Origin of the sequence: Pseudoalteromonas sp. MIP2626, from assembly GCF_013414205.1 — a bacterium.
Lineage (GTDB): Bacteria > Pseudomonadota > Gammaproteobacteria > Enterobacterales > Alteromonadaceae > Pseudoalteromonas > Pseudoalteromonas nigrifaciens.
This window is the reverse complement of the sequence record NZ_JAATTW010000019.1, coordinates 1-57,671: the sequence shown is the minus strand read 5'-3', so window position 1 is coordinate 57,671 and position 57,671 is coordinate 1. Positions and strand designations below refer to the sequence as shown.

Sequence of the window (57,671 nt, the reverse complement as noted above, 5' to 3'; positions counted from 1 at the left end):
ACAGGTTGAATACACTCTACTCTTTGTTAATAAATTGATATATTGCCTGTAGAGGCAATATTATTTTCCTTTTTTGCCATAATAATAAGCATATTTAATCAATTGAGGAACAAGTATGACAAAAGCTGATGACATGGTTTTATTTGTCCAAGTTGTTGATGATGGGTCATTTTCTAAAGTAGCAGAAAAACTTTCATTAACTAATTCTGTAGTAAGTAAGCGTATTGCAAGGTTAGAAGAAAGCCTAAATGCCCAACTTCTTTATAGAACAACTAGAAAACTAAGCCTTACCGATGCAGGCCGAACGCTTTATAACAAAGCTAAAATTGTTAAATTTGCATTTCAAGAAGCTGAGAATGCCGTAACAGGTTATGGTGATGACATGAAAGGCACCATAAGAATAACGATGCCTGTCGTCTCTGCTAACTTAGCCTTAAGTGAATCCATTGCTGAGTTTTGTAAAAAGTATCCTGAAATATCAGTAGATTTACAAGTAACCAACAGATTGGTCGATTTAATTGAGGAAGGTTATGACCTTGCTATCAGAACAGCAGAACTTGAAGATTCATCGCTCATTGCAAGACGGTTAATAGATAGCCAGTGGGTAATATGCGCCACACCAAATTATTTGCAGCAATACGGTGTACCGCAAACGCCTGAACAACTGCAAAACCATGAATGCTTAGTCTATAAGTTCGATAATACCTGTAATGACATATGGCCACTGTATATTGATGAGGCTGAGCAACTACTTTCCATACATGGTCGCTTTCATAGTAATCACCTCAGTGCCATTAAACGAGCCGCACTCAGTGATTTAGGCATTGCTTTTTTACCCCAAGCTCTTGTTTATCAGGAGCTACAAAAAAACACCTTAACGCAGATTTTTCAAAGCTTTACACGAAAGAAAATGGGGATGTATGCCGTTTACCCTAAAGTAAGGCAACCTGATCAAAAATTAAAACTGCTTGTTGAGCATTTGCGAGAGTCGCTACATAGAAAACAGGCGTATTACTGTTAAATAATACGCCTGTTATTTATATTAAAAGCTATATTTAGCAGAAAGCTGAAAGTAATTTGAGCTGATGTTGTCACTATTTTTATCATTGATCTTATATTGCCCAAACTCAACCCCCGCATAAAGGTCCTCTGTTATATTGGTTATTAAGTTAACTCCCCAATGAGCACGATCTTTTTCAGTGGTATCTGTTTTAGCTGCACCATAAAAGGCTGTTGAACGCCAAGTACCAGTCCAAAAATGTTTATAGGCGACAGTAAATGCTGTCGTTTTTTCGACTTCGACTTCATCGCGCTCGTTAACTACAATATCGTTTGTTAATCCTGCCGCAGCATAACGGCCAGGCTCTCCTACACTAAGCTGAAAACGAAAATCATCTTTTCCAAAGGTTTTAATTTTGCCCGAGAAGTTACCCGCTAGAGCTGTTTCACCTATACCGCCTTGATCCACTTTTCTTAATAAGGCACCAATAGATAATTCACCCCATTCTTTTTTATAATTATAACGCGCAACAAGATCAGGAATTGACTCCTCCTTATCGGCTTGAGCGCCAGAAACACCCACAGCACTCGATGCACTACCAGTATCGCCGTCGCCATTTGTTTCTGGGTTTTCAATTGCAAACTGCCAACCCCCATGGCTATATCTTATTTGTGTTTGCCTAACAAACACTTCGCCAACATGCGGGCCACCAAAGTCTAGTGTTTCAGGTAATGCGGCTAATGGCATAAAGGTTGACCATGTTTGCCCTGCTAACCAATCTTTATATTGAATATAAAAATGACGCAAACGATCGTTTGACGAATTACTAACGACTTCGTTTCCGCCACCGCCGTAAAAATCCAGCTCTACAAATCCAATGACATCACCGCGTTGTATTTTTAAATTAAGCCTTGATTCTTTAACATTAAATCCTGTGTGTGAGGTATCAACTGCTTCACCCTCAGGAAAATTACCAATCCAATAATCCTGATAAGCAATCTCACCAGAGACATGACGAACATCTACTTTAGCGTAGCCACCAAGTTCTACTGTTGTTTTTTTAGAACCCGTGTCTATATTTGCTAATTCAATACTCGCTAAACTTAAGTTAGAGTGGCCTAAAGCTATAATTGAGAGAGCTGCTGTGATTAAGTGTGGTTTTGTGTATGTCATAGATAGCCTTTTGTGTGCTTTATTTTTAGAGCTATCAATTTAGAGAGTAAAAGGCTGTTTAAGAAGTATGGAAAAAGCGAATCACTTATTCCATAATTAACATAATAAACCCAAAAATTAACGTGATGCACACATAAATATAGGTTCAAAAAAATGATTGGATCAACTTTACCGTGTAAGTTGATCCAAATTCATTTTAGCTAAAATACACTTTTAATAAGCTGCAATTTGCCATACAGCAATAGAACCAGAGATCTCATTACCTATAATAAGTAATGGTTCGCCTGTGGCACTTTGCTCAGCCGGTACAAACACCATCCCTTCAGGTGCAAGGTCACCGGTTATATCGGCTCCCTCTATTACACCACGGTTATAAAAGTAATCTTCAAACTGAACATCGTAAGGGTTAGTTATATCGTAAACCATCACTCCCCCCATGCGCTCAAGACCTATAAAAGCAAAGGTACGCTCACCAATTGTCCCTATTGTCAGGGCCTCTGGCTCTGCTCCTTTGTCATCTGAACGGGTATCGCCTTCGTTTTCATCTTCATTATTATTAAAAGCTTCGCCGTGCACCGATGCGGTAATACGACCTATGTCATCGCCTGAGTCATATACCACCAGCCCATTATTGTCCCAAATAGTGAACGAGCGTGCACCGTAAGCATACAACGATTCGTATTGCCCATCGTCGTTAGTATCGCCTTTTACTGTCGTGACTTTTAAGCGGCCAATATCGTTATCGTCGTTATTTAAGTAATCAAAATTAGCGGCAAGGGCTAAATCCTCTACGCGGCTTTCATCAATATATGCAAGGCAGCCATCATCTTCATCGTAATCCAAGCCACCTTTTGCTAAGCAATCAGCTTCATCTGTTGTATCAAAAAAGTATTCACGTGCGTCGCCTTCATTAGCAGAAACAATAAAGTTTGCGCCGTTCCAGCTAAAACTTGCAATAGTATCTGGCTGATACATGCCATATAAACCAGGGTATGACTGAAAGTGTATGCCGCCATCTTTATCTGATGCATCTATGTGTAGGTTAGACCAGTCTTTAAACCCTAGTCCCTTTAACTCCACACTATTATCTTCTAGATTAACGATCGCGAGCGCGTTATTTTCTTGAATTGATACATAGGCGTATTTATTATCTTTAGAAATACTGACGTATTCAGGCTCTAAGTCCATCGCAACAGTGGTATTAATGAGCTTGCCATTAATAGTACGCCCAGTAGGGTTTGCAAATACAAGTCCAAGATCTTCTAGTTCTGTTTGTTTATCATTGTAAGCTGTAAAGTCAATATGAGTGGCGGTATCTGCCACGACCCCATTAACAATATTAATAATGCTAATGGATCCATCGGGGTCAATACTATAATCGCCGTTTGGCTCGCCTTCATTGGCCACGACCACTTTTGTGCCATCATGACTAAATGTCACCATGTCGGGTAAAAAGCCAGCGGTTACATTTTTAATAAATACCGGTGTATCACCGCTAATATCGTAAAACGCAATGTGACCTGCTGCACCGACTTCCTCTGCTGCCATTGCAACGGCTAGTAACTGGTTATTTTCATCGATTGCTAGGCTGTTTGCGTCACCAGGTGTCTCGTCATTTAAGGTAAGGGTAATAGCTGATGTTAAATTCGTCGCACTCACTATGCCTTCGTTATCCTGTACAAGGGCGGCGGTATCGAACATATTAGCGGGGATAATATTAACCACGGCCGATTCACCCGAGCTATTGATTGCATAAATCCATTGCTTAGAAGCTTGGTAAGCCACTATTTCAGCGGCCCCCTCAGGACTTTCTACATTAAGCACGGCTCTGCCAACTAAGCTAATATTTAAAGCCGTGTTGGCATTGGTACCGTTGATGCCATTGTCACCTGCCGCGCCTTGTTCGCCTTGAATGCCTTGTGCGCCATCTTGTCCGTCATCACCATCAAGTGAACAACCAGTGAGTATGGATAAAAGTGAAAGTGCTATGATTGATTTTTTGAACATTGTATTTTTCCTTAGTGATGTATAGGCTAAATAGCAACACACAGGCATGACAACAAAATGACAATTTATTGGCATTATCATTAGACAATAAAAAAGCGAGTATAAAACTCGCTTTTTTAGCTTAGGGGGAGTATTACTTTTTAACTGGGCGTTTCCAGCCATCTAAATTACGCTGTTTGCCTCGAGCAATAGCTAGTTGCTCATCTGCTACTGTATTCGTAATAACAGAGCCTGCACCAATTGTTGCCATTGCACCAATATTTACGGGTGCAACAAGCGATGAGTTAGAACCAATAAAGGCATTGTTGCCAATAATGGTTTTTGCTTTATTAACGCCGTCATAGTTACAGGTAATAGTACCCGCGCCAATATTAACCTTTTCGCCAATTTCAGCATCACCTAGGTAACTTAAGTGATTAGCTTTAGAGCCTTTACCTAAACGGGTTTTTTTCATTTCGACGAAGTTACCAACATGTGAGTCTTCTTCCATAATTGCACCTGGGCGAAGGCGGGCATAGGGACCAAGCGTACATTTAGCAGCAACTGTTGCATCTTCTATGAGTGTATTAGCTTTTATTATAACGTTATCGCCAATGCTGCAGTTTTTGAGCACACAGTTTGGTCCAATTTCAACGTTATGACCTATAGTCACTTTGCCTTCAAAAATCACGTTTATATCTATTAGTACATCTTCACCGGTGGTGACTGTTCCGCGAACATCTATACGGGCAGGATCGGCAAGTGTTGCCCCATTAAGCATTAATTCTTGTGCTTGCCATGCTTGGTACGCACGTTCAAGGCCAGCTAGTTGTATACGATTATTAGCGCCTTCTACTTCCATTGGGTGTTCTGGCTGAGCTGATGTAATTTCGACACCTTCTCTATGCGCCATTGCCACTATGTCGGTTAGGTAATATTCGCCTTGTGCATTATTGTTAGATAAGTTGCCTAACCAGCTTTTTAGCAATCGACCATTAACGGCCATAATACCGGTATTTACTTCGCTAATAAGTAATTGCTCTGGGCTGGCATCTTTTTGCTCAACAATACCCACTAACTTGCCATCAACACGTAGCATACGTCCGTAACCATTTGGATTGGCTAAATTTACGGTTAATACCGCTAAACCATGTTTAGGTGTCGCAGCTAATAAACGTTCAAGCGTTGATTGCTTAGTTAAAGGCACGTCACCGTATAAAATCAGCACTGTATCATCGTCATTAACATGAGAGTTGGCTTGCGCTACTGCATGACCCGTACCTAACTGCTCAGCTTGGAGTACCCAATTTACGTTGTTGTTGGCCAGTTGTTGTTGTAATAGTTCGCCACCATGACCGTAAACTAAGTTAGTAGTAGTTGCACCTAGTGCTTTTGCGTTATCAATAACGTGCTGCACCATAGGTTTGCCAGCCACTTTATGAAGAACTTTAGGTAGCGCTGAGCGCATGCGAGTACCTTTACCCGCTGCAAGAATAACCGTTGTTAGAGACATTAAAACAATTTCCTTTTTTCGTTGTTTTAGCTAAATAAGCGCGTACTGGTGCACAGTAGATTATGTAAATCACATCATGTGCAAATACTCAGTAGCTTAATTACTGACTACTGAATCTTGGCTGAAACACTCAGACACTTCAATGGCGTTATTGTAACGGGGATTAGTGATGGATATAAGTAACAAGGGATAAATAGTGAGCACAAAAAGTAAATTTATAATTTTTATAACATTGCTGATTTATATTACAGGCACAAAAAAGCCCACGTTATGTGGGCTTTTAAAAACCAGATAGGCTTACTTTTTACGTAATTGCTGAATAATGCGTAGCTGAGCAATTGCTTCAGCTAGTTGCACTGCGGCTTGATTATAATCAAGTTCAGCAGATGCACCTTTCGCCATTTGAGCTTCAGCGTCACGTTTAGCAGCTTCTGCAGCTTGCTCGTCAAGGTCTTCACCACGAACAGCTGTATCAGCAAGAACAGTCACTAGATTAGGTTGTACTTCTAATGTACCGCCAGCAATGTAGATGAACTCTTCTTCACCAAATTGCTTAACTAAACGTACCATACCAGGTTTAAGGGCAGTAAGTAGTGGAGCGTGACCAGCATTAACGCCTAACTCACCTTCACTACCAGTAACTTGAATCGATTCAACACGGCCAGAGAACAAACTCTGCTCTGCGCTTACTACATCAAGATGTACAGTCATAGCTGCCATACTCCCCTCCTAAGTTACATGCTTTTGGCTTTTTCTTGAGCTTCTTCGATAGAGCCAACCATGTAGAACGCTTGCTCTGGCATGTCATCAAATTCACCGTTTAAGATGCCTTTAAAGCCAGAAATTGTATCTTTTAGTGATACGTATTTACCAGACGCGCCTGTAAACACCTCTGCCACGAAGAATGGCTGAGATAGGAAACGTTGGATTTTACGTGCACGAGATACAAGTTGCTTATCTTCGTCAGAAAGCTCGTCCATACCTAGGATTGCAATGATGTCTTTAAGTTCTTTATAACGCTGAAGAACTGTTTGAACGCCACGTGCTGTATCGTAGTGCTCTTGACCAATTACTTGTGGGTCAAGTTGACGTGAAGATGAATCAAGTGGGTCTACCGCTGGGTAGATACCAAGTGACGCGATATCACGCGAAAGTACTACAGTTGCGTCTAAGTGAGCAAAGGTAGTTGCTGGAGATGGATCCGTTAAATCATCCGCAGGTACGTATACCGCTTGGATTGAAGTGATTGAACCCGTCTTAGTAGAAGCAATACGCTCTTGTAACACACCCATTTCTTCAGCAAGTGTAGGCTGGTAGCCTACCGCTGATGGCATACGACCAAGAAGAGCAGATACTTCTGTACCAGCAAGTGTGTAACGGTAGATGTTATCTACGAAGAAAAGTACATCGCGACCTTCGTCACGGAACTTTTCAGCCATAGTAAGACCTGTTAACGCTACGCGTAAACGGTTACCTGGAGGCTCGTTCATCTGACCGTATACAAGCGATACTTTATCAAGTACGTTTGAATCGTTCATCTCATGGTAGAAATCGTTACCTTCACGTGTACGCTCACCAACACCGGCGAATACTGAGTAGCCGCTGTGCTCGATTGCGATGTTACGGATAAGTTCCATCATGTTTACGGTTTTACCAACACCGGCACCACCGAATAAACCAACTTTACCACCTTTAGCGAATGGACATACAAGGTCGATAACCTTGATACCAGTTTCTAAAAGCTCAACTGAACTTGATTGCTCTTCGTAAGTAGGCGCTGCACGGTGAATAGACATACGGTCTTCTTCGCCGATTGGGCCAGCTTCATCGATTGGCTCACCAAGTACGTTCATGATACGACCAAGTGTTGCTTTACCAACTGGAACTTGAATCGACTCACCTGTATTCATTACCGAAGCACCACGACGCAAACCGTCTGTAGTACCCATAGCGATAGTACGTACCACACCGCCACCTAACTGTTGTTGAACTTCTAGAGTCAACCCAGTTAAATCGCCATCTGTTACTCTTAGCGCGTCATATACGGCTGGCACGTTGTTTTGTGGAAATTCAATATCCACAACGGCACCGATAATTTGGACGACCTTACCTAAACTCATGTCTATTCCTCTCGTTAATCTTTGCCTGAAGCATTAAACTGCTGCTGAACCAGAACAAATCTCACTAATTTCTTGTGTGATTGCTGCTTGGCGAGCTTTGTTATAAATAAGCTGTAACTCATCCATAAGGTCGCCGGCATTGTCTGTTGCAGCTTTCATTGCAACCATGCGGGCAGCCTGCTCAGATGCAGCATTTTCAACTACACCTTGGTATACTTGAGACTCAACAAACCGTACTAACAACGCTTCTAAAATAGCGTCTGGGTTTGGCTCATACAAGTAATCCCATGTGTGGGCAGATACTTCTTCTTCAGCTTTTGGCAAAGGGAGTAACTGATCTACTGTTGGCTCTTGCTTCATGGTATTTACAAACTTGTTGTATACCAAGAATAAACGGTCAATTTTACCTTCAGAGAATGCATCAAGCATTACTTTTACAGGACCAATTATATCCTGAATTGAAGGTTTATCTCCTAAGCCTGCTTTTTTAGCAAGGACTTGACCACCAAAGCGTTGGAAGAAACCAGCAGCTTTACTGCCTAAAGTTGCAAACTCTGCGCTTACACCTTTTTCTTTCCATGCTTTAATATCTAGTGCAACTTTTTTAAACTCATTTGAGTTTAAACCGCCACACAGACCACGGTCTGTAGAGATAACAATATAACCAACTCGTTTTACTTCACGCTCTTCTAAAAAAGGGTGGGTAAAATCAAGATTTGCCTGAGCAACACGACCAATCACTGTGCGTAATTTTGCAGCGTATGGACGGCTTGTAGCAACGCGTTCTTGCGCCCTTTTCATTTTAGACGCAGCAACCATTTCCATTGCGCTAGTGATCTTTTGAGTATTTTTAATACTACCGATCTTGCTTTTAATCTCTTTTCCGCTGGCCATGACTCTCTCTCCGAATCAAGGTGTGCTTTAGTTTCCTAAAGCGCACCATTAATAACTATATTACCAAGTTTGCGTAGACTTGAACTTCGTTAGAAGTTCTTTAAGTTGCGCTTCGATCTCGGCGTTGTAGTTACCAGTTTCATTGATTTGAGCCACAAGCTCTGCGTATGTGCTATTTGCATACGAAAGTAAAGCCGCTTCAAAATCCATGATCTTAGCGATCTCGATATCTTGAAGGAAACCTTTTTCAGCAGCAAATAACGACAAAGACATTTCAGCAACAGACATTGGCGCGTACTGTTTCTGCTTCATTAGCTCTGTTACACGCTCACCATGCTCAAGTTGAGCACGAGTTGCATCATCAAGGTCAGACGCGAACTGCGAGAACGCAGCTAATTCACGGTACTGAGCTAGGGCTAGACGAATACCGCCACCTAGTTTCTTAACGATTTTAGTTTGTGCAGCACCACCAACACGCGATACCGAAATACCAGCGTTTACTGCCGGACGGATACCTGAGTTGAATAGGTCAGTTTCTAAGAAAATTTGACCATCGGTGATAGAGATAACGTTAGTCGGTACGAACGCAGAAACGTCGCCGCCTTGAGTTTCAATGATTGGCAATGCCGTCAATGAACCAGTTGTACCTTTCACTTCACCATTAGTGAACTTTTCAACGTATTCAGCGTTTACACGCGAAGCACGTTCTAAAAGACGAGAGTGAAGATAGAATACGTCACCTGGGTATGCTTCACGACCTGGTGGGCGCTTAAGTAGTAATGAAATTTGACGATAAGCAACTGCTTGCTTAGACAAATCATCATATACGATTAAAGCGTTTTCACCGCGGTCACGGAAGTATTCACCCATAGTACAGCCCGCGAACGGTGCTAAGTACTGAAGTGCCGCTGATTCAGAAGCAGATGCAACAACTACGATAGTATTTGCTAATGCACCGTGCTCTTCTAATTTGCGAACTACGTTAGCAATAGTAGATGCTTTTTGACCAATCGCAACGTACACACACTTAACGCCTGTGCCTTTTTGATTGATGATTGCATCGATTGCTAGTGCAGTTTTACCTGTTTGGCGGTCACCAATGATAAGTTCACGTTGACCACGACCAACTGGAATCATCGCATCGATAGATTTATAACCAGTTTGTACTGGCTCATCTACAGATTTACGCTCGATTACACCTGGTGCAATTTTTTCTACAGGTTCAAACCCGTCATTATCTAGCGCGCCTTTACCATCGATCGGAGCACCTAGTGTGTTAACAACACGACCAAGTAGACCAGGACCAACAGGCACTTCTAAAATACGACCAGTTGTATATACTTTTACGCCTTCAGTAAGATCCGCGTACGGACCCATTACTACTGCACCAATTGAGTCGCGCTCAAGGTTTAGTGCGATAGCATAACGGTTGCCTGGAAGCTCAATCATCTCACCTTGCATACAGTCAGCTAGACCGTGGATGCGGATGATACCGTCTGTAACAGATACAATAGTACCTTCGTTACGAGCTTCACTTACAACTTCGAACTGCTCAATACGTTGTTTGATCAGATCTGAAATTTCAGTGGAATTAAGTTGCATGCTCTTTTTCCCAATTACGATTGTAGTGTTGTGGCTAAGCGGTTTAATTTACCGCGAATAGAGCCGTCGATTACAGTGTCACCCGCCTTAATAATAAGGCCTCCAACTACTGCTGCGTCTTCACTACAATTCAGCTTAACTTTGCGTGCGAAACGTTTTTCAAGTGCCGCTACCAATGACTCTTGTTGCGCTGCAACAAGAGGGGTTGCCGAAATCACATCAACGTCGATTTCTTTGTCGTATTCTGCTTTAAATTTAGCAAATAACTGTGCAACTGCTGGTAGTGCGATCAAACGTCCATTTTCAGCCATCACCTTAACTAGGTTCTGACCTTGTTCGTTGAGCTGCTCAGCACAAATTTGAATAAATAATTCAGCTTGTGTAGTAGCAGTAGGCATACCCGCTAGAAGCGCAGATGCTTTTTCATTGCTAGCAACGTGGCCAGCAAAAAATAACATCTCGTTCCAACTTTCAATAGTGCCTTTTTCAACGGCAAGTTCAAAAGCCGCTTTAGCGTATGGGCGAGCGATAGTAGTCAATTCAGACATGCTCATACCCTCCTAGTTACAGCTCAGCGACAAGTTTTTCAACGATGTCACTATGTGCAGCTTGATTAATTTCACGCTCTAAAATTCTCTGTGCGCCAACCACTGCCAGAGTTGCTACTTGCTTACGTAGCTCTTCTGTCACACGGTTACGCTCTGATTCAATTTCAGAGTGCCCTTGAGCAATGATTTTTTCACGCTCTTGTTGACCACGAACTGTCTCTTCGTCAACAATTAGCACAGCACGCTTTTTAGCTTGGTCTATGATATCAGCCGCTTGAACTTTGGCATCTTTAAGCTGTTCTGCAGCTTTCTTTTGCGCTAGTTCTAAGTCTTTTTCGGCTCTATCAGAGGCAGCTAAACCATCTTCGATTTTTTTCTGGCGAGCTTCAATTGCACCGTTTAGTGGTGGCCATACGAACTTCATACAAAAAAGTACGAACACCGTAAACGCAATCAATTCACCGATAAGAGTGGCGTTTAAATTCACAACCGCTCCTCCTTAAATAGTAAGCTGTTCAAAAAATAAAATTAAAGTACGAACAACAATACCATAGCGATACCAACACCAATCATTGCTACAGCATCGATTAGACCAGCAAGGATAAACATTTTAACTTGTAGCGAAGGTGCAAGCTCAGGTTGACGCGCACATGCTTCAAGGAATTTACCGCCCATGTTACCAAAACCAACTGCTGTACCGATTGCACCGAAGCCAATTAGTAAAGCTACTGCGATGTACTTAAGACCTAATACTAGTTCCATTTTTTTCTCCAAAGTTTCAATTGTAATTAAAGTTAAATATTAAAGGTAAAGATTATAAATTAGTGATTATCTGAACTTGCCATGCTTAGGTAAACAATGGTCAGCATCATAAATAAGAATGCTTGCAGTGTAATAACTAAGATATGGAATACTGCCCATACAAAGTGCAGTGGTAACTGCATAAAACCAATTGCGCCAATCAAGATGAAAATCAATTCACCTGCATACAAGTTACCAAATAAACGTAGTGCTAACGAAAATGGCTTAGAAACCAATGCGATAAGCTCAAGTAACAAGTTGAAAGGAATCAATAAAATTTGCACAAACACGTTATTAGAGCTAAACGGGTGAAGCGTTAGTTCTTTAATAAAGCCGCCAATGCCTTTGATTTTTATTGCAAAACCAACCATTAAAATAAATACACCCAGCGCAAGTGCAGAGGTCATATTAATATCGGTAGTCGGTACAATTTTCATGTACACGTCGTGTGAGTCCATACCGAATGCTGTTTCACCAACGAAACCTGCAAATGATGGTAAAAAGTCAACCGGGATTAAGTCCATTAAGTTCATTAAGAACACCCAAACGAATATCGTTAGGGCTAATGGCGCAATAAGCTTACTTTTACCGTGGAAGGTATCGCGTACGTTGTCGCCAACGAACTCAACGATAATTTCAATAAAACACTGAAATTTTCCTGGTACACCAAGTGTTGATTTTTTTGCGGCACTACGGAAGATCCATAAAAATATTAGACCTAATCCGATAGACCATGCGAGGGTATCCACATGCCATGTCCAGAATCCACTATCCGCACATGCTTTATTGAAGGCTAAACCGGCATCGGTCGAACACATCTTCGCATTGGTCAAGTGGTGCTGAATATGGCTAGATAGAGTAACTTCTTCTGCAGCCATGTTATATCCCAAAGTTAATGTTTAAAAAAAACGGGTGCAAACAATCCAGTAAACAACACCAACACATAAGCACTAAAAAAAGGCAGTAACACTACCGGGTAAAGCTTTAGTATTAGCGCGAACAATATGATTGTTAGCATAAATTTTAGTCCGTTGCCGCGTTTTAACGAGGCATACGCTTGATTTGCTTTACTCGCACCCATATATCTGAATGCGTAGAGGGCAAATACTAAGTGGGGGAGTACTGCTACGGTGCCTCCAGCAAATGCTGATAGCCCGGCATTTATTCCCCAACCTAAAAAAATAATTACTGTAGTAACTAACGCTACTACTCCCTGCAGAAGAATTAATTTCAATGCGGCAAGCCTATACGGTCTTGCTAACTTATTCGTCACGTTTAGTTAACCTTAATGGCGTTCTAATTGTCAGGGTATGAAAACTGGCGAAATTATACTTAATCCTGCCAGTTTTGCAACTTGAGTAGCTGTATTGTGGTGTAAAATAACGACAATTGTCTCATTTTAGACATGTTATTTATTAATGCTGGGAATAGTCTTGGTTGATACGGTTTAAAATGCCATCTAATTCATCAAGGTTTGTGTAAGAAATAACCAACTTACCTTTGCCTTTTTTGTTATAGTTTATTTCTACTTTGGCACCTATGTTTTCAGCGAGTTGTTGCTCTAACTGTTTAACATCTGGATCTTTTTCTGTTGCTTCTTTAGCGGCTACAGGCTCTAAAATTGAACGTACAAGCTTTTCGGTTTCTCGCACTGTAAGTGCTTTAGCCACAGCTAAACGCGCCGCATCAGATTGCGTATCTCCCTCAAGCGCTAATAAACAACGAGCGTGGCCCATTTCAATATCGCCGTGTTCTAACAATGTTTTTACGTCATTATTTAAATTATTTAAACGCAATAAATTAGTCACTGTAGTACGAGATTTACCAACGGCATCGGCTACTTGTTGATGCGTTAATTCAAACTCATTTAGTAAACGGTTTAAAGCAACCGCTTCTTCCATGGCATTTAAATCTTCACGCTGAATATTTTCTATTAAAGCAATAGCAACCGCAGCTTCATCGGGTACATCTTTAATAATACAAGGTACAGTATCAAGCTTAGCAATTTGCGCTGCACGCCAACGACGTTCACCGGCAATAATTTCATAGCTATTTTGAGCAATAGGGCGCACTACAATTGGCTGAATAATGCCTTGCGCACGAATTGAACTAGCTAACTCTTCTAATGCTTCTTCCGACATATCTTTACGCGGTTGATATTTACCCGAGTGTAAAAATTCGATCGGTAATTTTTGTAATTCGCTTTGTTGAGATTGCGTTACATTGTGCATAATGTCAGTTGTATTTGACGAATTTTGCTCATTGCTACTTGTTGGTGCAGGTTTTGATGAACTTAACAGCGCATCGAGTCCTCGGCCTAAACCTCTTTTTTTAGCAGACATATTATTTTTTTACCTCAAAGTTAGGCGACAACTGGCGTTGTTTTTTCTTTTCTGCGTAACATTTCACCAGCCAGTGCTAAATATGCTTTAGCACCACTTGATGCCCGGTCATAATACATCGCTGGTGCACCAAAACTTGGTGCCTCGGCTAAGCGAACATTACGCGGGATCACTGTGCGGTAAACTTTATCGCCAAAATGTTGTTTTAATTGTTCTGATACATCATTAGCTAATCGATTACGCGGATCGTACATAGTACGAAGTATGCCTTCAATTTGTAGCTTAGGATTAACTAACTTGGCAAGTTGCGTAATGGTGTCCATTAATGCGGTTAAACCTTCTAACGCATAATATTCACATTGCATAGGGACTAAAATAGAGTCGGCTGCAGCCATGGCATTTACTGTTAACATATTTAAAGAAGGAGGGCAGTCAATAAAAATGAATTCATATTGGTCTTGAATTTTTTCCAGCGCATTACGCAAACGTACTTCGCGGGCAAATAATTCCATTAATTTTACTTCTGCAGCGGTTACATCACCATTTGCAGCAATCATATGATATTCACCAGAGGTTTCTTTAATTATAACCTCTTCAATTGGCTTGTTTTCTATCAGCAAATCGTAAATAGTTGGCACGTCGCCATACTTATCTACGCCACTACCCATAGTGGCATTACCTTGCGGATCGAGATCAATTAACAACACTTTTCGTTTTGTTGCAGCCATAGATGCAGCGAGGTTAACAGCGGTTGTAGTTTTACCTACACCACCTTTTTGATTTGCTAATGCGATGACTTTTGCCACAGTGTCTCTGATCCCTAGTCTTTAGAAAGAATAATTAAATGTCGTTGTGCATCTAAATTAGGTACTTCTAATGCAATTTTTTGCTCAAACTTAACGCCAGTCGGTAATGACTCTAGCTCTTCGCTAGGGAACACACCTTTAAGGGCAATAAATTTTCCTGAATGATCAATTAAGTGTCCACACCAGTCAACCATATCTTGCAATGAAGCAAATGCGCGACTGAGTACACCATCTAATTTAACACTTGGCTGATATTCTTCAACTCTTGACTGCACCGGAGTGACGTTATCAAGTCCTAGCTCATGTTTAACATGCATTAAAAAACGTACACGTTTACCTAAACTATCAAGTAACACAAAATGAGTGTTAGGTAATGCAATCGCTAATACAATACCAGGTAAGCCAGGGCCAGTTCCTACATCAATATAATGATGACCGGGTAAATGAGGTGCAACAACTAAGCTGTCCATTATGTGCTTAACCATCATTTCTTCAGGTAAGCGTACTGAGGTTAAATTATAAGCTTTGTTCCACTTAGTTAATAACTCAACGTAACGAACCAGCTGTTGCTGTTGTTTTTCGGTTAGCGCAATATTAGTTTGCGCTAACAATGTAGTTAATTGTTGCTGTAACACTAGGTACCCTCGCCGTTATGCAGATTTGCGTAACAAGCCTTGCTTCTTCAGATACACCAATAATAACGAAATCGCCGCTGGGGTGATACCAGAAATACGCGAAGCTTGACCAATAGTGTCTGGACGAGCATCAATCAGCTTAGCAACAACCTCATTTGATAAACCCGATACGGTTTTATAATCAAACTCTTTTGGTAAAATTGTTTGCTCATGGCGTAACTGTTTATTGATCTCATCTTGCTGGCGCACAATATAACCAGCGTACTTTGTATGGATCTCAACTTGTTCAAGCGCGGCTTGATTAGTAAATTCAGATCCTAAGCCGTCAATAGCCATTAGATCGTTATAACGAATTTCAGGACGACGTAATAATTCCTCTAAACTAGCTTCACGCGTTAATGGCGTTTTTAGCAATGCATTAACTTGATCTATCATAGTATGATCTTTGTGGATCCAGGTATCTTTAATACGCTGTTTCTCTTTAGCGATCACTTCCATTTTTTCGTTATATGCCTGCCAACGTTCGTCATTCACTAAGCCTAATTCGCGGCCTTTTTCAGTTAAACGAATATCGGCATTATCTTCACGTAATAATAAACGGTATTCAGCACGGCTAGTAAACATACGATAAGGTTCTTTCGTTCCCAAAGTAGTTAAGTCGTCAATAAGTACACCCACATAAGCTTCGTCACGACGTGGAGTCCAAGACTCTTTACCCTGAACTTTTAAAGCAGCATTCATACCTGCAATTAAACCTTGAGCACCCGCTTCTTCATAACCGGTAGTACCATTTATTTGGCCCGCAAAAAATAAGCCATCAATAAATTTAGTTTCTAATGAACGTTTTAAATCGCGCGGATCAAAAAAGTCATATTCAATAGCATAACCAGGACGACAAATATGAGCATTTTCAAAGCCAGTAATAGATTGCACAATTTCAATTTGCACATCAAACGGTAAACTGGTCGAAATACCATTTGGGTATAACTCATATGATGTTAAACCTTCTGGCTCAACAAAAATTTGATGTTTATCTTTATCAGCAAAACGAACAATTTTATCTTCAATAGAAGGGCAGTAGCGCGGGCCTATGCCTTCAATAACACCACCATACATTGGCGAGCGATGTAAGTTTTTACGAATAACATCATGGGTCTTTTCATTAGTAAAGGTGATGTAACACGGTATTTGTTGTGGGTGATCACTTGGTTTACCCATAAATGAAAATACCGGTATAGGCGTATCACCTGCTTGTTCTTGCATTTTACTAAAATCAACAGTACGGGCATCAATACGTGGTGGAGTACCGGTTTTTAAACGATCCACTCTAAAAGGTAATTCACGTAAACGATCAGCCAATGCAATTGAAGGAGGATCGCCTGCACGACCACCTTTAAAGTTTTCTAAACCTATATGTATTTGGCCACCTAAAAAAGTACCTACGGTTAGCACAACACTTGGAGCACTAAAACGTAAACCCATTTGGGTAACCACACCAGTAACACGATCGTTTTCAACAATAAGATCATCACACGATTGTTGAAAAATCTTTAAGTTATCTTGGTTTTGCAATGTTGTTTGAATTGCCGCTTTGTACAAAGCGCGATCAGCCTGTGCTCGGGTTGCACGAACGGCTGGGCCTTTTGAAGAATTAAGTGTGCGAAATTGGATCCCGCCTTTGTCAATGGCCTGTGCCATTGCACCACCTAGAGCGTCAATTTCTTTAACTAAGTGACCTTTGCCAATGCCACCAATTGCTGGGTTACATGACATTTGACCAAGGGTATCCATATTGTGAGTTAGCAGCAGGGTATTCATCCCCATACGTGCGGCTGCCAATGCGGCTTCAGTGCCAGCATGTCCACCACCTACTACGATAACGTCAAAATTTTCGTGAAAAATCATTAATGGGATCCTACTTAAATCAAACCAGTAAACTTCAAAAGGGAGCGTATTCTACCTAGAATTTAGCAGAAGATAAATGATTAACAGCGGTCAAGATCTAAGTGTGTGATCTCTAATAATATAAAGGATCTTTTAAAAAGATCTTTTATTACTATTACTACTACTGAAGCACTTTTCTGTTGATAAGGTTTAGATCTTTATTTAAAACATGCGATTAGATCAGATCTAAAGTTGTGAACATGATCGGATCATCCAGCGAATAAGCTCTGATCAAAAAGGCACTTTATGCACAGGGCAATATCAACCGGATCTTATCCAATGGATAAGCATAGCTATAAATGCAGTTTAATCAGTGTTTATCCACAAAAACTATTAAATTATTAGTAAATTGTGGGTAACTTTAATTTGGTTTTTTAGCTTGATCTATTAATTTAAGCCTGTTTTAGCTAGCCAAGAGTCAAGCCAGGCCAGTGCAGTATCCTCTGGTAGCGCTTCATCAAGAATATTAAGATCTAAGCGTTCGGCTACTCTAAGTGCACCTTTTTGTGCTAATAACTCATCTATATTGCGCCCAGCAAGGTTATAAGTATCGTAACTGGTATCGCCTAAACCAATGACTGAGTATTTTATATTAGATAAATCATCAGCTTGTATTAAATCGTCAATAAAGCTAATCAGATTTTCAGGGTAATCCCCTGCACCATAAGTGGATGTACATATTAACCAAATAGTATTTTGCTGATCTATATCGTTAAATGCTGGCTGTTCATGTAGTTGCGTACTAATACCTTGAGCATTAAGTTGATCAGCTAATTGTTCTGCAACATATTCAGCGGATCCCATTTGGCTGCCAATAATAATATTTACTGCACTCATTAATTTTTGTGATCACATGGCTTTTAATTGCCGCTTATAATAACTGAGTTTGTATAACAGTAAAGTTAAGAGTGCTTTTTTGTATAACTATTTTAGCTGTAATTTTAGCCTTGGTTATTTATAACGACTCAAGTTGTTGATTAAATAGGGTTTAACAAATAATCTTTAAATGTAATCTTCTGATCAAGTTGTTGGTAACAGTGGGGAAAGCTCTGTTTAAAGCCACTTTTTTATTTATGATTGATCGCTAAGTTATTGATTTAAAGAATATGAAAATGCTTAAATAGAGCTTATTAAGCAATAATATATACCCTGATCATAATGTGGATAGAATGCCTGTTGATAAGTGCTATTTAGATCATAAAATAAATTTAAATGAGATCAAATAAAGCTGATCTTTTTATTAAATGAGTCAATTAACAGTAAATAGTTAGTTTTAATGGCGGATCTAGGATATTTACTTAGTTAAATACGGAAATTTAAGTCTCTATAAAAGGTAATAAAGGCTAATTGTGGATAACTGATCTGAGATTATTTATTTTTTCAGCGCAGATCATCATTAATTTTAGCTAACTTGGCCGACCAAAAATATAATTCATGCTTACTTGGTGTTGTGTTGCTCTACTCAATTTTATAAATATGCGTAATTTAGAGTCAATAAAAGCCTAAAATAGGCTCCTATATTGAATGAATTATAAACATATATTGCAGTTCTTAAGCTTAATTAAGGCTATTTTAATAGGAAGTATTACCATAATAGCCACCGTAAAATTGATCCACTGCAGTTAAAATAGCAGTCTGTTTTGTAAAAAACAGACTGCGTTAATGCTATAAATTAGCCGTTTTATAGCTATTAAAGTGGCATTATTTTTAGTTAATAACGACATTACTCTAACAAATAAAGACTGGCCAGCTCTTATCAGGCATTAATATTAGCGCAATAAAGCTGTTTTTAGGGAGGAAATAGGTAGTGAAAGCAGGGGATTTTGACAATAAAAAAGAGCCTCTAGGGCTCTTTAAAATATATTAGGCAACTTATTTACCAATACAAAACGAGCTAAATATTTTTCCAAGTAGGTCATCTGAGGTGAATTCACCGGTAATTTCGTTTAGATATTGCTGGGTTAAACGCAATTCTTCGGCGAGTATTTCGCCCGCTATATGCATTTCTAACTGAGCTTTACCTGTATCTAAGTGGTACGCTGCATGCTCAAGCGCATCAAGGTGGCGACGACGTGCCATAAAGCCGCCTTCTGTTGCACCATCAAAACCAATACAGGCTTTTAAATGCTCGCGAACCAGCTCAATACCGTCGGCATTTTTAGCACTTAAACTGATGACCGGGTATTGCTGATTTTGCTCCATACCAACAACATCGCCCGATAAATCGGCTTTATTTCTAATCACTGTAACCCCTAATCCAACGGGTAATTTAGCCATAAATTCTGGCCAAATTTTATGGGGATCAGTATCAATAGTGTCGGTTCCATCAAGCATAAACAGCACTCGGTCGGCTTGGTTTATTTCATCCCATGCGCGCTCAATACCTATTTGTTCTACTAAATCAGGGCTTTCACGCAGACCTGCTGTGTCTATAATATGCAGTGGCATGCCATCTATATGTATATGTTCACGTAGTACGTCACGTGTAGTGCCGGCAATTTCGGTTACAATAGCGGCTTCTCGCCCAGCAAGGGCATTTAATAAGCTTGATTTACCCGCATTAGGGCGACCGGCAATAACAACCCGCATACCTTCGCGCATTATGCTGCCTTGCTTAGCTTGATCGGTTACCGTATTGAGCTGGGCAATAATGGCATCTAAATCGCCAGAAACTTTACCGTCAGATAAAAAATCGATTTCTTCATCGGGAAAATCAATTGCGGCTTCTACGTACATACGCAAGTGAATTACTTTTTCTACAAGTGTTTCTATGTGCTTAGAAAATTCACCTTGGAGAGACTGTAGGGCACTTTTAGCGGCTTGCTCTGAGGTTGCATTAATTAAATCGGCGATGGCTTCTGCTTGTGTTAAATCAAGCTTGTCATTCATAAATGCACGTTCAGAAAACTCCCCAGGCTTTGCTAAACGAACGCCCTCTATTTTACTAATTTCTTTAAGTAACATATCCAGTACTACAGGACCGCCGTGGCCTTGTAGTTCAAGTACATCTTCACCAGTGAATGAGTTAGGGCCGGCAAAGTAAATGGCAATACCTTGATCAAGTTGCTCGCCAGCAAGGCTTTTAAATGGCACATAATCGGCGTAGCGAACTTTAGGTATTTTACCTACTACTTTTTCGGCAACACTTTTAGCAAGGCTGCCTGAAACGCGAATAATACCAACACCACCACGTCCGGGGGCTGTTGCTTGTGCTGCAATTGTGTCTTGATTGATCATGCTATTAATTTGCCAACAATGAGTAACTTTATGGCGGTATTGTAACCTATGGATTTATTTGTAGCGAATAGCTGTAGTGAAAAACAGGTAATAAAAAAGGCGACCGAAGTCGCCTTTATATAAGTAGGAGCTTAATTAGCCTCTTACTTTAATACCTTTCTTTTCCATGCCGCGGTAGATGATGAGCATCTGGACAATAGAAATAAGGTTAGACACTAACCAGTAAAGAACTAAACCAGATGGGAACCATAAGAAGAACACAGAGAAGATAACCGGCATAAAGGTCATCATTTTTTGCTGCATTGGATCGGTAACCGTCATAGGCTGTAATTTTTGCGTAATAAACATACTGGCGCCAAATAAGATTGGTAACACGTAGTATGGGTCTTTCGCAGAAAGGTCAGTTAGCCAAAAAATAAATTCAGCGTGGCGAAGTTCTGTTGATTCTAAGAACACGTAGAACAAGGCTAAGAAAATAGGCATTTGTAGCAAAATAGGGAAACAGCCACCCATAGGGTTCACTTTTTCTTTTTTGTACATTTCCATTGTGGCTTGGCCGAATTTTTGACGGTCGTCACCAAATTTTTCTTTAAGCGCTGCCATTTTAGGCTGAAGGGCACGCATTTTAGCCATTGAAGTATATTGCGCTTTAGTCAGTGGGTACATTAACGACTTAACGATAATAGTAATGGCAATAATAGCCACACCCCAGTTACCTAAAATACTGTGTAACCACTTTAACAATACAAATAAAGGTTGTGAGATAAACCATAACCAACCGTAATCTACGGTTAAATCTAAATCTGGGTGAATAGCTTCAAGTACATCAGACTCTTTAGGGCCCATATAATAAGTCGCAGTAAGTGTTTGCTCACTACCAGCTTGAATATTAACCGCTTCGTCTTTAACACCAATGATGGCAGCATTACTCTTAGTAATTAAACTATAAAGTGTATTTGACTGATCCTGCATTGGAACCCAAGCACTTACAAAGTAATGTTGAATAAACGCAACATAGCCACCAAGTGTAATTTTATTTAGGTTTTTGTCAGCCATATCTGAAAAACTGTACTTTTCGTACGGGTCATCATCAGTACCGTATGCTGCACCTAAATAGTTTTGATCAACCATGCTGCCTTTGTCTTGTACAGTGCGCTTAACTTGTGTGTAAAGCTGTACTTGAAGTGGCGTGCTAGTGGTGTTGTTAATTGTGTATTCTAAAGCAACATCATATTGACCTTTTTTGAATACATAGGTTTTTGTAAAGTTAACACCATTACTATCAGTAAACTGTAGCGGCACTCTAAGCTCATCACCCGTTAAAGTGTATGACTTTTGCTCTACGTGGTAAGTTGGGCGACCTTGTGCAGAAGCATCAGGACCATTTAAGCCAATTAAACCACTTTGTGAAAAGTATTGTTTACCATCAAACTCACCAAGCAGCATATAAGGTGTTTCACTGCCTTTAGTTTCTTCATATTGAAGTAAGTAAGTTTCAACAATATCACCGCCTCGGGTATCAATTTTAACTTTGAAAACATCTGTTGTAATTTCAATTACAGAGCGTTTTGCTAAAGTTGCTGAGGCAGGTAACGCAGAGTCAGATGAAGTTGGTACATAATCTTCTGATTCTGATGATGTTGGGTTTAATGTTTGTGTGGTGGCACTCGGATCGGCTTTTGGCGTGTTGTAATCAGTATTCCATTCTTGAAATAATAAAAACGACACCAGCATCAGGCCAATGAATAAAAACGTGCGTTGCGATTCCATAACAGCTCTTATTTCTCGTGTTGGTGGTTAATATGGGTTAATTTTTCAGGAACGGGGTCGTTCCCACCTGAATGTAAAGGATGGCATTTTAATATGCGTTTAACTGCTAACCAACTGCCTTTTACTGATCCATGCAAATTAATTGCTTGAATAGCGTAACTAGAGCATGTTGGATTAAAACGACAATGCGGACCTAATAGCGGGCTAATCCACTTTTGATAACCGCGGATAAATAAAACTAAACAATACGTTGGCAAAGCAACAAGTGGTTTAAGTAACCTCATGATATATATGCTCCTACGTAAGTTTAGTAAATAGATACCATGTATTTAAAGACTCAATATGAGATTTCAAATGCATGATTAAAAGGTGAGCTAAAGATACCTTAATTAACCCTGTAATTCTATTGCTATTAGGTCTGTTTATTTGATTTAACTGATTTATTAGGGCGCTTTTTAAAAGGTGGTGGTTTGGGCGCACCCGGTTTGCAGCGCTCATTAATTTTACGCCACAACTTGGTCAGTTGTTTGGTTAATTCTTCATTAGACTGCTCATCAATACCACTTTTAACCATAAGCACAATATCTATATTGTCGATGTTGTGTTTATTTAAACGAAAGCATTCGCGAGCTAAACGTTTAATACGGTTACGTTGACATGCCTTTTTAACTCGTTTTTTAGCAACAGTAAGTCCTAACCGAGGTTGATCTTGGTCATTAGGTTTAGCTAAAAGAGTAAAGAAAGGAGTTGCAGCCCGGGCGGGTTCATTAAATATGCGAGAGTAATGCGAGGGAGTTAACAGACGTAACTCCCTGCCAAAGTTAAAGTCTTCCACTTATAAATTAAGCAGAAAGAACTTTACGGCCTTTAGCGCGGCGACGAGCTAATACTTTACGGCCATTTACAGTTGCCATGCGAGCACGGAAACCGTGAGCACGTTTGCGTTTTAAAACGCTTGGTTGAAAAGTTCTTTTCATAACAATCTCTTCCGATCGGTTAAAGTTAAAACATCCTATGCAGGTCGCGATCCTGGCACAGGTGCCATTGCGAGCGCGAGATATTATAGATGAAGTGTATTAAAGTCAATCATAATTACGCACTACCCTTAGAGTATACCAGCTATTTAATGTAGATCATAAAGAGTGATCTATTAGGATCATCATTAATAAGAAGTTTTCCACAGCCCCTGTATAAAAAGTGAATAAAAGCAGGGGAAAACTAAATTAGATCGCAGATTTGTTTCGCGATCCAGAGCTAATTTTGTTATGATCTATGCTCAGGCTTTAAAATTAAACTTGTATTAAATCATTGTGTTAAGTGTTTTATACCGTGATATCAACAATTTTATAAAAATCAGTCTTTTACTTGTGGATAAAGTGTCTTCATAATAGCCGGTCTTGGGTCGCTTATTGGGCCATTTAAACGCATTACAGAGGTGATTTTTAATCATTAATGATGTGCGGGAATAAAAATTATATCTCTGGGAGTTTGACTGTGTATCTGTCGGTTTGGCAAAGTTGTTTATATGTATTGCAAGATGAATTGCCTTCGCAGCAGTTCAGTATGTGGGTGCGACCACTACAAGCAGAAAGTACCGAAGATACCTTGACGATTTATGCACCTAATCGCTTTGTACTAGATTGGGTAAGAGAAAAATACCTAAATAGAATTAATGAATTATTAGTAGAGATTTGTGGTGTTGAAGCTCCAGAGCTACGTTTTGATGTAGGCAGTAAGCCTTTATTAAATGCACAGCCTGTATCTGTTGCTGGAACGCAATCGGCGCCAACTACACAAGCCAAACAACAATCACGACAACCAAAACCTGTTGTAGAGCCAGCGCCAAAATCTGAATATAAATCGAATATAAAAGAAAATTATACCTTTGACAGTTTTGTTGAAGGTAAATCAAACCAGTTAGCAAAAGCAGCAGCAACACAAGTTGCAGATAATCCAGGTGCCGCTTTTAACCCTGTATTTATATACGGTGGTACAGGTTTAGGTAAAACGCATTTATTGCATGCTGTAGGTAATGGTATTTTGGCTAATAAGCCAGATGCAAAAATAGTTTATATGCATTCAGAGCGCTTTGTACAAGATATGGTAAAAGCACTGCAAAATAACGCGATTGAAGAATTTAAGCGTTACTATCGTAGTGTTGATGCGCTAATGATTGATGACATTCAATTTTTTGCTAACAAAGAGCGCTCACAAGAAGAGTTTTTTCATACCTTTAATGCGTTATTAGAAGGCAATCAGCAAATAATTTTAACCTCTGACCGTTATCCAAAAGAGATAGAAGGCGTTGAAGACAGACTTAAATCGCGTTTTGGTTGGGGTTTAACTATTGCAATTGAGCCTCCTGAGCTTGAAACACGCGTTGCTATATTGATGAAAAAAGCGCAGCAGAGTAAAATTAATTTACCGCACGAAGTCGCCTTTTTTATTGCTAAAAAATTACGATCTAATGTACGCGAACTAGAAGGTGCGCTTAATCGTGTTATTGCCAATGCTAACTTTACCGGTCGTCCTATATCTATCGACTTTGTAAAAGAAGCGCTACGCGATTTACTTGCCTTACAAGATAAGCTAGTTACCATAGATAACATACAGCGCACTGTGGCAGAGTATTACAGAATTCGTATTTCTGATCTGCTGTCTAAACGCCGTAGTCGCTCTATAGCAAGGCCTCGACAAGTTGCTATGGCATTATCTAAAGAGTTAACCAATCACAGTTTACCTGAGATTGGAGACGCCTTTGGTGGCCGCGATCATACAACTGTATTGCATGCGTGTCGTAAGGTTAAATCACTACGTGATGAAAGCCACGAAATTAAAGAAGATTACCAAAATTTAATAAGAACATTGTCATCTTAAGGCTGACTTTATTATGCAAATAACAATATCAAGACAACAGTTTTTAAAGCCATTAGTGCAAGTATCGGGCGCTATTGAGCGTAAGCATACATTGCCAATTTTATCTAACGTATTGTTAGCAGTAGAAAACGGGCAACTTTCAATGACAGGTACCGACCTTGAAATTGAACTCGTTGCAAGCGTGTTTGTAGGTGATGATATTGCCGATACTAAGTTAACATTACCGGCTAAAAAATTACTCGATATTTGTAAAAGCCTACCAGATGGTTCAGACCTAACGTTAAGCTTACAAGAGCATCAGTTATTACTAACCAGCGGTAAAAGTCGTTTTTCGTTAACGACCTTAGCCGCCGAAGACTTTCCTAATTTAGAACAGTGGGATGGCGAAGTTGAGTTTCAACTAACGCGTTTAGAGCTGCGAAAATTACTAGAAAGCACGCATTTTTCGATGGCGAATCAAGACGTACGTTACTATTTAAATGGTATGTCGTTTGAAGTAGACAATACTGACATTAAAACAGTGGCCACTGATGGACATCGCTTAGCTATTGCACAAAAGCAATTAAAGCAATCGCTTAATACGCAGCGTCAGCTAATTATACCTCGTAAAGGGGTGCAAGAAATTATGCGCCTTATGGTAGCCGACGAAGAACTAGTCACTATTCAGTTTGGTGCTAATCATATTCGTATTATCGATATAGAGTTTACCTTTACTAGTAAGTTAGTTGATGGACGCTTTCCTGATTACCGCCGTGTGTTACCTCGTGGTGGCGATAAAGTCATTACTGCTAATCGCGAATGGTTACGTAGTGCGTTTCAGCGAGTCTCTATTTTATCTAACGAAAAGTTTAGAGGTGTGCGTTTAAACTTATCCAATGGTTTGTTAAAAATCACTGCTAATAACCCTGAGCAAGAACAAGCTGAGGAAGTAGTAGAGGTTGGTTACGAAGGCGCCGACCTAGAAATAGGCTTTAACGTTTCTTATGTACTTGATGTATTAAACACATTAAAAACAGAAGATGTACTGTTTACATTGGCCGATTCAAACAGCAGCGCACTAATTGAAGGTGCAGGCGATGAAGAAGCAATGTACGTAGTTATGCCTATGCGTTTATAAGACTATAAGTACCCAATGAGCTTAAGTCATTTGAGCCTCAAATATTTTCGTAATATTGAGGCGCTGACGCTAGAACCAGTTAACGGCGTTAATATAATTTATGGTGAAAACGGCAGCGGAAAAACCAGCCTTTTAGAAGCTATTTATTACCTTTCACACGGCAAATCTTTTAGAACATCAAAGCATAAAAGTATTATTGCGCATCAGCAAGAGCAGTTTGTAATTCATGGCCGTAAAGCTATACACGACTTATCTATTCCTATTGGTATTAGTAAAACCCAAGCGGGCGAAACGAATTTAAAAATTCAAGGTAAGGCGAGCCGAAAAATATCAGAACTTGCACAGCTTATGCCGGTACAAATAATTACTCCAGAGAGTTACTCGTTATTTTTTGGTGGGCCTAAAGAGCGCAGAAAGTTTTTAGATTTAGGTTTGTTCCACGTGGAACATGAGTTTTTCTTTTTATGGCAATCGTTCAATAAAGTGTTAAAACAACGAAATGCGCTACTAAAAAGTAAGCCAAAGAATTATTTTGACCAAATTAAGTTTTGGGACAAAGAATTTGTTAGACTGGCTGAGCAAATAAATAAATTAAGAATGGCGTATATAAGTAGGTTTAAGCAGCAGTTTTTTGATAAAATGTGTGCAGAATTAACGCTAATACGCGATTTAGAAATAAGCTTTAATGCCGGCTGGAAAGAGAGCGAATCTCTTAGCGATGCATTAGAGTTAAACTTTGAGCGAGATGCTCGCCAAGGTTTTACTAGTAAAGGGCCTCATAAGGCTGATTTTAGTTTTAGTGTCGCTGGCAGTAGCGTTGAGAATATTTTCTCTCGTGGACAATTAAAGCTATTACTTTATGCGTTAAAAGTAACGCAAAATAGTTTAATTGAGTCAGAGACAGATAAGCAATCTATATTGCTAATAGATGATTTACCTTCAGAGTTAAGCGAAGATACAAAAGAGAAAGTGGGGCAACTATTAGCTCACTGCAGTTCTCAAATTTTTATATCTTCAATTTTGTCTGAAAGTATTTCTGCTGTGGTGGAACCCATGCAACGAGAACTGCAAATGTTCCACGTGAAACATGGCAACCTAATAACAAGATAAGTGGGATTAACCATGTCTGAGAATTATGACTCGTCGAGTATAAAAGTACTTAAAGGATTAGACGCAGTAAGAAAGCGTCCTGGAATGTATATAGGGGACACCGATGATGGCACGGGCTTACACCATATGGTGTTTGAGGTCGTCGATAACTCTATAGATGAAGCCTTAGCAGGTCATTGTGATGATATTTTTGTAACGATTCACTTAGATGGTTCGGTATCTGTACGAGATAACGGCCGTGGTATCCCAACTTCAATTCATGAAGAAGAAGGTGTATCTGCAGCCGAAGTAATCATGACGGTACTGCATGCCGGTGGTAAGTTTGATGATAACTCTTATAAAGTTTCAGGTGGCTTACACGGTGTTGGTGTATCGGTTGTTAACGCATTATCAGAAAAGCTTAAATTAACAATTCGCCGTGAAGGTAAACTTCATGAGCAAACATACTCTCATGGTGTACCAGATGCGCCATTAGCCGTAATTGGCGACGCAGACACAACTGGTACAGAGTTACGTTTTTGGCCAAGTGATCAAACATTTACTAACTTAGATTTTCATTACGACATTTTAGCTAAGCGCTTACGCGAGCTTTCATTTTTAAACTCTGGCGTAAGCATTATTTTAAATGATGAGCGTGAAGAGAATAAAAGTGATCACTTTAAATACGAAGGCGGTATCAGAGCGTTTGTAGAGTATTTAAACCGTAATAAAACACCTATACATAAAGGTGTATTCCACTTTACACATACGCGTGAAGAAGATGGTATTGTTGTTGAAGTGTCAATGCAGTGGAATGATGCTTATCAAGAAAACATATACTGTTTTACAAATAACATCCCACAACGTGATGGTGGTACTCACTTAGCCGGTTTTAGATCTGCGCTAACACGTACACTTAACAACTATATGGAAAAAGAAGGCTTTAACAAAAAAGCTAAAACAACCAGTAATGCAACGGGTGATGACGCTCGTGAAGGCTTAACTGCTGTTGTAAGTGTTAAAGTACCAGATCCTAAGTTTTCATCACAAACTAAAGACAAGCTAGTTTCGAGCGAAGTTAAGTCTGCGGTTGAACAAGCAATGGCTGAAAAATTCACTGAGTTTTTATTAGAACACCCAACAGATGCCAAAATTGTTGTAGGTAAGATAATAGATGCGTCACGTGCGCGTGAAGCTGCACGTAAAGCACGTGAAATGACACGTCGTAAAGGTGCAATGGACTTAGCCGGTTTACCTGGTAAGTTAGCCGATTGCCAAGAAAAAGATCCAGCACAATCAGAACTATACATAGTGGAAGGAGACTCTGCTGGCGGATCAGCCAAGCAGGGACGTAACCGTAAAAACCAAGCTATTCTTCCGCTTAAAGGTAAAATATTAAACGTTGAAAAAGCACGTTTTGATAAAATGCTTTCATCACAAGAAGTAGCAACACTCATTACGGCATTAGGTTGTGGTATTGGTCGTGATGAATATAATCCTGAAAAACTGCGCTATCACCGTATCATTATCATGACGGATGCTGACGTGGATGGTTCGCACATTCGTACCTTATTACTTACGTTCTTTTATCGCCAAATGCCTGAAATTGTTGAGCGCGGATATATTTATATTGCACAACCACCACTTTATAAAGTGAAAAAAGGTAAGCAAGAGCGTTATATTAAAGATGATCCAGCACTAGTTGAATACCTAACAACACTTGCTTTAAATAATGCAACTTTGTACACCAGTACAGATGCAAGCGGTATTGAAGGCGAAGCACTAGAAAAAATTGTTCACGATTATCAAAATACCGTTAAGGTAATTGAGCGTCTAAAACGTAAGTTTCCTAATACTGTAATGAACCGTCTTATTTACCAAAGTGAACTGAAAAAAGAAGATCTTTCAGATGAAGCTAAAGTAATAGCATGGACTAAAGAATTAGTTGATGACTTAATTGATCGTGATGAAGATGCTACTATTTTCCAAGCTGCAACAGAGCACGATACTGAGCGCAATTTATACTACCCAGTAGTGAAAATTCGTCAGCACGGTGTAGATAAAGCGCACGTACTTCATTATGATTTTATAGCTTCACGCGATTATCAGCGCATTGCTGTTACTGGTGTAAACATTGCAAATATCATTACCGAAGGCGCTTATATTCAACGCGGTGAGAAAACACAACCTGTTGATAACTTTGTGGATGCTTTAGAATGGCTAATTGCTGAATCTAAGCGTGGCCTCTATATACAGCGCTATAAAGGGTTGGGCGAAATGAACCCAAGTCAGCTGTGGGAAACTACAATGGATCCCGATGCACGTCGTATGCTACAAGTAACCGTTGAAGATGCAGTAGCTGCCGATCAGTTATTTGCAACGCTAATGGGTGACCAAGTAGAACCTCGTCGCGAGTTTATAGAACAGAACGCGCTACGCGTAGTTAACCTAGACGTATAATTAGTAATACTACTCACAAAAAAGGAGCCAATGGCTCCTTTTTTATTTTTTCAATTGCACAAACTGCTTAAAACCTGCGTGTGCACAAGGTATACTGAGGGTAATTTTCACGCTACTTCTCAGATAGTAAAAAGCCAAATATGCAAAAATATGACGTTAAAACCTTTCAAGGTTTGATCCTGGCTTTACAGGATTATTGGGCGCAGCAAGGCTGCGTTATTATTCAACCACTTGATATGGAAGTGGGAGCTGGGACATTCCACCCGCAAACATTTTTAAAATCGATTGGCCCAGAGCCAATGTCGAGTGCATACGTACAACCGTGTCGACGACCTACCGATGGCCGTTACGGCGAAAACCCAAACCGCTTACAGCATTATTACCAGTTTCAGGTTGTGCTAAAGCCTTCGCCAGATAATATTCAAGAGCTTTATTTAGGCTCTTTAGCGGCCGTAGGCATAGATACCTTAACAGACGAAGTGCGCTTTGTTGAAGACAACTGGGAATCACCTACCTTAGGTGCGTGGGGCCTAGGTTGGGAAATTTGGTTAAACGGCATGGAAGTAACCCAGTTTACCTACTTTCAACAAGTGGGCGGCATTGAGTGCTCACCGGTAACTGGCGAAATCACTTACGGCCTAGAGCGTTTAGCCATGTATATTCAGGGCGTAGACAGTATTTACGACCTAGTTTGGGCTGATGGCCCGCTTGGGCGAGTAACTTACGGCGATGTGTTTCATCAAAATGAAGTAGAACAATCTACTTATAACTTTGAGCACGCCAACGTAGAAGATCTATTTGCTCAGTTTGATAAATGTGAAGCAGAGAGCCAAAAGTTAATTGAAGCAAATTTACCGTTACCGGCTTATGAGCAAGTAATGAAGGCATCGCATGCATTTAACTTATTAGACGCGCGCCACGCAATTTCGGTAACCGAACGCCAACGTTACATACTACGCGTTCGTGCTTTATCAAAAGCGTGTGCACAAAGTTATTATGATAAACGTGAAGCGCTTGGTTTCCCGCTGTGTAAGGATAAGTAGGCATGTCAGCACAAAACTTATTAGTAGAAATTGGCACCGAAGAGTTGCCACCAAAAGCGCTGCGTAAATTAGCAGAAGCATTTGCTGCAAACTTAACTGCAGAACTAGAGACATTAGAATTAGCGCATCAAGGCGTAAGCTGGTATGCATCACCACGTCGTTTAGGCCTTCGCGTAATAGCGCTTGATGCAAAACAACAAGATAAAGAAGTAGAAAAACGCGGCCCAGCAATTAAGGCAGCGTTTGATGCAGATGGCAATCCTACTAAAGCTGCAATGGGTTGGGCACGTGGTTGTGGTATTGAAGTAAAAGATGCGCAAACACTTGAAACCGACAAAGGCGCGTGGTTGCTGCACCTTGCTAAAGTAGCAGGGCAAGAAACTAAAACGCTGATGGTCGACGTTATTAATAAAGCGCTGGCTAAATTACCAATTCCTAAGCCAATGCGTTGGGGCGCGAATAAAACACAATTTATTCGTCCAGTGCATACGGTAACTATTTTATTGGGTGATGAGTTAGTAACAGGTGAAGTGCTGGGTAAGCAGGTAAGTAACCAGCTTCAAGGACATCGCTTTCATCATCCTGAAAAAATTACCATTAACCATGCTGATGACGTTTTTGATGTTTTAAAATCAGCCTACGTTATTGCCGATTACGAGCAGCGTAAAGCGCAAATTCGAGCGCAAATAGAAGCTGCAGCAAAAGCAATAAATGCGGTTGTAGCCATGGATGAAGATTTACTTGAAGAAGTAACATCACTGGTAGAATGGCCAGTAACATTAACGGCTACATTTGAAGAAGAGTTTTTGGCAGTACCGGCCGAAGCGCTTATTTACACGATGAAAGACGATCAAAAATACTTTCCGCTTTTAGATCAAAACGGCAAACTTTTAAATAAGTTTTTGTTTGTGTCTAACATAGAAAGTAAAGATCCTAGCGTAGTGATTTCGGGTAACGAAAAAGTAGTGCGTCCTCGATTAGCCGATGCGCAATTCTTTTTTGAAAGCGATAAAAAGAAAACACTAGAAAGCCGTTTAGAATCTCTCGATAGCGTATTGTTTCAAAAACAGTTAGGTACACTTAAAGACAAGTCTGCGCGTATTAGCGAGCTTGCCGGTTATATTGCCCAGCAACTTGGTGCAGATAAAGAGCTAGCACAACGTGCTGGTTTATTGAGTAAAACTGACTTAATGACCGAAATGGTGATGGAATTTACCGACATCCAAGGTGTTATGGGAATGCATTACGCACGTTTTGACGGCGAAGCTGAAGATGTAGCACTAGCGCAGAATGAGCAATATATGCCACGCTTTGCAGGCGACAGCTTACCTACCAACTTAATTAGTTGCGCAGTAGCGATTGCCGATAAGTTTGATACCTTAGTGGGTATTTTTGGCATAGGCCAAGCGCCAAAAGGCGACAAAGACCCGTTTGCTTTACGTCGTGCTGCTATTGGTGCACTGCGCATCATGGTAGAAAAAGAGCTACCGCTTGATATTTTAGACCTAGTTGCTAAATCGCAAACCTTGTTTGGCGATAAGCTAACTAATCTGAATGTATCAACCGATGTGTTTGAGTTTATGTTAGGGCGTTTCCGTGCTTGGTATCAAGACGAAGGAATAGAAGTAGATGTGATTCAAGCTGTGCTTGCACGTCGTCCGACTAAACCTGTTGATTTTGATCGCCGTGTTAAAGCAGTAAGCCACTTTCGCACATTAGACGCAGCAGAAGCGCTTGCAGCCGCTAATAAGCGCGTAAGTAATATACTTGCTAAAAACGACATTACCAGCGAAGGTAATGTAGATGAAAGTTTACTAACCGACGACGCTGAAAAAGTACTTGCGGCACAAGTAGCAAAATTTGCTACTGAACTTGCACCACTTTACGCCAGTGGTAATTACCAAGAAGCATTAAGCCAATTGGCTGGTATTCGTCAAAGTGTTGATAGCTTTTTTGATAACGTGATGGTTATGGCCGACGACGAAGCAGTTAAGCAAAATCGTCTGGCGCTTTTAAGTCAGTTAAGCGGATTGTTTTTAGGTATTGCAGACATTTCTGTACTACAAAAATAACATTATTCCATAATGTAAAAAGCCAGCGTTTTGCTGGCTTTTTAGTTTTAATTTTGGTGTATTATTAACCTGCATATATAAAGTAAGGATCTCGAATGAAAAGCCCAATAAAACGTATTTTAACCTTAGCACTTGTTAGTTTTTTAACTGCTTGTTCTACGCAAATAACGCTTGATGATGTATTACCACAACAAAAATTAGATCGTACCGTGTATTTAAGGGGCGACTTTACCTTATGGGATGCAGAGCCACAGTACCAATTTACCCAAGTAGCGCGATCGCTGTATCAAGCAGAAGTTAAATTTTCAACGCCTGGTAAAGTATACGAATTTAAAATTGCCGATGCCGACTTTAGTGAAGGTTACAACTGTGGCTACAGCGATACTCAGCCAGCAGGGCAAAAACTAACACTAGGCCAACCTGCAGTTGCCGACTGTAATACTATTTATAATTACTTTAGCTATACGCCCGCAATAAAAGGCACCTACATAGTAAGTATTGATTACAGTAATTACGACAAGCCACAAGTGACGATAACGAAGAAGTAGATTTTCTGTAGGTTGGGTTGAGTGAAACGAAACCCAACCTACGCCAGTTCAAAGCCCTTTCTTCACCACATATCTATACGGTGCTGCTTCTGCATCTTTAGCCACCAGCGTGTGATCCATAAACGTACAAAAGCTCGGAATGTCGCGAGTTGTTGATGGGTCATCAGCGGTTATTAATAACGTTTCACCATCATTCATTTTACGAATAGCAGCGCGTACCATCATCACTGGCTCTGGGCAGCGAAGGCCTATGGCATCTAATTGGTGATCGGGGTTATTAAAGCTCATAATAAATTTGCCTGTTTAGTTAAAGCGATTGCTGCACATTAGGGTTTTACATTTTATAAGTTGTAGAGTTTAGCGCAATTTAAAGCGTTATTTAACTATTTTACTCATATCTAAATTACACACCTTATTTAATCAAAGGGTTTAATCAATAGAGCGTGGCAATAACAGATAATACACCCGATCACAGTATTCCAGTTTTTCAATATAACCATATAAAACAACTAAAAATAAACCAATAAAAAAAGGCGAACTGCATAAAATCAGTTCGCCTTTTTAATCACCAAGATGGTTTTACATGTTTAAACTAATTAGTCTTGAACACGTTCAAATACAGTGGCAATGCCTTGGCCTAAACCAATACACATAGTTGCTAAACCGTATCGTACATTTTTGTCTTCCATTAAGTGAATAAGCGATGTGCTAATACGCGAACCCGAACAGCCTAGTGGGTGTCCAAGTGCGATTGCTCCGCCGTTTAAATTCACTTTTTCGTCAACTACATCCATTAACCCTAAATCTTTCATTACAGGTAATGATTGTGCTGCAAAGGCTTCGTTAAGCTCAACTACGCCTAAGTCATCAATTGTAATACCTGCTTGTGCAAGCGCTTTTTTGCTTGCTGGTACTGGGCCGTAACCCATGATTGATGGATCGCAACCCGCTACTGCCATTGCTTTAATGCGTGCGCGAATTGGTAAGCCAAGTTCTTTTGCTTTTGCTTCGCTCATTACTAACATTGCAGATGCGCCGTCAGAAAGTGCAGAAGAAGTTCCGGCTGTTACCGTACCCGATGCAGGATTAAACACTGGGCGCAGCTTTGATAGGCCTTCTACCGTTGTTTCTGGACGAATTACTTCGTCGTCTTCAACTAAGATAAGTGAACCATCTGCTGCGTGACCTTCCATTGCTAAAATTTCGCGGCGAAAACGTCCCTCAACAGTTGCAGCTTGAGCACGTTGATGTGAGCGGTACGCAAATTCATCTTGCTGCTCACGGCTAATGCCATGCAGTGTTGCTAGGTATTCAGCTGTTAAGCCCATAGAGCCAGCAGCTTGTGCAATGCTTGTTGCTAAACCTGGGTGAAAGTCGTTACCGTGAGTCATAGGTACGTGGCCCATGTGCTCAACACCACCAATTAGGTAAGTGTCACCAGCGCCAGTCATTATTGCGCGTGCTGCGTCATGCAATGCTTGCATTGACGAGCCACATAAACGGTTAACTGTTACTGCTGGTACGCTATGCGGAATACCGGCAAGTAATGCAGCGTTACGTGCAACGTTAAAGCCTTGCTCTAATGTTTGCTGTACACAACCCCAATAAATATCGTCAATTGATGCTGGATCAACTGCTGGGTTGCGATCGAGTAAGCCTTTCATTAAATGTGCGCTTAAGTCTTCGGCACGTTTATTTTTGAATACGCCACCTTTAGAACGACCCATAGGTGTGCGGATACAATCTACAATTACTGGATTATTCATGATATTAACCTTCCACCTTATAGAAAACACGACCTTCTTCGGCCCATTGACGAGTTTGCTCTGATACTTGATAAATCGCACCTAAGTGAGCATATTTGTCGGCAGTTGCCACAAAGTTAGCTAAACCGGTTTGATCTAAGTAACGGAACGCGCCGCCTCTAAATGGAGGGAAACCAACACCGTAAACAAGTGCCATATCAGCTTCTTGTGGTGATGCAACAATGCCTTCTTGTAAACAAAGTAGTACTTCGTTAAGCATTGGGATCATACAACGGTCAATGATTTCTTGTTTATCGAATGCTTTTTCTGCTTCAGTAATTGGCTTAAGCAGCTCAATTGCAGTTTCGTCATGCGATTTTTTAAGACGACCGCGACGATCTGTTTCGTACTTATAAAAACCAGCTTTGTTCTTTTGGCCAAAACGCTTTTCGTTAGCAAAAATAGTCACTGGGTCTTTATCTGCACGCGCCATGCGCTCAGGGAAGCCATCGGCCATTACGCCAGTACAATGAAAAGCGGTATCAATACCTACAACATCAAGTAAGTAAGCCGGACCCATAGGCCAGCCAAATACGTTTTCCATTACTTTATCTACTTTTGCAAAGTTAGCACCTTCAACTACTAATTTACTAAAACCTGCAAAGTAAGGGAATAAAACACGGTTTACAAAAAAGCCAGGGCAATCGTTAACAACAATAGGAGACTTGCCTAATTTAAGCGCGTAATCAACTACGGCGTTAATGGTTTTATCAGAGGTTTTTGCACCACGGATAATTTCTACTAACGGCATTTTTGGTACTGGGTTAAAAAAGTGCATACCACAGAAGTTTTCTGGTTTATCTAACGCTTCTGCTAGCAAATCAATACAAATAGTCGAAGTGTTTGAGGTAAGTACCGTGCCCTCTGGCATGGTCTTCTCAAGCTCTGCAAGTACTGCTTGCTTAACTTTAGGGTTCTCTACTACGGCTTCAACAATAATATCGGCACTTTGTAGATCAGAATCATTAAGGGTCGGTTTAATTTTGCTTAGCGTACCAAGCATTTTTTCCATCGACATATGGCCACGTTTAACTTTTTGGCCAAGTAACTTAGAGGCTTCGCCCATACCTAAGTCAAGTGCATCCTGTTGGATATCTTTCATTATAATAGGTGTACCTTTATAAGCAGACTGGTATGCAATACCGCCGCCCATAATGCCAGCACCTAACACTGCAGATTGTTTAATTTCTACATCGCTTTGTTTGGCAAGTTTACGTGATTTACCTTTAATGTACTGGTCGGCTAGAAATATACCAATTTGCGCGGCAACTTCTGGCGTGCCTGCTAATTTAGCAAAGTTGGCATTTTCGATTGCCATTGCTTCATCACGAGTACAGTTAGCAGCTGCTTTAATGGTTTTTACAGCCATTACAGGTGCAGGATAGTGGCCTTTAGTTTTAGCCATTACCATGCCTTCAGCCATTGCAAAGCTCATGCCTTGCTCAACACGATTTAATTTAAGTGGTTGTAGCTTTACATTGCGTTTTGCTTGCCAATCGAGCTTGCCAGCAATTGCTAATTCAAGTGTTGATACACTTGACTCTATAAGTTTGTCAGCACTAACTACTGCGTCAAAAGCACCTACTTTAAGGGCATCTGCTGCGCGGTTAGTAGAACCTGAGGTAATCCACATCATGGCGTTATCGGCACCAATAATGCGCGGTAAGCGTACTGTGCCACCAAAACCAGGCATTATGCCAAGGGTTACTTCTGGAAGACCCATTTGTGCAGTTTCGCTTGCTACACGATAATCGGTAGCAAGTACCCACTCACAGCCACCGCCAAGTGCTAAGCCATTTACAGCGCTTAGAGTTGGGAATGGTAAGTCTTCGATAGCGTCAAAAACGTCAGTGGCTTCTTTTATCCAAGTTACTAGTTCTGCTTCAGATCTAGTAAATATAGGTAAAAATTCGAATACGTCGGCACCAATAATAAAGTGTTCTTTATCACTGGTAAAAATCATGCCTTTTATATCAGTATTTGCAGCTAATTGTTTTAATGCTGTTGCGCAATCTGAAAGGGTTTGCTGAGATAGTGTGTTTACAGAACCTGTAGCACAAAACTTAAACTCGGCGATGTTTTCCTTTATGAAGCTAACTTCAAAGGAATCGCTTTTATATAACATTATTATTCTCCCTAGTTGACGAACTAAGACTGGTACGATGAGTTGCGATTTAATCAGTGTGCTTGCTTTGAATTAAAAATGCAACGAAAAATTTAACTTGGTTACAAAACAGTTGGTTAAAATATAGCTTGTTTGGTGCTATGGTGGAACAAAAGTTTTTGCTTATTATTTTAATTTTATTATGAAGGCATTATGAAAAAATATTTATTAAATGCTATGGCAGCGGTTTTTATTTTCCCTCTTCACTGCGTTGAGGCAAACATCGATAACGATGCATTTTTAGACGCTGAAAAAAAAGTTCGCTATGGTGATTACCAAGACTTTAAAATGGCTATAAGTAATCTTGATCATCCATTAAAGCCTTATGTTGAAAAAGTATATTGGCAACGACATCCAGATATAAAACACCAAGCAGAAATAGAGGATTACCTCACTATTTATCAGCATACGCCGCTAGAGTGGCCAGTGCGTAAAGCATGGTTAAGCTATTTAGAAAAGCATAATAAAAAAGCAGCGTATATTCGCAATTACCGTAAAACCTCTGATACTGAACTGACTTGTACATATTTAGATTATCAACTTGATTTAGGTGCGCCAGAAAAAGCGATATTTAACCAAGTAACTGATTTATGGACGGTAGGCAAGTCGCAACCTAAAGCGTGCGATGGGCTTTTTTCGTTATGGCGTAAAAAAGGCTATATGAGTAAAGAGGCTGTTTGGCAGCGGGTGACTATGGCGGCAGAAGGCGGTACTCAAAGCCTATTACCTTATTTAAAAACATTACTACCCAGTAATGAAGGTTACTTAGCTGATTTATACTTAAAAGTACGCCGCGATCCAAGTGCTGCAGCCGGATTATACAGATACAAAAATAAGTCGGTTAAAGAAGGGCAAATTGCTCTTTATGGTGTAAAGCGTTTAATTTGGCGCGATAAAGAGCTTGCTTTAAAAGCATGGGAAAAGCTAGAGCAAATATTTACTTACAGCGATGCAGCTAAAGCAGATGTGTATTATACCTTTGCACTGTCGCTTGCTTCCAGCGGACATAAACAAGCAAGCTTTTGGCTAAACAAAGTGCCAAAAGCTCGCCAAGACAGCAAACTAATTCAGTGGCAACTCGGTAATATGCTTAAAACCCAAGACTGGGAGGGTATTGCAGCCTTTTTTACTGGTAAAGATAACTTAAGTCTTGGCCAGCAATACTGGTTAGCGTACAGCTACGCAAAACGTGGTGAGCAACAAAAAGCAGACGCTATTTGGAAAACAGTAGCAGCTAATCGCGATTATTATGGTTTTTTAGCCGCGGCACGATTAGGGTTACCGGTTGATTTAAATAACCAACCTTTAGTTGTTGATCAGGCGCTTGTTAATAAAGTAAAAAATGCCCCGGGCTACAAACGTGCGAAAGCTTTTTATGAGCTTGAGCGCTTTACCTCGGCACGTCGCGAATGGAATTACCTAACAAACACCTCGAGTGACGAAGAAAAGTTAGCTGCTTCAATACTCTCCACAGAGCTGGGTTGGCATGACAGCACTATTTTTACACTGGCAAAAATAAAAGCGTGGGATAACGTAGAGCAGCGTTTTCCGTTTGCGTTTCAAGATGTATTTGAGCGCTACAGTAAGCGCAGTAAAATAGACGTGGCGTGGAGTATTGCCATTGCGCGCCGTGAAAGCTCATTTGCCCCCGATGCACGTTCATCAGCAAATGCGCGAGGGTTAATGCAGTTATTGCCCAGTACTGCCGATTACGTAAATAAAGGCAGTGTGTCGAGCCGCCGCTTATATCAACCACAAACAAATATAAGATTAGGTACGCGCTATTTGCAGTATTTAAAAAAGAAAAACCACGGCAATGAAATATTGGCAACGGCTTCATATAACGCAGGGTATCATCGTATTAAACGCTGGTTACCAGATGAAGCTATTCCAGCAGAGCTATGGATTGAATTGATCCCGTATAGAGAAACTCGCGATTATGTTAAAAACGTATTTGCCTACAGGCAGGTTTATCATACGCGTTTACACCGCGAGGGAAATATACTGGCGCCGCTACTCGAAATGAAAATGGGCGGATAATTAATAAAGGTAAGGGGATGCTAATCAGGTTAGATGTTCCCCTTATTTTGAGCGCTTTGGGTATGGATTATGTGTGTGGTAGACTCAAAGCAAGTTAAATACAACAGATGGGTTTATTATGGATAAATTAGCCGTTTTATACGCCGAACATATTGCAACACTGCAACAACGTACTCGTACAATTTGTGAACGTGAAGGGTTAGAGGGATTAGTTATTCACTCGGGCCAAGCTAAGCGTCAGTTTTTAGATGATATGTATTATCCATTTAAAGTTAATCCACACTTTAAAGCTTGGTTACCAGTACTAGACAATCCACATTGCTGGATTGTGGTAAATGGTAGCGACAAGCCTAAACTTATTTTTTATCGTCCGGTTGATTTTTGGCATAAAGTGCCAGATGAGCCGCGCGATTTTTGGGCTGAGTATTTTGACATTGAATTGTTATTACAGCCCGATCAGGTTGAAAAGCTATTGCCCTACGACAAAGCTAACTACGCTTATGTGGGCGAATACTTAGAAGTAGCACAAGCACTAGGCTTTAGTGTTATGAATCCTGAGCCGGTACTAAATTACTTTCATTACCACCGCGCTTATAAAACCCAATATGAGCTTGAATGTTTACGTAACGCCAACCGTATTGCAGTAGATGGCCACAAAGCTGCCCGCGATACCTTTTTTAATGGTGGCAGTGAGTTTGATATTCAGCAAGCTTACTTAATGGCAACTCGCCAAAGTGAAAACGAAATGCCTTATGGCAACATTGTGGCGCTAAACGAAAACTGCGCCATTTTGCACTACACGCACTTTGAGGCAAAAGCACCGCAGCAACACAACTCATTTTTAATAGATGCAGGCGCTAATTTTAATGGCTATGCGGCAGATATTACCCGTACGTATGACTTTAAAAAACAAGGCGAATTTGCAGAGCTAGTGCAAGCAATGACTGCAGCGCAAATAGAGTTAGGTACGGGGTTAAAACCCGGCATGCTTTATGGTGATTTACATGTTGAGTGTCACAATAGAGTTGCACAAATACTTAGCGACTTTGATATTGTTAAGCTACCGGCTGAGGAAATAGTTGAACGTAAAATTACCTCTACCTTCTTCCCACATGGTTTAGGGCATCACCTAGGTTTACAAGTGCACGACATGGGTGGTTTTATGGCTGATGAAATGGGCGCACAACAAGCAGCTCCAGAGGGACATCCATTTTTGCGTTGTACTCGCATAATTGAAAAAAACCAAGTGTTTACTATTGAGCCTGGGCTATACTTTATCGACTCTTTGCTAGGCGATTTAGCACAAACCGATAATAAACAGTTTATTAATTGGCAAAAGGTAGAGTCGTTTAAGCCTTATGGTGGTATTCGTATTGAAGATAACATCATAGTACACGAAGATAGCCTTGAGAATATGACACGAAATTTAGCGCTAGATTAATCACGCGTTAGACTAGCTGTATTATAAAGAGGGGCCTGTTGGCCCCATTTTTTGGTTTATAACTTGGTTCATCAACGAATGTCAGAATATAAATACCCAGCAGCAGATGTTTTTCATCAAGAAGAGATTAAAAAAAGCACCTTTATTGTGCATATTGCACATACCCCAGATTTAAGTTCAGCTAAAGCGTTTATAAAAAGTATTGAAACTAAGTATGCCGATGCACGGCATAATTGCTGGGCTCACGTAGCGGGTAAACCAGGAGGAAGCCATGTGTATGGGTTTTCAGATGATGGTGAGCCAAATGGCACCGCCGGTAAACCCATGTTAAATGTGCTTATGGGCTCAGGGCTTGGTGAAGTTACCGCTGTGGTTACGCGTTATTTTGGTGGTATAAAGCTAGGTACAGGCGGTTTAGTACGTGCTTATGGAGGCACATTAAATAATGCATTAGCTAACTTATCAACGATAAATAAAGTGCCAAGTATTGAGCTAATTGGTAGTAGTGAATACAGTATGCAAGGCGTTATTGAGCAACTATTAAAAACGAAGTATCAAGTGCTTAACATCGATAAGCAATTTACTGCTAATATTGAATGGGTTATTACTATTGATAGCCGCCAAGCGACGCAAGCAATTCAAGATATTTTTGATTTAAGCCACGGCGCGGTTGAGTTAACCATTAAAGAGTAAGACAATATCTTACTCGTTAAACTTACTAATAATAAAAGCGATACGCTAAATGCAATTTCGTACCATTATAAAAATCCTTGGGCAACTTGTTGCACTGTTTAGTATTACCATGGTGCCTCCGGCAATCGTGTCTTTAATTTATAAAGACGGTGGTGGTGTTCCTTTTGTTTTGGCTTTTATTTTTAGTGTCACTATTGGCTTAATGGCTTATTACCCTAACCGCCACGAAGATGGCGATTTAAAAGCGCGGGAAGGGTTTTTAATTGTTGTGTTATTTTGGTTGGTACTTGGCGCGTTTGCATCCTTACCGCTGATATTTTTACAAGAGCCAAACCTATCACTGGCTGATGCGGTATTTGAAGCGTTTTCGGGGTTAACCACCACCGGAGCAACGGTACTAACCGGTATAGAGTACTTGCCTAAATCGGTATTATTTTATCGCCAACAACTACAGTGGTTTGGCGGTATGGGGATCATTGTATTGGCGGTTGCTATTTTACCTATGCTAGGGGTTGGTGGTATGCAGCTATATCGCGCCGAAATACCAGGGCCAGTAAAAGACTCTAAAATGACCCCGCGAATTGCCGACACCGCAAAGCACCTTTGGTATATATATGTGTCAATTACACTTGCGTGTACCTTGGCATATTGGATTGCAGGCATGGATTGGTTTGACGCAATAAGCCATGCGTTCTCAACGGTCGCCATTGGTGGGTTTTCTACTTATGATGCCTCTATGGGGCATTTTGATAGCCCAGTAATTAACTTTATTTGTGTGTTCTTTTTAATTATTGCAGCCATTAACTTTTCACTGCATTACGCTGCGGTAGCAAGTAGAAATATCAGTGTTTATATTCGCGACCCTGAGTTTAAAGTGTTTTTATGTATTCAGTTAGCGCTGGTGGTGATTTGCTTTACCGTGCTTTCGTCTCATGAAGTGTATGCCAATGGCGATGAAACACTCGACCAAGCGCTATTTCATGCTGTTTCAATTAGCAGTACGGCAGGATTTGCCACCGATAACTTTTCGGCTTGGCCATTATTTTTACCAATACTGCTTATATTTTCGAGCTTTATAGGTGGCTGTGCGGGCTCTACCGGTGGCGGTATGAAAGTGGTGCGCGTATTCTTACTATACTTACAAGGCGTGCGAGAGCTTAATAGGCTAGTGCATCCTCGGGCTATATATTCTATCAAGTTAGGCAGCAAAGCGTTGCCAGACAAAGTAGTAGAAGCTGTATGGGGGTTTTTCTCAGCGTACGCATTGGTGTTTATAATTATTATGCTAGCGCTGATGGGAACCGGTATGGATAACATTACAGCATTTTCTGCTACTGCAGCGTGTTTAAATAACCTTGGCCCGGGCTTAGGAGATGTTGCATCGCACTATGGGTCTATTAGTGATGGTGCTAAATGGTTGCTTACCATTGCTATGGTATTTGGCCGTTTAGAAATATTTACTTTATTAGTGCTGTTTACGCCTACATTTTGGCGCGGATAATTTAATTGTTAGTTTATAAATAGTATTAGGGAAAAGGATATGCCAACAACTAACCTAGAAAAGTTACACCAAATAATGTCTGGTGCCATGGTTGATCTTGAAATTTTAACACCAACAGCCAGCAAGCGTGTAAAAACAGAGTTTATAGGTTTGCTCGAAAATCGATTTATTATTTTAAACTATCCGAGCTCAAAGCGCCTGCCTACAGCAAGCGACTACCTGCACGATGGGGTAATGGTGGTAGTAAGAGCACTAATAGAGGGAAGTGGTGGGCAGGTTATCGCTTTTCGTCAGCAAATAATGTCAGTTGCATCTCATCCCGCACGCTTACTTTTTATTAATTACCCAAAGCAAGTGCAGTTATTCGATTTACGCTCGCAAACTCGTATACCTACCTTATTATCGGCCAAGCTAAAACTTAGTGATGACAGGATACTCGACGGGGTAATTAAAGATATTTCGCTAACGGGCGTAAAGTTTGATCTTAAAGACAAAGCCCAGGCCGAAAACATTAAAGGGATGCAATGCTCAATCATCCTCGATAGCAGTAATAAGCAAGTTAAAGACTTTCAGGGAGAAATTTGTAGCGTGAAAGAACACGTTCAAGGTGCTTACTGTGGAATAAAGCTATTAGCCAGCGAAGAAGAAATGAAAAGCTTTATGGGGGATCACTTTATTGACCCTTCAATACTCCAATCAGAAACCGAGTAACTGTACATTTCGCTATTTTGCAACAAAATAGCGATTTATTAAATTTAATTTTAAATAACGCATACCTGCATTGATAAAAATAAAATAATCGATAAAAAACAATTATTTATAAAAATAAAAGCTATTGGTTATTTTCATTTCAAAAATTATTCAGCTGTAACCGAGTTGAATACCCCAGCTAAACAGTCTCCTTACAGTGTGTATTTATAATCTGTGGCGTTTTTTGCTTTTTGTAAGGCATTGAATTTGTTCGAACTTATTTTTTGGGCTTAAAGTGTGTTGCAAAAGGGCAACAAAAACAGACGGTTAATTATCACCTTTAAGTGCATGTTACCTTTAACTAATTGAAGTTATTGATGTTTTAAATGTTGGCATCGAAGTTGTAATAGTTAAGCTGTATTGCATTAAACGTGATTTAAAGTGAAGCACTTAATCGCAGTTAACATAAACTTTGAAGGAAGATTGATTATGAAAACATTAAATAAAACGTTAGCACTTATCGCTCTAGCATCGTCATCAGCCGCTTTTGCAGCAAGTGATTTTGATACCCTTGATGTAGATGGTAATGGCGCAATTAGTCAAAGCGAAGCTGCTGTTGATGCAGAGTTAATGAGTATTTTCTCAGAGCTTGATACTGACCAAAACGGTGAGTTATCAAAAGAAGAATTTTCTAAAGCATAAGCAAAATGCAAGGTTGATAAAATTCTGTGTTGCCAAAGACAACCTAAGTAAGCAAGGGAGCTTATGAAAAAGAATAACAAGGAAAGTATAAACCTTAGTATATCTAATTTTTTGATAAAGCATTGAATAACATAGTAAAGGATTAAATTATGAAACAGTTAAATAAAGCACTCGCACTTATCGCTCTAGCATCGTCATCAGCCGCTTTTGCAGCAAGTGATTTTGATACCCTTGATGTAGATGGTAATGGCGCAATTAGCCAAAGTGAAGCGTCGGTAGATTCCGATTTAATCGCACAATTTGCAGAGTTAGATACAGATGGTAACGGTGAGCTTTCTAAAGCAGAGTTTGCTAACTACTAATTACTTTTTCGGTTATTTTTCACAGCCAGGGATTTCTGAGAAGGACCTCTCATTTTTAGGAGATTATTATGAAAGTATTAAATACATCACTTGCGATTTTAGTTTTAGCGTCTTCAGCAGCAGCCTATGCAGTAGTGGATTTTGCCTCTTTTGATACCAACGGCGATGGTGTTATTTCTCAGCAAGAAGCTGCGGCAAATACACAGTTAGTAAAAATATTTGATCAGCTAGATACTGACGGTAATGGCGAACTTTCTAAAGAAGAGTTTGCCAAAGTACAATAAAGCTTTAGTACCCTATATTAAAAAAGCAGCTTAACTAAGCTGCTTTTTTGTGTTTAAAGTACCAACAATGTACTGCTATAAAAATATAGCGCTCACCTGAAATAGTTTTTCTACAATATTAATGTGCTTTTTATCAATTAAGAACATGATGACATGGTCGCCCGACATAATAATGGTATCGTCGTGGGCAATAAGCACGTCGTCGTTACGTACTACAGCACCAATAGTAGTACCTGCTGGGAGTTTTATATCCCTTACAGTTCGGCCAACTACTTTAGATGTATTTTCATCACCATGGGCAACAGCTTCAATAGCTTCAGCTGCACCTTTGCGTAGTGAATATACGTTAACGATATCGCCGCGGCGAACATGAGTAAGTAATGCCGAAATAGTGGCTTCTTGTGGTGAAATTGCAATATCAATATCGCCGCCTTGTACTAAGTCAACGTATGCACTGCGTTGAATAAGTACCATGGTTTTTTGTGCGCCCATACGTTTTGCTAGCATGGCCGACATTATATTTACTTCATCATCGTTGGTTACCGCAATAAACACATCAACCTGATCTATATGCTCTTCTGACAATAGCTCTTGGTCTGACGCATCTCCGCAAAAAACAATCGTGTTGTCGAGCATTTCAGAGAGTTGCTCGGCGCGCTCTTTGCTGCGCTCAATTAATTTTACACTGTGATTTTTTTCCAGTGAGCGCGCTAGGCCTGCGCCTATATTACCGCCACCAGCAATCATAATGTTTTTATATGAACGCTCTAACCTTTGGAGTTCGTTCATAACGGCGCGGATGTGTTTAGTGGCTGCTATAAAAAACACTTCATCATCGGCTTCAATAATTGTTGTGCCTAGAGGTTTTATCGCTTTTCCTTGGCGATAAATAGCGGCTACACGAGTTTCCACATTGGGAATATGCTGTTTAAGCGTAGATAGCGCATAACCTACTAATAAACCGCCATAGTAAGCTTTTACAGCAACCAAAGAGAGCATGCCATCGGCAAACTGCAGCACTTGCAATGCGCCTGGGTAGTCTATTAAGCGGCGAATGTACTTAGTTACTAATGCCTCAGGAGCAATATAGTGATCGACCGGCAAGTCATCGTTATGAAACAGCTTTTCACGATACTTTAAATATTGCTCAGAACGAATTCGGGCTATTTTAGTCGGGGTATTAAAAATACTATACGCAACTTGGCAGGCAACCATGTTTACTTCATCTGAACTGGTTACCGCGATAATCATATCGGCGTCTTCCGCACCGGCTCTGCGAAGTACATCTGGGTGAGCGCCGTGACCAGCAACGCCTTGTAGGTCATACTTATCTTGAAGCTCGCGTAAGCGGTTGCCGTCAATATCAACGACCGTTATTTCGTTTTGTTCACCAACTAAATTTTCAGCTAGTGTGCCGCCTACTTGGCCAGCTCCGAGTATGATTATTTTCATTATTTACCAGTGTTATAAGTACCTATTGCTATGAAGTATTAGCTATCTAAAATAAGATAGATAGCTAATTGTTGTGTGCTGTATAGGTTATATTTTTTTAACTAGTTTAGCGTAATAAAAGCCATCGCTTTCACCAGGAAGTAACTGTAAACCAGGTGTGGTGGGCGTGTCTTTATCATGTAGAGGAATATGCTCAACATCATTGTTATTAGCTAAAAACTTAGCAACTTGTTGTTGGTTTTCTTGAGGGAGTACTGAACAAGTAGCGTATACCAAGGTGCCACCTGGCTTTAGAAGCGGCCAAATACTATCGAGTATATCGCCTTGTAATGCTGCTAAATCGGCAATGTCTGATGCACGACGCAACCACTTTATATCGGGGTGGCGGCGAATAACACCGGTAGCCGAGCAAGGTACGTCGAGTAAAATACGATCAAACTGTTTTTCATCCCACCAAGTGTGTGGTTGTGATGCATCACCACATTGCAGGTCGGCACCTAAGCCTATACGAGTTAAGTTTTGCTTAACACGCTCTAGGCGAGTTGCATCGCTATCAAGGGCAAGTACCTCAGCATCGGCCAACTCTAAAATATGACAGGTTTTGCCACCCGGCGCGGCGCAGGCATCTAAAATAGTGTCGTCATCTTTAGGCTCTAAAAAGCGCGCAGCTAACTGTGCAGCAGCATCTTGTACAGAACAAGCACCGGTATCAAACTCGGGTAATGAAAATACATCTCGTGGTTTAGCTAACTTTATCCCATCTATAAAATCAGGGTTAAGTGTATGCTCAATATCGTTAGCTGTTAGCATATCGCTGTATTCTTGCGTGCTGTATTGCGCTTGATTTACACGCAGCCACATAGGCGCTTGCTGTTGGTTTTCTGCAAGCAGATCTTCCCAACTATCAGGATAAGCTTCTTTAACTTGTTTGATAAACCAGTTTGGATGATTGTATAAACACACCGGAATAAGTTTGGCTTTTTCTTCAAGCTCAAGTTGTTGGCGCTGAAAACTACGTAGAATAGCGTTAATAAGTCCTTTTAAACCCAAAGCACGCAATTGTTGTAGTGCATTTACAGTTTCTGAAATTGCCGCATGTGGCGGAACACGCATGTGTTGTAGTTGGTAAATGCCCACATACAATAAAAACTGAAATATTCTACGCTTACCTTTTAACGGCTCCTCAACTAAATGTTGGCAGTAGTTTTCAAGGCTTGGTAAATAGCGTAAAACGCCATAGCAAATTTGCTGTAGCAGGGCTTTATCTTTAGGTGGCAAGCCTTGGCTGGCAAATGGTAGTTCTTGATTAAGCGAAGCGCCTTTATCAACTACGTTATATAAAGTTTCAGCGGCAAGCGCTCGTACGTTTGGAACATTACTCATTATTTTCGCCTAATATTGTGCCAGGAGTAACCCAGTCACTACGACCATTTAAAAAGTCGTTAATTGCCATTGGTTTTTTACCTTGCGGTTGTAATTGCGTAATACATAAAGCATGTTCGCCACAACCTACAATAACGCCATGTTTGTCGCTCGACAAAACGCGCCCGTTATTATCAGGCTGGTTGCTTGATTGCTCTACAACATGTGCTTGATAAATTTTTACTGGCTGCCCTCCCATTTGGGTGAAGCATACCGGCCACGGATTAAACGCGCGAATGTTGCGCTCAATTTGCGCCGCGCTCATAGACCAGTCAATATTGGCTTCGTCTTTTGAGAGCTTTTTAGCGTAATTAGCCGCGGCATCATTTTGTGGCTCAGGGGTTATTTTACCATTCGCTAAGTTGTTAATAGTGTCAATAAGTGCACCAGGGCCAAGATCAGCTAATTTAGTATATAAACTGGCACTGGTTTCGGTGGCACTAATAGGGCAGCGGCTTATATGTAACATGTCGCCAGTATCTAGCCCTTCATCCATTTGCATTATGGTGACGCCGGTTTGTTCATCACCTGCCCAAATAGCACGTTGAATCGGGGCAGCACCACGCCAGCGTGGTAAAATAGAACCATGCACATTTAAACAGCCTAATCGCGGCGCATCTAAAATGGCTTTAGGTAAAATTAAGCCATAAGCCACTACAATCATGATGTCGGCATTAAGGCTAGTAAGCTCATTTAAGGCGTCTTCTGTTTTTAGTGATTGTGGCTGAAAAACCGGTAAGTTGTGCTCAAGTGCGAGCTCTTTGACTTCACTGGCTTTTAATTTTTTACCACGACCTGCCGGGCGGTCTGGCTGGCTATACACACCCAATATTTGGTGTTCGCTTTGTATCAGCGCTTGTAAATGACGTGCGGCAAAGTCCGGCGTACCGGCAAATATAATGCGTAATGGTTGAGTCACTGAGTTTTCCTAAGGTGCTTATTACTATTCTGCAAATTTGGCTTCTTTTTCAAGCTTTTTACGAATACGTTGGCGCTTTAATGGCGATAAGTAATCAATGAAAAGCTTACCTTGAAGGTGATCTAGTTCGTGTTGAATACAAATAGCTAGTAGTTCATCTGCATCTAGTACAAATTCTTCGCCTTGCTCGTTAAGCGCGGCAACAGTAACCGTTTCTGCGCGATCAACTTTTGCGTAAGAGTTAGGCACAGAAAGGCAGCCTTCTTCGCTTACGGTTGTACCGTCTTTTTTAATGATTTGTGGATTAATTAATACCAGTGGTTCGTTGCGCTCTTCTGATACGTCAATCACTACAATGCGTTGATGAATATTAACTTGTGTGGCAGCAAGACCAATGCCATTTTCATCATACATAGTTTCTAGCATGTCTTTTATAATCACACGGACTTGGTCGTCAACATGTGCAACTTCTTGTGCTATTGTACGTAAACGTTCATCTGGGAATCTTAAAACTTCTAACGTAGCCATAGTTACCTTTTACACTTATGCTTAATTTAGGGTATTGTATGCTCTTATTTTAGCCATTCGCGTTCCCCTTTAACAGGTTTTGGTCAATAATAATGAAAAAACAATACAAGGAAGCCCAATGAAATCTCCATTAATTGCAATTATCGTTGCATTAGGTGCTGCATTTTCTACTTATGCTGATGTGCTAAAAATAAAAAAAGATGCACCTAAACAGTATGTTGTGAAAAAAGGCGATACACTTTGGGATATTTCTGGGGTTTATTTAAACGAACCTTGGCTATGGCCTGAGTTGTGGCAATTGAACCCGCAAATTAATAACCCTCACCTTATTTATCCCGGCGATGCCTTAGCATTAATCTACGATGCGCAGGGAAATCCACGTTTAGTGATAAATAAAGCGTACCGAAAGCTGTCTCCTCAGGGGCGAATTACCCCTAAAGGCAAAAATGCAATTACCACCTTGCCACTAGAAATGATCAGACCTTATATAACTTATGAGCAAGCTATAAATAGCGACGATATAAAAGCTAAACCTTATATTTTAGGGGCAAACGAGAACACGAAAACACAAACGTTAGGGCATATTTTATACGTTAAAGGCGATTTAAAGTTACACCAAGCTTATGCAATTTATCATAAAGGTAAGCCATATTTAGACCCAGAAACTGGAAGGGTACTTGCTAATCGTGCTGCTTATGTTGGTATGGCTCGCGCCTTTAGAAAAGGCGATGCCGCTAATGGCGAGCCTGCATCGGTCAGAGTTGAGTCGGTGAAGCGCGAAATAAAACAAGGCGACTTTTTACTTCCAGCAATGGAAGGGCAAATGCTACCAGCGTATTTTAATATGCATCGTCCTACCCAGGCTGTATTGGGTTATGTTATTGCTTCGCCAAGCGATTCTAGAGAATTTAGCACTATGGATGTAGTGGTGCTAAACTTAGGGTCAGAGCAGCAAGTAGAAGTGGGTCATGTACTTGATATTGAACGCCAATCACCAAGCGTTATAGATGGTCCTCGTGGTCCTCGCTACACCGAGGACTCAAGTCGCTTTGAGAAGTTAATTTCAAATGCTAACGAGTTTTTTGGTGCTGAACCCGATGATGGAAGTACGGTTTGGAAAATGCCGAAAGAAAAAGTAGGTGAGTTAATTGTATTTAAGGTGTATGACAACGTAAGTTATGCGCTAATAACTAAAAATCAGCACCCAATTCGCGTTGGAGATATTGCAGTTATTCATTAAGTAGCGAGTCGGTGCTCTAGGAGAGAGCATGGATCAGTCATCTGGCAAGCTAGCCCACTGGCTTGCCTTTTATATATGTAAAGGGTTGGGTATTAAAACCCTTTTAGCACTATCTAAAAACCATTCCCTTGAGTCATTGTTTGGCTTATCTCATCAGCAATTACTGCAATTAGGACTAAGTGCTAATCAAGCTACTAATTTGTTGCACACTAATTGGCAGCAAATTACGCATTATGAACAGTTAATCCTACACAATAATATAACGGTTATTAGTATTTTTGATGCCGCTTACCCCGAAGATTTAAAACAAATAGCCAGTGCGCCTTTATTGCTTTTTTGCAAAGGCGATGTGTCGTTATTAACTAGCCCACAAATAGCCATAGTTGGGAGCCGTAACGCCACTCCCACCGGGCTGGAAATAGCTGCTGAGTTTGCATATCAACTTACCTTAGCTGGAATCACTATTACTTCAGGCATGGCCCGCGGTATAGACGGAGCTGCGCATAAAGGGGCCTTAGCTGGCAGCGGAAAAACCATTGCCGTGCTGGGTACCGGTGTTGATATTTACTACCCTAAGCAGCATAAGCTACTTACAAATCAAGTATTAGAGCAGGGCTTGCTTGTAAGTGAGTTTTTACCTGGTACTGCCGCGAATGCGCATAATTTTCCGCGTCGTAATCGTATTATATCGGGGTTGTCGCTGGGGGTACTTATTGTTGAAGCTGAAATTAAAAGCGGTTCGCTTATTACTGTACGCTATGCGCTGGAGCAAAATAAAGAAGTATTTGCTGTTCCCGGATCGATTAAAAACCCACTTGCCCAAGCGAGTCATTTTTTAATTAAGCAAGGTGCTAAGCTCGTGGAGAATGTAAGTGATATTCTTGATGAGGTGAGCTTTGCTTATCAAAGTGGTTTTTTAACTCCAGAGCAGTCAACCCAAACCAATAAAGACTCCCAGTGTGAGGTGTTAAATAGTATTGGCTTTGAGGTAACCAGTGTTGATGACATTGTTCGCCGTGCTCAGTGGCCAATTGATAAAGTGCAAGCCAGATTGCTGGACTTGGAGCTAGATGATCAAATAGAGCGAGTTTTAGATGGTTACATCAGGGTCTGTTGACCTTTGCGGGTTAATATTTGTTCAAACTAGAGGCAATTTAATCGCGGCGCGAGGTTTGTAACCTAGTGGGCTAAGTAAAAACCGAGCAACAAAGAGTTAATTGCCCCTAGGCAGAACCCTTCGGGTAGCGCCTGTGTGGCATTAATGCTGCGTTATCGCCAATTTATGGGGAATACACCACATAGGCTCTGCCTTGCCTAAATACCAAACAGGCTGCTGCAAATTTAACCTTGAAAGATTAACAGACCCTAAACTAAGTACTTAAGCTAAATGCGAGGTGGTGATATGTTTGAAGTGCTTATGTATCTTTTTGAAAACTATATTCACAACGACGCTGGGCTCTTCATTGAACCTAACGAATTGACCGATGAATTATTACGAGCTGGTTTTAATCAAGCCGAAATATTTAAAGCACTAGATTGGCTAGAGCAGCTAGCCGAATTACAGCATAGTGACACATCACCATATTTAATCACTGACTCGCCACAAACAATGAGAATATTTACCGACCACGAATGCAAAATGCTGGATGTGCAGTGCCGTAATTTTTTAATGTTTGTTGAACGCATTGGCGTTACTAATGGTATTACCCGTGAAATGGTAATGGACCGCTTAGCAGCGCTAGATAAATCTTTTATAGGGTTAGACGATTTAAAGTGGGTGGTGTTAATGGTGCTATTTAATATACCCGGAGCAGAAGTGGCTTGTGAGCAAATGGAGGATCTTATATTTGACCAGCCCGGGGACTTACTTCACTAATACCTAAATTCAAGATACCTATTAATACCTATTTAATACAAAACATGAGCATACGAGTAAATTAAATTGCTTAAGTACTTTCGAAAAAGTAATTTATATAGCAAGTATATGCCATAATCTTTGCCTTATTATTGCACCGTACTTTTTACGCTATAATTGGCCGCTAATTTAATGTAATGGGTATAGCTATTGTATCTTTAAGTGTTTTGGGTATATTAGGCGAGAATTCACCAACCTTTAGGATCACCATGAGTAAAATCGACCATTCGCTTTTCTCGGCGAATAAGCACGCCCTAGAAAAAGAATATGAGATATGCCCACAATGTGGTTCAGAGTTAGTGATCCGCAATAGTAAATCAGGCCCATTTTTAGGTTGTGCCAGCTACCCCAAGTGCGATTTTATTCGCCCGTTGGCGCATCACGATAGCAGTGAAATAAAAGTGCTAGAAGATTCCGCATGTCCACAATGTAGTAAGCAGCTGGTGGTAAAAAATGGCCGCTACGGTATGTTTATTGGTTGTACAGGGTATCCAGAGTGTCATTACATTGCCAATGAAAACGAGGCAAAGCAAAATGAAGAGCCATTACCTAGTTGCCCTAAATGTAAAAAAGGCCGTTTAGTTTCACGTAGTAATAAATTTGGTAAAATATTTTATTCATGCGATTGCTACCCAAGCTGTAAATATACGCTGAATAATAAACCGGTTGAGCAATCGTGCCCAGAATGTAACTGGCCACTGCTGATTGAGAGAAAAATGGCTAATAGCACTGTGTTACAATGCCCGCAAAAAAGTTGTATGCATAAAATTGCAGCCACTGAATAACGTTTAAAACTCCTGGAGACGATTTTGTCAGATCAATCTACTATAGCTGCTGCTATAACATGTTTAGCGCAAGGCGAAGTGATTTTATACCCTACAGAAGCTGTATATGGCTTAGGTTGCGATCCAGATAATCAACAAGCAGTTGAGCGACTACTGGCTATTAAACAGCGCCCGGTCGAAAAAGGCCTTATTTTAATTGCCGATAACTACGGGCAGTTATTAAAATATGTAGATGATGCCAAAATCCCAATGGATAAACGTGCCGACATTTTTTCAAGTTGGCCAAATGCGATTACTTGGGTTATGCCCGCAGCTAAAAACACCCCAAAGTGGTTAACTGGGCAGTATGACACTATTGCAGTTAGGGTGACTAACCATCCAACCGTAAAGCGCTTATGCCAAGAGTTTGGTAAGCCACTGGTATCAACTAGCGCTAATTTAAGCGGTCAAAATACAGTATTAAGCATTGCCGAGGCTAAAAGCCAGTTTACTGAGCAGGTAGGTTATTATGTTGATGAGCCACTCGGTGGTAATACGCAACCAAGTACAATTAAAGATGCCATGAATGGCAAAGTATTTAGAGGTTAATATGCAAAGTAAATTATTAGAGCAAGTAAAAGCCTACTTTATGGCTTTGCAAGACACTATTAGCCAAGGCCTTGAAGCAGCCGATGGTAAAGCTAAGTTTATAGAAGATAACTGGCAGCGTAGCGAAGGCGGCGGCGGACGTACACGCGTTATCACTAATGGTAATATTATTGAGCAAGGCGGTGTTAACTACTCGCATGTATTTGGTGCCTCTATGCCCGCATCTGCAACCGCACACAGACCCGAACTTGCAGGGCGAAGCTTTCATGCTTGCGGTGTGTCATTGGTTATTCATCCAAAAAATCCACATATACCAACCAGTCATGCCAATGTGCGTTTTTTTATTGCCGAAAAAGAGGGCGAACAACCAATATGGTGGTTTGGTGGTGGCTTTGACTTAACCCCTTTTTATCCTGTACTTGATGATGTAGTACATTGGCATCAAGTAGCACATGACTTATGTGCACCATTTGGCGATGAGTTGTATCCAAAGTACAAAACCTGGTGCGATGAATATTTTTATTTAAAGCATCGCGATGAAACACGCGGTGTAGGTGGGTTATTTTTTGACGACCTAAATGAACTGGGTTTTGAGCAAAGCTTTGCCTTTACGCAAGCAGTAGGTAATGGCTTTTTAGAGGCTTACTTACCTATTATAGAGCGTCGTAAAAAAGATGAATACACAGCGCAGCAACGCGACTTCCAGCTTTATCGTCGTGGCCGCTACGTAGAGTTTAATTTAGTCTGGGATAGAGGCACTTTGTTTGGTTTGCAAACGGGTGGTCGCACCGAATCTATATTAATGTCTATGCCACCGTTAGCGCGTTGGGAGTATAACTACACTCCAGACGCAGAGAGTGCTGAGGCTAAGTTATACCAGTATTACTTACGCCCTCAGCAATGGTTGAGTACACAACCAAATGATTTAATTGCTAGAGAGTGCCAGCTTTAAGGCTTCTCGTGTAAATATAAAAGGCGCTACATAGCGCCTTTTTTGTATTTAGCGTTATGCGTTAATGCTGGTTAATCATATGGCTCGCTAGCTGTCCAAACGATTGCTTAAGGCCTTCTCGTAGTAATGGATTATCTACTTCAAGGTCTAAGGTTTTATTCATGCAGTACATCCATTGGTCGCGCAAGTCTTGATCAATGGTAAAAGGCATATGGCGTTTACGCAGCATAGGGTGGCCATGTTTTGCTACAAATAGGTCTGGACCACCTAACCAGCCAGATAAAAATTCAAAAAACACTTGGCGAATTCGATCTAATGGCAGAGGATGCATATCATATAATGGTTTAGCGTATTCATCTGTAGCCATAATATCGTAGAATCTATTTGCAATAGCAAGTGCGCCTGCTTCTCCACCTAGTATTTCATAAGGTGTTTTTTCAGGTGTGGGTGTTTGCTCTATTGTGGTGGGCTTAGATTTTGAAAAAAGTCGTTTAATCATATTATTTATCATCGTTAATAGGCAGTATTACTACTGCAAAGAGGTTGCTTTAAAATGGACAAATATGCGGTTTTTGGAAATCCAATAAAACATTCAAAATCCCCCGCGATACATAAACAATTTGCTATCTCTTTAGGTGAGCAAATCGACTATCGCGCAATCTTAGCACCTATCGATAACTTTGAAAAAACAGTATCGAATTTTTTTGCTCAAGGCGGTAAGGGAGCTAATGTTACTATGCCCTTTAAAGAACAGGCTTTTGCAATGGCAGATGAGCTCACACCTTTAGCTAAAATTGTCGGTGCAGTAAATACCTTAAAAAAGCAAACAGACGGCACGTTACTAGGCGATAACACCGACGGCATCGGCTTTGTAAACGATCTGCTGGCTAATAATGTCAGTATTACCGGTAAACGTATTTTAATAATAGGCGCAGGCGGGGCTGCAAGGGGGGTTGTTTTACCCTTGCTGGATCATCAGCCACAGGAAGTTGTTATTGTTAATCGTACCGCCGAAAAAGCACAAAATTTAGCAAAGTTGTTTGCTCAACATGGGAATGTATCGGGTTATGGTTTTAACAATCTACCAGAAAACGATTATGCGCTTATCATAAACTCTACCTCTAGCAGTATGAATGACGAGCTTCCAGCACTTGATCAAAAACATATTACTAACTGTGAAGTAGCGTATGACATGTTTTATTCACTGCAAAATACCATTTTTATGAATTGGGTAGCGCAGTATAATAGTAAGACTAAATTGTTGGATGGCAGCGGCATGCTAGTTGGTCAGGCTGCCCAGGCATATTATGTATGGCGTAATAAAATGCCTGCAATACTACCTGTCGTTAATGCACTAAAACAGGGAGCACTTACATGAACCAAGCAATACAATTTATAGATAGGTTAGAATTTAGAGAGCCAGCGCACCAATTAGTCTTTTTTGCACAAGTAAATGGCATGCTGGTGGAATGTGTTATTGCGGTAAGTAGTTTAGGTTTGACCGATGAAAGTCATGCAACAAGTTATTTTGAAAAAAATCGTTTTGATTACGAAGAGCGCGCCGAGCAACTTATCGAAGATGAAAGTTACAACTCGGCAGGCCAAATAGAAGTCAGCTTAATTAGCTAAGTGCTTATATAACGTCGTCACTTAAGTACTCATTTTTAAGCAGTACATAGTTATCCGCAGATACTTTTAAAAATGTAAGCTCTTGCTCGGTAAGCGCTCGAGCTTGCTTAACTGGACTGCCTACATATAAGTAACCAGACTCCAAACGCTTATTTGGTGGCACCAATGAACCCCCGCCAATAATCACATTATCTTCAACAATGGCATTGTCCATAATAATTGCGCCCATTCCCACCAAGATACGATTACCTAACTGACAACCATGTAACATAACTTTGTGCCCAACCGTTACATCATCACCAATTATAAGCGGATAACCTTCGGGGTTACTTTTGGTTGCTCGCGATAAATGCAGCACGCTGCCATCTTGTATATTAGTACGCTCACCAATGCGTATATAGTTTACATCACCACGGGCAGCAACTAACGGCCACACGCTGCTATCATCACCCAAAGTAATATCGCCAACCAATACCGATGATTCATCTATATAAACAGACGCATTAAATGAAGGGATAACACCTTTATAAGAACGGATTGTCATATTTGCACCTTTAACTAACAGTTATATTAAATTATGAGTGTAACAGCAGAGCTTATTTAAGTGCCACAAAAGCAGTAATTGTTTATAAAACTATCAGTTTTAGGCGCTTTAGCTCAGTTACTGAGCGAACGTCGTTTTTTTTTAGTTTTTCAGTAAAAAATGCTTGATCTGTTTTCGGATTTCCCTATAATGCGACCCCACTGAGACGGGAAACGTCAACGCCTAGCGAGACGCGAACTACTCAGAGAGTTAAATAAAACTTCGGTTTTAAATCTTCCAAAAAGAAAGTTTAAAACAAAGTGTTGACTCGAAAAATAAAGGATGTATTATACGCATCCCTTGAGACGCTAAAGCGACTCAAAACGTTCTTTAACAATATAAAGCAATCATCTGTGTGGGCACTCGTACAGATTGAGTTCTAACAGCCAAGCTTAGTTC

Annotated in this window: 55 protein-coding genes; 24 read left to right on the top strand and 31 right to left on the bottom strand. The window is 40.5% G+C overall.

From position 1 onward, the window contains the following. Nucleotides 1-115: 115 nt before the first annotated feature. Nucleotides 116-1,021 (top strand): LysR family transcriptional regulator, encoded by a 906-nt coding sequence (locus tag HC000_RS10015; RefSeq protein WP_179807572.1) that lies wholly within the window; start codon nt 116-118, stop codon nt 1,019-1,021. A 21-nt stretch (nt 1,022-1,042) separates the two neighbouring features. Here HC000_RS10015 and HC000_RS10010 read toward each other — a convergent pair whose 3' ends face one another. From HC000_RS10010 to rpmH, 22 genes are all read right to left on the bottom strand, one after another. Further along, entirely contained in the window at nt 1,043-2,173 is a 1,131-nt protein-coding gene (locus tag HC000_RS10010) for a DcaP family trimeric outer membrane transporter (protein WP_179807571.1), read from the bottom strand. A gap of 213 nt (nt 2,174-2,386) precedes the next feature. Continuing rightward, entirely contained in the window at nt 2,387-4,180 is a 1,794-nt protein-coding gene (locus tag HC000_RS10005; RefSeq protein ID WP_179807570.1) for a choice-of-anchor I family protein, read from the bottom strand. Nucleotides 4,181-4,313: 133 nt separating this feature from the next. Next, entirely contained in the window at nt 4,314-5,672 is a 1,359-nt protein-coding gene (glmU, locus tag HC000_RS10000; RefSeq protein ID WP_179807569.1) for a bifunctional UDP-N-acetylglucosamine diphosphorylase/glucosamine-1-phosphate N-acetyltransferase GlmU, read from the bottom strand. 297 nt (nt 5,673-5,969) lie between these two features. After that, nucleotides 5,970-6,392 carry a F0F1 ATP synthase subunit epsilon gene (locus HC000_RS09995; RefSeq protein WP_011329625.1) on the bottom strand — a complete coding sequence of 141 codons (423 nt, stop codon included), beginning with the start codon at nt 6,390-6,392 and terminating at the stop codon, nt 5,970-5,972. A 14-nt stretch (nt 6,393-6,406) separates the two neighbouring features. Beyond that, entirely contained in the window at nt 6,407-7,792 is a 1,386-nt protein-coding gene (gene atpD, locus HC000_RS09990) for a F0F1 ATP synthase subunit beta (RefSeq protein WP_011329626.1), read from the bottom strand. A 33-nt stretch (nt 7,793-7,825) separates the two neighbouring features. After that, complete coding sequence (gene atpG, locus HC000_RS09985) at nt 7,826-8,686, bottom strand: F0F1 ATP synthase subunit gamma (RefSeq protein WP_011329627.1); 861 nt, start codon at nt 8,684-8,686, stop codon at nt 7,826-7,828. A 60-nt stretch (nt 8,687-8,746) separates the two neighbouring features. After that, complete coding sequence (atpA, locus tag HC000_RS09980) at nt 8,747-10,288, bottom strand: F0F1 ATP synthase subunit alpha (RefSeq protein WP_011329628.1); 1,542 nt, start codon at nt 10,286-10,288, stop codon at nt 8,747-8,749. A gap of 14 nt (nt 10,289-10,302) precedes the next feature. After that, complete coding sequence (gene atpH, locus HC000_RS09975) at nt 10,303-10,836, bottom strand: F0F1 ATP synthase subunit delta (RefSeq protein WP_011329629.1); 534 nt, start codon at nt 10,834-10,836, stop codon at nt 10,303-10,305. A 16-nt stretch (nt 10,837-10,852) separates the two neighbouring features. After that, nucleotides 10,853-11,323, bottom strand: coding sequence for a F0F1 ATP synthase subunit B (atpF, locus tag HC000_RS09970; protein WP_011329630.1), 471 nt, complete (start codon nt 11,321-11,323; stop codon nt 10,853-10,855). 41 nt (nt 11,324-11,364) lie between these two features. Further along, nucleotides 11,365-11,598, bottom strand: a complete 234-nt coding sequence (gene atpE, locus HC000_RS09965; RefSeq protein WP_011329631.1) for a F0F1 ATP synthase subunit C — start codon at nt 11,596-11,598, stop codon at nt 11,365-11,367. 59 nt (nt 11,599-11,657) lie between these two features. Next, on the bottom strand, nt 11,658-12,515 hold the full coding sequence (gene atpB / locus HC000_RS09960; protein ID WP_011329632.1) for a F0F1 ATP synthase subunit A: 858 nt from the start codon (nt 12,513-12,515) through the stop codon (nt 11,658-11,660). 14 nt (nt 12,516-12,529) lie between these two features. Beyond that, a complete protein-coding gene (locus tag HC000_RS09955; protein ID WP_011329633.1) occupies nt 12,530-12,910 on the bottom strand; it encodes an ATP synthase subunit I in 381 nt (126 codons plus the stop codon). A 142-nt stretch (nt 12,911-13,052) separates the two neighbouring features. After that, nucleotides 13,053-13,979 carry a ParB/RepB/Spo0J family partition protein gene (locus HC000_RS09950; protein WP_086996472.1) on the bottom strand — a complete coding sequence of 309 codons (927 nt, stop codon included), beginning with the start codon at nt 13,977-13,979 and terminating at the stop codon, nt 13,053-13,055. 20 nt (nt 13,980-13,999) lie between these two features. Continuing rightward, the gene (locus HC000_RS09945) at nt 14,000-14,785 is read right to left on the bottom strand and encodes a ParA family protein (RefSeq protein WP_011329635.1); all 786 of its coding nucleotides are present in this window, start codon (nt 14,783-14,785) and stop codon (nt 14,000-14,002) included. 14 nt (nt 14,786-14,799) lie between these two features. After that, nucleotides 14,800-15,420, bottom strand: coding sequence for a 16S rRNA (guanine(527)-N(7))-methyltransferase RsmG (rsmG, locus tag HC000_RS09940; protein ID WP_011329636.1), 621 nt, complete (start codon nt 15,418-15,420; stop codon nt 14,800-14,802). Nucleotides 15,421-15,435: 15 nt separating this feature from the next. After that, on the bottom strand, nt 15,436-17,325 hold the full coding sequence (gene mnmG, locus HC000_RS09935) for a tRNA uridine-5-carboxymethylaminomethyl(34) synthesis enzyme MnmG (RefSeq protein ID WP_011329637.1): 1,890 nt from the start codon (nt 17,323-17,325) through the stop codon (nt 15,436-15,438). A 426-nt stretch (nt 17,326-17,751) separates the two neighbouring features. Further along, nucleotides 17,752-18,201: an FMN-binding protein MioC gene (gene mioC / locus HC000_RS09930; RefSeq protein ID WP_179807568.1), complete on the bottom strand. Its 450-nt coding sequence runs from the start codon at nt 18,199-18,201 to the stop codon at nt 17,752-17,754. 1,035 nt (nt 18,202-19,236) lie between these two features. Then, entirely contained in the window at nt 19,237-20,601 is a 1,365-nt protein-coding gene (gene mnmE, locus HC000_RS09925) for a tRNA uridine-5-carboxymethylaminomethyl(34) synthesis GTPase MnmE (protein ID WP_086996465.1), read from the bottom strand. 135 nt (nt 20,602-20,736) lie between these two features. Then, on the bottom strand, nt 20,737-22,371 hold the full coding sequence (gene yidC / locus HC000_RS09920; RefSeq protein ID WP_011329640.1) for a membrane protein insertase YidC: 1,635 nt from the start codon (nt 22,369-22,371) through the stop codon (nt 20,737-20,739). An 8-nt stretch (nt 22,372-22,379) separates the two neighbouring features. Next, entirely contained in the window at nt 22,380-22,655 is a 276-nt protein-coding gene (yidD, locus tag HC000_RS09915; protein ID WP_011329641.1) for a membrane protein insertion efficiency factor YidD, read from the bottom strand. 128 nt (nt 22,656-22,783) lie between these two features. Continuing rightward, nucleotides 22,784-23,206 (bottom strand): ribonuclease P protein component, encoded by a 423-nt coding sequence (gene rnpA / locus HC000_RS09910; protein WP_011329643.1) that lies wholly within the window; start codon nt 23,204-23,206, stop codon nt 22,784-22,786. 7 nt (nt 23,207-23,213) lie between these two features. After that, entirely contained in the window at nt 23,214-23,348 is a 135-nt protein-coding gene (gene rpmH / locus HC000_RS09905; RefSeq protein WP_004335215.1) for a 50S ribosomal protein L34, read from the bottom strand. Nucleotides 23,349-23,865: 517 nt separating this feature from the next. On the opposite strand from rpmH, the gene dnaA reads away from it, so the two are divergent. The 7 genes from dnaA to HC000_RS09870 all read left to right on the top strand — a co-directional run bounded on the left by dnaA (nt 23,866) and on the right by HC000_RS09870 (nt 33,577). Continuing rightward, a complete protein-coding gene (gene dnaA / locus HC000_RS09900) occupies nt 23,866-25,248 on the top strand; it encodes a chromosomal replication initiator protein DnaA (RefSeq protein WP_041454303.1) in 1,383 nt (460 codons plus the stop codon). Between the two features lie 13 nt (nt 25,249-25,261). Further along, on the top strand, nt 25,262-26,365 hold the full coding sequence (dnaN, locus tag HC000_RS09895) for a DNA polymerase III subunit beta (protein ID WP_011326734.1): 1,104 nt from the start codon (nt 25,262-25,264) through the stop codon (nt 26,363-26,365). 15 nt (nt 26,366-26,380) lie between these two features. Continuing rightward, the gene (gene recF, locus HC000_RS09890; protein WP_011326735.1) at nt 26,381-27,475 is read left to right on the top strand and encodes a DNA replication/repair protein RecF; all 1,095 of its coding nucleotides are present in this window, start codon (nt 26,381-26,383) and stop codon (nt 27,473-27,475) included. A gap of 12 nt (nt 27,476-27,487) precedes the next feature. Continuing rightward, nucleotides 27,488-29,914 (top strand): DNA topoisomerase (ATP-hydrolyzing) subunit B, encoded by a 2,427-nt coding sequence (gene gyrB, locus HC000_RS09885; RefSeq protein WP_011326736.1) that lies wholly within the window; start codon nt 27,488-27,490, stop codon nt 29,912-29,914. 140 nt (nt 29,915-30,054) lie between these two features. After that, nucleotides 30,055-30,957, top strand: a complete 903-nt coding sequence (glyQ, locus tag HC000_RS09880) for a glycine--tRNA ligase subunit alpha (RefSeq protein WP_011326737.1) — start codon at nt 30,055-30,057, stop codon at nt 30,955-30,957. A gap of 2 nt (nt 30,958-30,959) precedes the next feature. Next, nucleotides 30,960-33,029: a glycine--tRNA ligase subunit beta gene (gene glyS, locus HC000_RS09875; RefSeq protein ID WP_179807567.1), complete on the top strand. Its 2,070-nt coding sequence runs from the start codon at nt 30,960-30,962 to the stop codon at nt 33,027-33,029. 95 nt (nt 33,030-33,124) lie between these two features. After that, entirely contained in the window at nt 33,125-33,577 is a 453-nt protein-coding gene (locus HC000_RS09870) for a hypothetical protein (protein WP_011326739.1), read from the top strand. A gap of 48 nt (nt 33,578-33,625) precedes the next feature. Here HC000_RS09870 and tusA read toward each other — a convergent pair whose 3' ends face one another. From tusA to fadB, 3 genes are all read right to left on the bottom strand, one after another. Beyond that, nucleotides 33,626-33,865 (bottom strand): sulfurtransferase TusA, encoded by a 240-nt coding sequence (tusA, locus tag HC000_RS09865; protein WP_086996459.1) that lies wholly within the window; start codon nt 33,863-33,865, stop codon nt 33,626-33,628. Between the two features lie 308 nt (nt 33,866-34,173). Next, nucleotides 34,174-35,343 (bottom strand): acetyl-CoA C-acyltransferase FadA, encoded by a 1,170-nt coding sequence (gene fadA, locus HC000_RS09860; protein WP_011326742.1) that lies wholly within the window; start codon nt 35,341-35,343, stop codon nt 34,174-34,176. A gap of 4 nt (nt 35,344-35,347) precedes the next feature. After that, on the bottom strand, nt 35,348-37,507 hold the full coding sequence (fadB, locus tag HC000_RS09855) for a fatty acid oxidation complex subunit alpha FadB (RefSeq protein ID WP_179807566.1): 2,160 nt from the start codon (nt 37,505-37,507) through the stop codon (nt 35,348-35,350). A gap of 192 nt (nt 37,508-37,699) precedes the next feature. Between fadB and HC000_RS09850 the strand changes: the two genes are divergently transcribed. From HC000_RS09850 to HC000_RS09815, 8 genes are all read left to right on the top strand, one after another. Then, nucleotides 37,700-39,586: a transglycosylase SLT domain-containing protein gene (locus tag HC000_RS09850; RefSeq protein WP_179807565.1), complete on the top strand. Its 1,887-nt coding sequence runs from the start codon at nt 37,700-37,702 to the stop codon at nt 39,584-39,586. Nucleotides 39,587-39,704: 118 nt separating this feature from the next. After that, nucleotides 39,705-41,027 (top strand): Xaa-Pro dipeptidase, encoded by a 1,323-nt coding sequence (gene pepQ, locus HC000_RS09845; protein ID WP_011326745.1) that lies wholly within the window; start codon nt 39,705-39,707, stop codon nt 41,025-41,027. Between the two features lie 78 nt (nt 41,028-41,105). Further along, on the top strand, nt 41,106-41,720 hold the full coding sequence (locus tag HC000_RS09840) for a YigZ family protein (RefSeq protein WP_179807564.1): 615 nt from the start codon (nt 41,106-41,108) through the stop codon (nt 41,718-41,720). A gap of 49 nt (nt 41,721-41,769) precedes the next feature. Beyond that, complete coding sequence (locus HC000_RS09835) at nt 41,770-43,221, top strand: TrkH family potassium uptake protein (protein WP_011326747.1); 1,452 nt, start codon at nt 41,770-41,772, stop codon at nt 43,219-43,221. A gap of 39 nt (nt 43,222-43,260) precedes the next feature. Further along, nucleotides 43,261-43,932 carry a flagellar brake protein gene (locus tag HC000_RS09830; RefSeq protein ID WP_089367525.1) on the top strand — a complete coding sequence of 224 codons (672 nt, stop codon included), beginning with the start codon at nt 43,261-43,263 and terminating at the stop codon, nt 43,930-43,932. Nucleotides 43,933-44,400: 468 nt separating this feature from the next. Then, on the top strand, nt 44,401-44,613 hold the full coding sequence (locus HC000_RS09825) for an EF-hand domain-containing protein (protein WP_058372236.1): 213 nt from the start codon (nt 44,401-44,403) through the stop codon (nt 44,611-44,613). Between the two features lie 149 nt (nt 44,614-44,762). Then, nucleotides 44,763-44,975, top strand: a complete 213-nt coding sequence (locus HC000_RS09820) for a calmodulin (protein WP_011326750.1) — start codon at nt 44,763-44,765, stop codon at nt 44,973-44,975. Between the two features lie 68 nt (nt 44,976-45,043). Next, nucleotides 45,044-45,259, top strand: a complete 216-nt coding sequence (locus tag HC000_RS09815) for an EF-hand domain-containing protein (protein ID WP_179807563.1) — start codon at nt 45,044-45,046, stop codon at nt 45,257-45,259. 75 nt (nt 45,260-45,334) lie between these two features. Here the strand turns inward: HC000_RS09815 and trkA are convergent, their stop codons facing one another. The 4 genes from trkA to def form a co-directional block, all read right to left on the bottom strand. Beyond that, nucleotides 45,335-46,711, bottom strand: a complete 1,377-nt coding sequence (trkA, locus tag HC000_RS09810) for a Trk system potassium transporter TrkA (protein WP_011326752.1) — start codon at nt 46,709-46,711, stop codon at nt 45,335-45,337. A gap of 87 nt (nt 46,712-46,798) precedes the next feature. Further along, nucleotides 46,799-48,094 carry a 16S rRNA (cytosine(967)-C(5))-methyltransferase RsmB gene (gene rsmB, locus HC000_RS09805; RefSeq protein ID WP_011326753.1) on the bottom strand — a complete coding sequence of 432 codons (1,296 nt, stop codon included), beginning with the start codon at nt 48,092-48,094 and terminating at the stop codon, nt 46,799-46,801. Beyond that, a complete protein-coding gene (gene fmt, locus HC000_RS09800) occupies nt 48,087-49,052 on the bottom strand; it encodes a methionyl-tRNA formyltransferase (RefSeq protein WP_179807562.1) in 966 nt (321 codons plus the stop codon). Before fmt ends, rsmB begins: the two co-directional genes overlap by 8 nt. Nucleotides 49,053-49,076: 24 nt before the next feature. Then, nucleotides 49,077-49,580 (bottom strand): peptide deformylase, encoded by a 504-nt coding sequence (def, locus tag HC000_RS09795; RefSeq protein WP_011326755.1) that lies wholly within the window; start codon nt 49,578-49,580, stop codon nt 49,077-49,079. 118 nt (nt 49,581-49,698) lie between these two features. Here def and HC000_RS09790 point away from each other — a divergent pair, with 118 nt between their 5' ends. The 6 genes from HC000_RS09790 (at nt 49,699) to hemF (ending at nt 55,060) form a co-directional block, all read left to right on the top strand. Further along, complete coding sequence (locus HC000_RS09790; RefSeq protein WP_011326756.1) at nt 49,699-50,820, top strand: LysM domain-containing protein; 1,122 nt, start codon at nt 49,699-49,701, stop codon at nt 50,818-50,820. Between the two features lie 28 nt (nt 50,821-50,848). Then, nucleotides 50,849-51,937, top strand: coding sequence for a DNA-processing protein DprA (gene dprA, locus HC000_RS09785; protein WP_179807561.1), 1,089 nt, complete (start codon nt 50,849-50,851; stop codon nt 51,935-51,937). A gap of 285 nt (nt 51,938-52,222) precedes the next feature. Continuing rightward, nucleotides 52,223-52,696 carry a DUF494 family protein gene (locus HC000_RS09780; RefSeq protein ID WP_011326758.1) on the top strand — a complete coding sequence of 158 codons (474 nt, stop codon included), beginning with the start codon at nt 52,223-52,225 and terminating at the stop codon, nt 52,694-52,696. A 248-nt stretch (nt 52,697-52,944) separates the two neighbouring features. Beyond that, on the top strand, nt 52,945-53,520 hold the full coding sequence (locus HC000_RS09775) for a topoisomerase DNA-binding C4 zinc finger domain-containing protein (RefSeq protein WP_179807560.1): 576 nt from the start codon (nt 52,945-52,947) through the stop codon (nt 53,518-53,520). A 24-nt stretch (nt 53,521-53,544) separates the two neighbouring features. After that, the gene (locus HC000_RS09770) at nt 53,545-54,108 is read left to right on the top strand and encodes an L-threonylcarbamoyladenylate synthase (protein ID WP_179807559.1); all 564 of its coding nucleotides are present in this window, start codon (nt 53,545-53,547) and stop codon (nt 54,106-54,108) included. Between the two features lies 1 nt (nt 54,109). Continuing rightward, entirely contained in the window at nt 54,110-55,060 is a 951-nt protein-coding gene (hemF, locus tag HC000_RS09765; protein ID WP_179807574.1) for an oxygen-dependent coproporphyrinogen oxidase, read from the top strand. A gap of 61 nt (nt 55,061-55,121) precedes the next feature. Here hemF and HC000_RS09760 read toward each other — a convergent pair whose 3' ends face one another. Next, nucleotides 55,122-55,559, bottom strand: coding sequence for a group II truncated hemoglobin (locus HC000_RS09760; RefSeq protein WP_179807558.1), 438 nt, complete (start codon nt 55,557-55,559; stop codon nt 55,122-55,124). 54 nt (nt 55,560-55,613) lie between these two features. Between HC000_RS09760 and aroE the strand changes: the two genes are divergently transcribed. Both aroE and HC000_RS09750 read left to right on the top strand, forming a co-directional pair. After that, complete coding sequence (gene aroE / locus HC000_RS09755) at nt 55,614-56,438, top strand: shikimate dehydrogenase (RefSeq protein WP_179807557.1); 825 nt, start codon at nt 55,614-55,616, stop codon at nt 56,436-56,438. Beyond that, the gene (locus HC000_RS09750) at nt 56,435-56,689 is read left to right on the top strand and encodes a DUF1488 domain-containing protein (RefSeq protein WP_011326764.1); all 255 of its coding nucleotides are present in this window, start codon (nt 56,435-56,437) and stop codon (nt 56,687-56,689) included. The genes aroE and HC000_RS09750 overlap by 4 nt, the downstream gene beginning before the upstream one ends. Before the next feature lie 4 nt (nt 56,690-56,693). Here HC000_RS09750 and HC000_RS09745 read toward each other — a convergent pair whose 3' ends face one another. Next, a complete protein-coding gene (locus tag HC000_RS09745; RefSeq protein ID WP_011326765.1) occupies nt 56,694-57,233 on the bottom strand; it encodes a gamma carbonic anhydrase family protein in 540 nt (179 codons plus the stop codon). Nucleotides 57,234-57,671: the final 438 nt, after the last annotated feature.

Excerpts from the sequence above, each read along its gene's own strand:
- HC000_RS09820 (WP_011326750.1), top strand. The coding sequence starts at position 44,763 with ATGAAACAGTTAAATAAAGCACTCGCACTTATCGCTCTAGCATCGTCA.
- glmU (WP_179807569.1), bottom strand. The coding sequence starts at position 5,672 with ATGTCTCTAACAACGGTTATTCTTGCAGCGGGTAAAGGTACTCGCATG.
- mnmE (WP_086996465.1), bottom strand. The coding sequence starts at position 20,601 with ATGATCAATCAAGACACAATTGCAGCACAAGCAACAGCCCCCGGACGT.
- aroE (WP_179807557.1), top strand. The coding sequence starts at position 55,614 with ATGGACAAATATGCGGTTTTTGGAAATCCAATAAAACATTCAAAATCC.
- yidD (WP_011329641.1), bottom strand. The coding sequence starts at position 22,655 with ATGAGGTTACTTAAACCACTTGTTGCTTTGCCAACGTATTGTTTAGTT.
- rsmB (WP_011326753.1), bottom strand. The coding sequence starts at position 48,094 with ATGAGTAATGTTCCAAACGTACGAGCGCTTGCCGCTGAAACTTTATAT.
- fadB (WP_179807566.1), bottom strand. The coding sequence starts at position 37,507 with ATGTTATATAAAAGCGATTCCTTTGAAGTTAGCTTCATAAAGGAAAAC.
- HC000_RS09750 (WP_011326764.1), top strand. The coding sequence starts at position 56,435 with ATGAACCAAGCAATACAATTTATAGATAGGTTAGAATTTAGAGAGCCA.
- yidC (WP_011329640.1), bottom strand. The coding sequence starts at position 22,371 with ATGGAATCGCAACGCACGTTTTTATTCATTGGCCTGATGCTGGTGTCG.
- HC000_RS09835 (WP_011326747.1), top strand. The coding sequence starts at position 41,770 with ATGCAATTTCGTACCATTATAAAAATCCTTGGGCAACTTGTTGCACTG.
- HC000_RS09850 (WP_179807565.1), top strand. The coding sequence starts at position 37,700 with ATGAAAAAATATTTATTAAATGCTATGGCAGCGGTTTTTATTTTCCCT.
- HC000_RS09745 (WP_011326765.1), bottom strand. The coding sequence starts at position 57,233 with ATGACAATCCGTTCTTATAAAGGTGTTATCCCTTCATTTAATGCGTCT.
- atpE (WP_011329631.1), bottom strand. The coding sequence starts at position 11,598 with ATGGAACTAGTATTAGGTCTTAAGTACATCGCAGTAGCTTTACTAATT.
- HC000_RS09870 (WP_011326739.1), top strand. The coding sequence starts at position 33,125 with ATGAAAAGCCCAATAAAACGTATTTTAACCTTAGCACTTGTTAGTTTT.
- dnaN (WP_011326734.1), top strand. The coding sequence starts at position 25,262 with ATGCAAATAACAATATCAAGACAACAGTTTTTAAAGCCATTAGTGCAA.
- HC000_RS10010 (WP_179807571.1), bottom strand. The coding sequence starts at position 2,173 with ATGACATACACAAAACCACACTTAATCACAGCAGCTCTCTCAATTATA.
- HC000_RS09825 (WP_058372236.1), top strand. The coding sequence starts at position 44,401 with ATGAAAACATTAAATAAAACGTTAGCACTTATCGCTCTAGCATCGTCA.
- HC000_RS09760 (WP_179807558.1), bottom strand. The coding sequence starts at position 55,559 with ATGATTAAACGACTTTTTTCAAAATCTAAGCCCACCACAATAGAGCAA.
- HC000_RS10015 (WP_179807572.1), top strand. The coding sequence starts at position 116 with ATGACAAAAGCTGATGACATGGTTTTATTTGTCCAAGTTGTTGATGAT.
- HC000_RS10005 (WP_179807570.1), bottom strand. The coding sequence starts at position 4,180 with ATGTTCAAAAAATCAATCATAGCACTTTCACTTTTATCCATACTCACT.
- mnmG (WP_011329637.1), bottom strand. The coding sequence starts at position 17,325 with ATGATTTTTCACGAAAATTTTGACGTTATCGTAGTAGGTGGTGGACAT.
- atpA (WP_011329628.1), bottom strand. The coding sequence starts at position 10,288 with ATGCAACTTAATTCCACTGAAATTTCAGATCTGATCAAACAACGTATT.
- atpD (WP_011329626.1), bottom strand. The coding sequence starts at position 7,792 with ATGAGTTTAGGTAAGGTCGTCCAAATTATCGGTGCCGTTGTGGATATT.
- glyQ (WP_011326737.1), top strand. The coding sequence starts at position 30,055 with ATGCAAAAATATGACGTTAAAACCTTTCAAGGTTTGATCCTGGCTTTA.
- trkA (WP_011326752.1), bottom strand. The coding sequence starts at position 46,711 with ATGAAAATAATCATACTCGGAGCTGGCCAAGTAGGCGGCACACTAGCT.
- glyS (WP_179807567.1), top strand. The coding sequence starts at position 30,960 with ATGTCAGCACAAAACTTATTAGTAGAAATTGGCACCGAAGAGTTGCCA.
- fadA (WP_011326742.1), bottom strand. The coding sequence starts at position 35,343 with ATGAATAATCCAGTAATTGTAGATTGTATCCGCACACCTATGGGTCGT.
- atpG (WP_011329627.1), bottom strand. The coding sequence starts at position 8,686 with ATGGCCAGCGGAAAAGAGATTAAAAGCAAGATCGGTAGTATTAAAAAT.
- recF (WP_011326735.1), top strand. The coding sequence starts at position 26,381 with ATGAGCTTAAGTCATTTGAGCCTCAAATATTTTCGTAATATTGAGGCG.
- HC000_RS09840 (WP_179807564.1), top strand. The coding sequence starts at position 41,106 with ATGTCAGAATATAAATACCCAGCAGCAGATGTTTTTCATCAAGAAGAG.
- pepQ (WP_011326745.1), top strand. The coding sequence starts at position 39,705 with ATGGATAAATTAGCCGTTTTATACGCCGAACATATTGCAACACTGCAA.
- HC000_RS09815 (WP_179807563.1), top strand. The coding sequence starts at position 45,044 with ATGAAAGTATTAAATACATCACTTGCGATTTTAGTTTTAGCGTCTTCA.
- hemF (WP_179807574.1), top strand. The coding sequence starts at position 54,110 with ATGCAAAGTAAATTATTAGAGCAAGTAAAAGCCTACTTTATGGCTTTG.
- mioC (WP_179807568.1), bottom strand. The coding sequence starts at position 18,201 with ATGAGTGCAGTAAATATTATTATTGGCAGCCAAATGGGATCCGCTGAA.
- HC000_RS09830 (WP_089367525.1), top strand. The coding sequence starts at position 43,261 with ATGCCAACAACTAACCTAGAAAAGTTACACCAAATAATGTCTGGTGCC.
- atpB (WP_011329632.1), bottom strand. The coding sequence starts at position 12,515 with ATGGCTGCAGAAGAAGTTACTCTATCTAGCCATATTCAGCACCACTTG.
- dprA (WP_179807561.1), top strand. The coding sequence starts at position 50,849 with ATGGATCAGTCATCTGGCAAGCTAGCCCACTGGCTTGCCTTTTATATA.
- gyrB (WP_011326736.1), top strand. The coding sequence starts at position 27,488 with ATGTCTGAGAATTATGACTCGTCGAGTATAAAAGTACTTAAAGGATTA.
- atpH (WP_011329629.1), bottom strand. The coding sequence starts at position 10,836 with ATGTCTGAATTGACTACTATCGCTCGCCCATACGCTAAAGCGGCTTTT.
- tusA (WP_086996459.1), bottom strand. The coding sequence starts at position 33,865 with ATGAGCTTTAATAACCCCGATCACCAATTAGATGCCATAGGCCTTCGC.
- def (WP_011326755.1), bottom strand. The coding sequence starts at position 49,580 with ATGGCTACGTTAGAAGTTTTAAGATTCCCAGATGAACGTTTACGTACA.
- HC000_RS09780 (WP_011326758.1), top strand. The coding sequence starts at position 52,223 with ATGTTTGAAGTGCTTATGTATCTTTTTGAAAACTATATTCACAACGAC.
- HC000_RS09995 (WP_011329625.1), bottom strand. The coding sequence starts at position 6,392 with ATGGCAGCTATGACTGTACATCTTGATGTAGTAAGCGCAGAGCAGAGT.
- HC000_RS09950 (WP_086996472.1), bottom strand. The coding sequence starts at position 13,979 with ATGTCTGCTAAAAAAAGAGGTTTAGGCCGAGGACTCGATGCGCTGTTA.
- HC000_RS09775 (WP_179807560.1), top strand. The coding sequence starts at position 52,945 with ATGAGTAAAATCGACCATTCGCTTTTCTCGGCGAATAAGCACGCCCTA.
- HC000_RS09790 (WP_011326756.1), top strand. The coding sequence starts at position 49,699 with ATGAAATCTCCATTAATTGCAATTATCGTTGCATTAGGTGCTGCATTT.
- rpmH (WP_004335215.1), bottom strand. The coding sequence starts at position 23,348 with ATGAAAAGAACTTTTCAACCAAGCGTTTTAAAACGCAAACGTGCTCAC.